Below are 57,671 nucleotides of genomic sequence, written 5' to 3' on the forward strand. Positions count from 1 at the left end.
GACGATCGTATCGTTGTCCTGCACAAGCTCTGCCGCTACCCGGCCGATCCGCTTTTTCTCTTCCGCCCTCATGACTTCCCGACTGAGATGAGATGGCTCGGAACGCTCTACATTCAGCTTCACTGCCCCGCCGTATACGCGCTTTAACTTTTTCTCTGCTTCCAGGTCTTCCAAATACCTGCGAATCGACTCTGAAGAAACCTGCAGCTTCTCCACCAACTCATTGGTTCTCACCTTGCCGTTAGAATTCACCAACTGCAAAATGATCTGCTTACGCTCTTCTCCGAACAACGACACGCCTTTTGTCCCCCTATTTGTTCTGCTGTCAGATCCACAACATGCCAAAAAACAGATCTGACGCGGGAGTATCCATAAATTTCTGTTTCTTTCTCTTCCTTAAATTGTAGAGGTATTGGGGCGTACAATCAAGGAGCGATCTACCAGAAGCGATTCTCTTCTATTGCTGCGAGCAGGCGCTCCATATCTTCCGCGTACACTTCGCCAATGTTTCCAATCCGAAACGTATCCGCTTGCGAGATTTTCCCCGGGTAAATGACGAAGCCTGCCTGCTTCAAGCGTTCATATAACAGCTGAAACGAAAACGCTTCGCTCTCTGGGTAATAAAAGGATGTGATGAATGGCGATTGCGACTCTTTTGACAGCAGGAGACGAAACCCTAGACGCTCCATTCCTTTGGACAAGATTTTCTGATTGCGGGCATAGCGCTCGTACCGCTTGGCTACGCCGCCTTCTGCGAGCAGCTCCTGCAGGGCTTGATCAAATGCGCGTACAACGTGGGTAGGAGAGGTATACCGCCACTTTCCATTCTGCTCCTCCATCGTTTGCCATTGATCATACAAATCGAGTGAAAGCGTGCGTGCCATCCCTTTGCAGTTCGCCAGTGCATCTACTCTGGCAACGACAAAGCCAAAGCCAGGCACGCCCTGGATGCATTTATTGGCACTCGAGATCAGATAGTCAATCGAGAGCTTGGCCACGTCCATCGGAATCCCGCCAAAGCTACTCATTGCATCCACAATAAACGTTTTTCCGTAACGCTTGGCTGTTTCGCCGATTTCGTGAATGGGATTGAGCATCCCCGTCGTCGTTTCCGAATGAACGACCGCCACATGCGTGATCGCAGGGTCGTCTTCCAGCATGCGTGCCAACGGTTCTGCTGATGCGCGCTTCACTTCTCCGAAATCAATCACTGCTGTTGCGATTTTGTGCACCTGAGCCATTTTCACGATTCGGTCACCGTATGCACCATTGGTCAGCACCAGCAGTTTGCCATCAGCGGGAATGACACTGCTGATGACTGCTTCTACACAAAAGGTTCCGCTTCCCTGGACAAGCACAGTCGTGTAATCCTCGACTTGATCGGTCGCCAGCGCCACGAGCTTCTCCCGAATGGATTGCACCAGATTATTGTAATCCCGATCCCAGGTACACCAGTCTCGCATCATTGCTTCGCGAACGGTACGCGACGTGGAAAGAGGGCCTGGCGTAAGCAGCAAATACGGGTTGTCAGTTGTTACTTGTTGATTCAAAATGTCTCATCCCTTCTGACGATATGCGTAAATCGAGAAAATGTTATGGCCGCTCTCCTGCTGATTGGCGCATATTGATTTTGGCCAGTACTTCGTCTAGTCGTCCGATCTCTTCAATCACATAATGAGCACCTGCCACCAGCAATCGCTCGGATGCTTTTGCTAATCGCGCGTCCAGCTCATCTGCCGCCATGCTCGCTACCTCGTCTTGGGACAAGCCCAGCTCGCTTCCGCCCTTGAGGACGCCTACGGTCCACATCCCGGCGTTTCGCCCTTCCTGCATGTCGCTCGTTGTGTCGCCCACCTTTACTATCTCGCTCATCGGATATACACCCAAGAGCATCGCATTACGGTAGCACATCCATGGATATGGCCGACCTGCCGGCATTTCGCTTGGCGTAACCAATACATCAGGAGCGTAGCCTTGCTGTTTGGCAGAGGCTGTCACGATTTCCATCATCTCGCGGGTGTAACCGGTAGTGGAGCCGATCTTGATCCCCTGCCCACGCAACCGTTCTGCCAGCTGGATAGCACCAGGTACAGGTGTGGCGTACTGATGCAAGGTCTCCATCAGCATCGGCTCAAAGTCAGCGTACAGCGCATCCACATCCGCTTCATCCGGAATCCGTCCGTATTTTTCCTGCCACTGTGCTGCCACACGTTCCATGCGGCATAAGGCCTGAATATGATCACGCTTGAGCATGCCCATCGGTTCCCGCGCTTCCTCTGCAGTCAGCTCGATCCCTCTGTTTTTAAATACTTGTAAAAAAACGGCTAATGGAGCGAAACAACCGTAATCCACCATTGTTCCTGCCCAATCAAATACAACTGCTTTCATGACTATGCCACCTGACCTTTCTCTTGGTTGGACGACCATGCAGTGCGTTTTTTGATGCGAGCTGCAAACCATTCTGCGCAAGCACGTGCGATGATGTTCAGGACGACGATCAGTACCGACATTGCTGCTGCTGGCGCTACGTCACCAGCGTCATCCATATTGACAATCGAGACAGATGCCAGCTTGAAGTCGGCTGCGTAAAGAAAGACTACGGCTGAGATCGTGACCATGGAGTTGATAAAAAAGTAGACTGCCATTTCGATAATCGCGGGCATACACACCGGAATTGTTACTCGCCAAAAAACCTTTGCCTGCGAGATGCCCATCGACTCTCCCGCCTGTTCGAACTCGGGATCCAGCTTTTTCAATGCGCTCGTTGCCGTGATGAACCCAACAGCGAAAAAGTGAATCACATTGGCGAGAATCAGAATCCAGATCGACCCGTACAAACCATGCAGCGGATTGGCCGGATTGTTGAAAAAGAAAATGTAAGCAAGTCCAATGACCAGCCCAGGCAAGGCCAGTGGAAGGATCGAGAGAAAATAGCCTGCTTGCCGAAGTCCCTTCCAGACGTTGGACTTTTCGATCGTATAGGCGGTAATAAATGTGACCACCGTTCCCACGACTGCTGTCAGAAGGGCGACAACGATACTGTTCCACAAGGGAGCCATGCCTTCTCCGGCCACATTGGAAAAATCGTAGTGATCCAGGCCCAGGGTGAGATTATACGGCCACACCTTGATAAAGGAAGCAAGCACGACCGCACCCATGAGCAAGAGAATGAATCCGCTCACACACAGGCAAACGAGGGAAAACAGCATGTCGCGAAAACGATTTTCTTTCATTCGGTATGGCTTGGATTTGGCGGTAACGGCAGCATGCTGTTTGCGCTCGACGATTCGGTCCACGACAAAGGCAGCGAGCGCTGGAATAATCAATAGCAGCCCAACTGTTGCTCCCATTGTCATGTTTTGCTGTCCGATTACCTGCTTGTATACATCCGTTGCGAGAACAGAAAACTGTCCGCCTACTACTTTGGGTGCCCCAAAATCGGTGAACGACAGTGTAAAGCAGACAAAGCAAGCGCTGACGATTCCGTATTTGACCCCAGGAATTGTGACGGTAATAAACTTGCGCCAGTTGCCTGCTCCGAGCGTGTCCGCCGCTTCATACAATTGATAGTCAGCAAAAGCGAGTGACACGGCGAGAATCAGATAAGCCTGCGGGAAAACATAGACGATCTCTGCCAAAATGATTCCGACCGGACCATACAGATCAATATCCCACTGAAACGGGAGCAATCCGAAGATGCCAGTAGTCACCAGCCCCTGATTACCAAACAGGTAGGTCAGGGCGATGCCATGCATCATGGTAGGCGCGAAAAGCGGCAACAAGGCGATCGATCGGAAAACACCTTTCCCCCGGATGCCACTGCGCGTCAGTGCATAAGCAAAGAGAAAAGCGAGCGTCACAGCAATGAGCGTCGTCATTGCCGATATATACAGCGTGTTAGTTAGGGACTGCGACAATGCTGGCGTGGAAAAGTACGTGACGAAGTTGTTCAGCCCGACAAACTTTCCGGTCTTGTCGTAAAAGGCCTGCGAAAATAACTGTGTGAGTGGCAGCAGTACGCTTACTGAAAGGGCGACAACCACAAGAGTAATCAGCCATTTTTGCATTGACTTGCCCGTTTGTCGTGATCCGGTTGCATACATGCTGCTCACCCCCGTTCCTTGGCAGCTGCCGCAGTCTGTTCAAAGGCAAGCAAGTTTTCCAGAGGAAACTCCAGCCACACCTTTTTGCCTCGCGACAGTCCGAGCCTGCGTGCATGTGCCGCGAGCAAATCTAGCGTGAGAAGCTCCCCATTGTCCTGTCCGTTCTCATCCTGCCACTGTAAAAAAATCCGGTAAAAAGCCCCGCGAAACTCTAGCTCGGAAATGATGGCAGGAATGCCACACTCCGACTCATGCTCCAAAATCTGGACGTGCTCTGGTCGAATCGCAAGCAAATCCTTTTTGTCAGCAAAATGATGGTCAAGGCGACTGTTTTCAAAGAAATTGATTGCCCCGATAAAATCAGCCACAAATGGATTCGCTGGAGCGTTGTACACTTCTTCTGGCGTACCTACCTGTACGACCTCGCCATGATTCATCACGACAATCTTATCCGCCATGGTGAGTGCTTCATCCTGATCATGGGTAACCATAACCGTAGTCATTCCATATTGCTCATGCAAACGGCGAATCTCCCGTCTCAGCTTTTGTCTCACTTTTGCGTCCAATGCGGACAAAGGTTCATCAAGCAGCAATACTTCAGGCGAGAGGGCGATCGCCCTTGCCAATGCGATACGCTGCTGTTGTCCGCCGGAGAGCTGGGCGGGATATTTGGCGGCGGCATGAGAAAGATCAACCATGTCCAACGCCTCTTCTACCTTGGCTGCAATCTCTTTTTTCGACAGCTTTTTTTCTTGCAGACCAAACGTAATGTTTTCAGCGGCTGTCAAATTGGGAAACAACGCATACGACTGGAACATCATCGCGATGTTTCTTTTTGCCGGAGGCAGGGAAGTAATTTCCCTGCCATTTACGATCATCCGGCCTGTTGTAGGCTGCTCCAATCCTGCCAGCATTCTCAGTAATGTCGTTTTTCCGCAGCCACTCGGACCGAGCAGACAGACGAATTCATTTTTGGCGATTTCGATGGAGACGTGCTCCAAAGCGGCAAACAACCCGAAGCGTTTACTGACCCCTTGAATGGATAGATAGGATTGTGTCATGCTGTTCTCCTCAATGCTTATTTAGGTTCGCTCTTGGTTGCGTATCGTTTTTCCCACTCTGCCAAGAGGTTCTCACGATTCTCTGCTGCTTTTTTCAAATCCAATTTGATCAATTGCTTGATCGGGTCTACCGCGTAGCCTTCTGGAAGAGTCGCCCCTTCTTGCTTCACACTGACGATGGCAAAGTTCTGGTTGTATGCTTTCATCACTTCATCCGAGATAGCCCAATCCAGGAACAGCTTGGCTTCCGGTTTGATCTCGGCCTTTTTGATCAGGGCATTCGCTTCTACGTCCCAGCCTGAACCTTCGGACGGGAAGACGACTTCGACTGGTGCACCCTTTTTCTTCTCTGTAATCGAGCGGTAGCCAAAGGAAATTCCGATCGGATATTCTCCTGATGCCGCCATTTTGGCTGGCTTGGAACCAGAGTGGGTGTACAGTGCCATATTTTCATGCAGCTTGTCGAGGTAAGCCCAGCCTTCCCCTTCCCCTTTCAGTTGCATGATTCCGTTGATCGTCAACAGTCCGGTTCCCGAGGACGCCGGATTTGGCATCACGATCAATCCTTTGTACTCTGGTTTGATCAAGTCTTCATACGTACGCGGGATTGGCAATTTTCTTTTTTCCAATTCCGTGGTATTCACGGCAATAGCGGTCTCCCATGCGTCGATGCCTACCCAGCTGGCTGGCTCTTTCGAATCTTTGAACTCTGGTGAGACGCGCTCGATTCCTTTCGGCGAGTAGCCTTCGAGCATTCCTTGCTGATCGAGGACCAGTAGGCTTGTTGCAGCTGTTCCCCAGACCACATCCGCTTGTGGATTATCCTTTTCTGCCAACAGCTTCGCCGTGATAATTCCGGTGGAGTCCCGAACGATGTTTACTTTGACATCCGGGTACTTGCTTTTGAATGATTCCAGATACGTTTTGATCTGATCATCCTCAAGTGCAGTGTATACGGTGATCGCTCCTGATGGTGTTGCCGCTGTGCTTGAACCGCCGGCTGCATTTGCTTGTGTGTTTCCTTGGGACTGTGGTGCTTGTCCACATCCTGCCAGGACTGCCAGAGACAAAAAGGACGCTAGTATTGGATAATGCCACTTCTTCATGAGAACCTCTCCCCTGTTTGAAATGTTCAGTTCTTCTTATCTAGGTCTCATCTTACGGGCGAAATATTAAGTGAGTGTGAATCCAGCGTTAAAGAATTGTTTTTGTGTGTTTTTAATTGTTTTTTATTGCGAAACAAACAAGAAAAACGCAAGAAGTGCACCCGCGTCCTTTGGGTAAGTGGTCGGTGAGGCTGTGGTGGAGGAGAGGAAAATCTGGATCAGTTTCTTGCATCGTCTGTGAAACAAGAAGCTACCGCAACTATCAAAGCTTGCTCCATGCTATGCAAGAACAAAAAAAGCCCCGATCCATAAGATGGTTTCGGGACCTTTGCAAGTTCTCTCAAGGTCTTTCTTTGCCTGCTGCTATATCAATTTTATATTTCTTTCGCGGTCTTCCTCGGTCAGTCATCTTATCATAGCTTACACAAGTAGCGTAATGCGCTTCTTCTAGAGCAGAAAGGATACGTCTTGCGCTCCTTGGGATAATCTGCATGTACTCGGCAAGCTCGTATGCATTTACTTCTCTTACCCCGTAGGTTCGCATCGCTTCTTCCAAACGGTGCAACGTGATTTCACTTAAACCCGTATCTTTTGCGATTTGCTCAAGATGAGGAGCAGATGAGCGAAGAACGACCTGCTCCTTTTCCCCGATCGGACCGATGACTCCACCATCTTCTGTCATGGCAAACCAGGAACCAGTTTTGAAGTGTTTGGCGTGTGCCAATGCTTTTCCTGCCAAAACTTCTGCATTATAAGCTGTCAAACCAACCCCTATGCCAATCGTCGCCTTCTCCTGAACTAAGAAATCAACGGAAGGAAGGTCAGGGATACGCTGAAAGTCTGTGGTCTTGTCCGTAAGCATCCCACGCGTTGTAAATATGGCAAATCGACCATTTCCCATGGATTTTAAAGATCCCTGTAGCTGCATCGCATAGTCCAGCAATTTTTGAAACAGCTTTAGCTCCGCATTATGCATCTCGTACGGGGAAAAATAGTCTTTTTGGATCTCTTTCTCCAAATTGAGCTCAATGAATTGAACAGCGGTTTGCATCTCTCGAAAACGAAGCATTTCATACGTACGCAATGCTGTATAGAGGGTGCTCCGAACAGAGGATTTCGTGGGAATGACGCGAAAAACAGGAATTCCCCGCTTTTCCAATTCTCTCTTTACTCCCCATATGCACGTCACTGCCGCTACAGTTTTCCCTTGCGCCCATAGCTTTTCGTGATAGTCAACAATGGAGTCTACCCTTTGAGTTTCTTCACACAATAATATATTTTCCGGTGTTACGCCAATTTCTTCAAAAACTTGCTTCAATTCTTGCAAGTCAATAATATCAAAGCTTAATTGGTCAACCGTCCAACTTTTCTCGTTTAAAATGATATACAGCGTGCGATAGAGACTGGAACCGGTATAAGAGACATAAAAACTAGGAGTAGTGATGGAAGCCTCGTCTTTCACCTTATAAATCATTTTCCCGGAGAAGAGCCACATATCTACACGATGATCATTGCTTATCAACTGCTCCAGAAGTTCATCCTCGGTGGTGTGCAAAAACGGGATGCATTCAAACTCTTCAAATTCTTTTGCTACTGATTCCAATACAGCCAAAGTGTCTTTCACGCCACTTAATCCCAAACGGATCTTCATGCTTTTTCCCTCGAATCTACAGGCTAACTTTTCGCTATTATAGCATAGATAAAAAGGGATTTCTCAATCCGTACCAAAGGGGAAGCATGCCGCTTGCTCTAGATTGAAGTGGATTTCAACATTATTCAAAAGCGTGTAAAGAAACGCTTTACTGGCTGCAAATCTTTCGGGAGAAGACATCATTTCCGGCACCGGTTTTACAAACGGTCCTGGCTCAATCTTTGGTCCCAGCTTCGTTTCAATCCCCTGAACGATCTCTTCGTTGAATTCTGGATGGAATTGCAGTCCAACTACCCGATCACCGATGGCAAACGCTTGATTCTTGCACGCCACACTTTTTCCCAACTGTACACCACTCTCGGGGATGTCAAAGGTATCGTAGTGAAATTCAAAAAAGGTATAATTGTCTTGAATACCGTGTAAAAACGGATGCTCTTGGGCGATCTTAGCAAACTGCACGGGCCACCAGCCAATTTCACTATGAACATGCTTTTTTACGTTGGCTCCCATGGATGACGCAATTAACTGCGCTCCCAGGCAAATCCCTAGAACCCTTTTCTTGTTATCAATGACATTGCGAATCCATTGCTTTTCGCCAATGAGCCAAGGATTCTCCTCTTCCTCGTAAACGCCCATGACTCCACCCAGGATCACGAGCAAATCAAATTCATCGATCTCAGGAAACTCCTCGTTTTTGTGCACGTTCGTCATGGTCCATGTATGCCCTTTTTCACGCATCCACTCGCTGACTACACCCGGTCCGCCCCAGTCCATATGCTGCAAGATGTGTACTCTCATGTCGAATTACCTCCATTAAATGATGTTAAAAGGGACCCCATTTCATCCATTGTGCAATGATCAGAAACACAGCAGCCATCGAATACCAGATCAGTAACAAAGGAACCACGAAGCGAACCCATTTTTCCCATGAGATTTTGGCCAAGGCAATCGTGGCAATAAAATAGCCGGAGGTCGGGTAAAAAATATTGGAAAATCCATCCCCCAATTGAAAAGCGAGGACGGCTGTCTGTCGAGTCACACCTGCTAAATCGGACAGCCCCGTCATGATCGGCATCGTAATCATCGCTTGACCACTTCCTGAAGGAATCAGGAAGTTAAGCACAGCTTGTACAATCAGCATAGCGACGGCCGTGAACGAGCTAGGTAATCCGCTGATCAGCTCGCTGATGCTATAGACGATGGTGTCCAAAATATTTCCTTCATTGAGAACAACAGCAACTCCACGCGCGATACCAATGATCAAAACACCAACCAAAATATCTTTGAAGCCCTGGGAAAACGCCTCACAAATCTCAACAGGCTTCAGACCAGCGATCAGGCCGACAACACAGCCCATCATCATATACAAACCGGCAAGCTCCAGGAAGTACCAGCCTTTTTCGATCATCCCGTAAAACATAATGATAAATCCGATTAACATCGCAATCACGGCGACAACTTGTCGAGGAGTTGCTTTCGACACAACAGTAACGGAGGATTGAAAGTCTACATCCACTTCTCTTTCGTCGTACAGGATCCCTGTTTCCGGATTGTTCCGGACTCTTTTTGCATAGCGCATGACATACCAGATGCCCACCGCTAAGAAAAAGACAAAAATAATAGCACGATAGCCAATCCCGGAATAAAGGGGCAGATCCGATAATTTTTGAGCAAGACCCGTAGTTGCCGGCGCAGAAAGCGCAACGGCAAACCCGGCGACTGTGGAACACAAAGCAACAGCAGCAGCCGTAATTCGGTCAAAACCTAATTTCAAAATTAACGGCAGAATGATGGGCAAGTAAATCAGTGTTAACTCAATTGCTCCCGAGAAGGTTGTAAATACGGCAAACACCGTCATCAAAACGGGGATGATCCAAATACCCCTTTTCGCAAATGCTAGGGAGAGCTTATGGACCCCCAGATCGATAATGCCTGTACGGGAAAAGACACTAAACATACCCCCAAGCATTAATCCCCCAAAAATAATCGTGGCTGACTGCACCAACCCACTCGGAATCGCTAGCATAAATTCCATGAACGTCACAGGTGATTGTTCTGTAAAAGTAAAGCTGCCCGGCTTGATGATCTGCGCACCTGTGGGCCCTTCTACTCTTTCAAATTGTCCAGCCGGAACGATATAGCTCAATAAGGTAAAAAAAGCGACCATACTGAGCAAAATGATATAAATATGGGGCAGTTGCCATTTACGTGTTGTTTTCATAGGTCCCCTCCGCCGTTATTTTCTGTGCTATGCCTACAAACAGCTCTACGCCTTGTCCCAAAGATTCTTCGTCGATGGTAAATTGGGGATGGTGCAGGGGATAAATGGCACCAAGCTCCTCATTTCTGGTCCCAAGATACAGAAAAGCCCCGGGAACCTTTTGCAAATACGCAGCAAAGTCCTCACTGATCATCTGCGGCTCTTCTACGAGAACGTTATCCGTTGAAAACAATTCGCTGGCCCTTTCCGCGATCAAACGCGAGACTCGCTCGTCATTAATCAGCGGATACCCCCCTTTGAAATACTCCAATTCATATCCCGCTCCATAGAGTTGAGTCACATGCGAAACGGTATTCTCGATTTGGGATTGAATACGCTTTCTAATGTTCTCATCAAAAGTTCGCACACAGCCTCTAATCAGAACTTCATCCGGGATAACGTTGAAGGAGGAGCCTGCAGTAAATTGCGTCACGGAGACGACAGCACTTTCCAGCGGATCGATTTGGCGGGAAGCGATATGCTGCAAAGATTGTACGATTTGCGTACCGATAAGTATGCTGTCAACGGTTTGATGAGGCAGTGCAGCGTGACCGCCTTTCCCGCGCACCTGAATCTCAAAGCCATCAGAAGCTGCCATCATACGTCCGTGTACGACGCCGATCTTCCCTGCTTGCATCGTTGGCCACAGATGTGCGCCAACAATCAAATCGACACCCTCTAGAACCCCCGCTTGAATCATTTCGTCCGCCCCTGTAATCCGCTCCTCTGCATGCTGGAACAGGAAGCGGATTTCCCCAGTCAGCTCTTCCCGAATCTGAGTCAACACCCATGCTGTACCTAAAAGGATCGATGTATGACCGTCATGACCACATGCGTGCATCACACCCGGAACACTCGAACGATACGGCAGATCGGTCTTTTCTTCGATCGGCAGAGCATCCATATCCGCTCGAATCGCCAGTACTTTTCCAGGCTTACCGGTAACAAGACGGGCCATTACACTCGTTTTCGTTGGACGGGTAACGATCAAATCCTCGAATGACTCCAAGTTCTCGACTACGAATTGAGCCGTATTGACCTCTTGATTGGACAGCTCGGGATTTTGATGCAACCAGCGTCTCCATTTTCGTACTTTTTCTTTCGCATCTTGCAGCAGCGACTGCATTTCAGCAGTAGACATCATACCAGCGCCTTTCTAAAGACCTTTTTAAGACCGAAAAAAACATTAATAAAAACCGATAAAATAATGATTATATTAATTTCATATTAACGGTCATAAAAAACAATAAACGATATTGAGAGAATATTCAATATCAAAATATTTTTTACGCTTGAATTGATTCATACCGCTGTTCTCCTCCGTTTAAGGCTCCATTCCAAAGACCTTCGCTGCTTTCTCGGGTTTCCTCTCACCAGCCTTGGGATTACCACCTGTTAAAAGAAAATAAACCATTAGACTGAAAAATAAAGTATTAGACCAGGAAAATAAAGTTGTAGACTGAGAAAATATAGTATAAGACTGGGAACGGCATTAAGCTAACTGGCGGATTAACGTGGAGTACGTATTAACAAAGCAGGTAGGAAATTTAAAAGATTTACAGAAAAAGAAGAATAAATATGTACCTTGGAGGTTGGATACTTTGAATAAATGGCTTGGGGCGGCAGCCATATGTGTGAATTCAGATAGACAGCTACTCATGGTATTACAAGGTAAACCAGAAGAGGAAAAGCGATGGTCGGTGCCATCAGGGGGTAAAGAAAACGAAGAAACCTTAGAAGATTGTTGTATTAGGGAAGTCTTTGAAGAGACTGGTTATCAATGTAGGGTAGTTAATAAAATTAAAAACAAAAAAGGGGTAGTTGGTCACTTGGAATACGAGGTAACATACTTTGTGGTGGAGATTATTGATGGAGAACCAACAATCCAAGACCCCGATGGGCTTATCTATGATGTTGCTTGGAAAAGTGCTGAACAAATAAAAGACCTTAACTTCTCCTTCCCTGAAGATAAAGATTTCATTTTGAGTTATATTGCACAATGCGATTGAGCTAACGGGTTCGATAGTTCAATAATACAGCGACAGTCTAGGACTTTATTTTCTCGTCCAAAGCTGTCGCTGTTTCGATTTCTGGGGTCCAGTCTAATACTAATTTCCTGCAAGCTGAGGATTTTCCCTTTTTCAAAGCCTGTAATATCAAGCCTTCCAGTCTAAAACTTTATTTTCATCGGACACCACCTACCTAATACCCTCTAAGGAGACCTCAGGCAGAGCAGGCAAGCCTTTCTCTCTCTACTATTTGGTACAAAAAAAGATGCCGGAGCAATACCGACACCTTTGTTTTCCCTGTTATTCAATTCCTGCCGCTTCGGCCAAGCATTCGATCAGATGCAATAAGCGTACTTGCTGTGATACGTCACTTACAAGGTATAATCCCGTTCCACCTTGCAAATGCGCGTAATGTAATAGCCGTACCAGGCTGCTCTTCCTTTTTCTTGTGCTGCCCGGTGCTCCTCGTCCCGCTTCCACTCACGGATCGCTTCCAGAGAGGACCAGTATGAGACCGTGATGCCAAATCCAGACGAATCGCGCACACTTTCCACACCGAGAAAGCCAGGCTGGCCCGAAGCCAGCTCTACCATCCGATCAGCCATCTCAGCGTATCCGTAGTCTCCTTCTGTTCGCTGCGAAGAAAAAATAACTGCGTAATAGGGTGGCTTTGGGGTCTGGGCAAAGTTCTCCATCATTTTTGCACCTCCTTTTCCAGTGCAGCATCAACGGCTATACGCGCATGAATCGCCGTCGTATCAAAAACGGGAACCGGACAATCTTCGGCTGAAATCAACAGACCGATCTCTGTGCAGCCTAAAATGACAGCCTCTGCCCCCTGTTTGACCAGGCGATCAATAATCGCTATGTATTGCTGCTTCGACTCCTCGCGAATAACCCCGACACACAGCTCGTTATAAATGATTTCATGGACGATTTCTCGCTCCTCCTCCTCTGGCAGAAGTACCTCCAAACCGTGAATGTCCCGCAGTCGTCCAGTGTAAAAATCTTGCTCCATCGTAAACCGAGTAGCGAGTAGCGCGACCCGCTTGTGCCCATTTGCCAAGATCGCAGTCGCTGTCGCATCCGCAATATGGAGAAAAGGCAGGTTCGTCGCTTCCTCAATGGCATATGCCAGCTTGTGCATCGTGTTGGTACACAGAACGATCAAATCTGCCCCTGCCGCTTCGAGACTTCTTGCAGCCTCAGCCATGGCTTCTCCCGCTTCGTCCCATCTCGCTTCCCGCTGCATTTTTTCTATTTCGGCAAAGTCAACCGAGTACAAGACGCATTTGGCAGAATGCAACCCGCCCAGTTGCTCCCTTACTTCCTCGTTAAGCAGCCGGTAATAGACAAGGGAGGATTCCCAGCTCATTCCCCCGATTAATCCAATTGTTTTCATAGTTTGTCTTTTCCTCCTATATCTGCAATCGTAGCAATTCTGGTTTGTGCATCCCACTCGACGCTAGTTTCCAGCAGATCAGCGGCAAAGCGAATCGGGATCATCTGCTTGCCACCAATGACTCGAGTCTGTACAGTGATCGGGACATATTTTCCATCAACTGTTACCCTGCCTGTTTCCCACAGACGAATTTCTTTTCCTTCTTTCGTGATGGTCATCATCTTTTCCTGTTGATCCACCGTCACGTTCGCACCCAGTTTCGTAAAAATTTCGACAGCCGAGACATAGACACCTCCATTGATGAGAACAGGCTTTTGCGAAAAGGAAATCGGGTCGGAATGCCATTTCACCTAATAGTTAACATCCGTTTCTTCATTTTCGATTTAAAAATTCATCCAATGCTTGTTCCAAAGTAGCTTTGGCAATCACTCTTTCCTCAAACGACATTCCACTCCGAATAATCTGCTTTACGATCTCCGGGCGTAATCCTGTTACGACCGTTTTACATCCCATCATACTCATCCCATTGATTAAATTAGTGAGGTGCTTCAAAATGTGTAGTTCCATATGGAGTACCCCGGATAAATCAATAATTAAGGTATCGATCTTGGATGATCCAATATGAGAAAGAACCTTATCCTCCAACGTCTCCATTCGATACTCATCCATTTTACCGATCAACGGCAAGATGCATGTCGACGGAGTTACCGGGATAATCGGAACAAATAAATCTTCGACCAATTCTCGTTGGGACTGGATTAATCTATCTTTATACTCTGAATAACTCACAAAGAAATGATTAAGGAATTGATCTACGAGATTATTAATTTTTTTCTCTAGTGTGTAAAATACCTCTCTATTAATTTCTATCCCATTTAATCGATCAAAATTATATAAATAGTCCCACAGAACTCTGCGAACCGTTTGAATCCATTCTAATTTAAAGGCTAGAGTCAGTGAATATTTCGCCCAGGCGATCCCTTCCTATTTGGCAAAGGAGATCATTTCGTGCTCTCGTCCCTCGACCACATAGAGAACGAGTTTATAGGCGTTTGACAGGAGATCGATGTTACCCACTCTTAAAATCTCATCTATTTTCTCCTTCACGGTAACTGCTTCATGTAATAAACGATTCTCAAACTTTGGCTTGTTTTCTTTTAAAAATGCCGCAAAATCGTACCCTTCTAAATATTCCAAATCCAAATCATTCACTCCAATTATTTTATTCGGATTATCCATGTGTATTTTAACGACGAACTTAGTGCCTTGATTTTCTGAGCTCTCTACATTCACGATGGCATTGTGACTTTTAAAAACAGAAAAAACTTGAGTTAAGCCCATCCCAGTTCCTTCTATTTTCGTTGTATAGAAAGGTGTTCCAAGCATTAGCAGCTTATCTTTGGGTATCCCAATCCCTGTGTCTTCAATTGAAATGACCACATTCTCTTCCTCTATATAATGTTCAACAGTAATGGTTCCTTTATCTGGTATGGCTTCAAATGCATTCTTCAACAAATTAAAAAGGGCCTTTTTAATTTGATTTTTTTTCCCATAGACTATGGCGTTTACATCCCGAAATTTTCTCTGGATGCTCACCCGGTATAATTGATCTTGAAAAAGCGTAAATAGGCCTCTAATTCAGCAGCCGGTTTAATGAGTTGATAGGGTTCATCATCTAAATCCGGTTTTGAGACCTGCAGTAATCCTTCAATGGTTGACAGTGCATTATTCAATTCGGTTTGAGCAATGTTTAAATAGCCTTCATTATGTTCTTCCTTCAATAATTGCAAAAAACCCTTTACTGCTGTTAACGGATTCTTCACTTCATGAGCAATTCCTGCGGCAATTTGCCCTACTGCTGCCAGCTGATTCAGATGAAAATCACCTGCATCTTTAGGGTGCTTCGTTTCCTTAGATGCCACCTTCTCCCGCTCCTTTCACCCTGTTTTACTTGCACCCATACTTTTTCGATGCAATATATCTTTTCCCTTTTGCAGCCATCAAAACGCTACACGGCCCTATTTCATGATAGAAAGGACTTAACTCTTCGTTTGTTATCTGCGATCAATACATCTATTAGAGATATAATAAGTCTATTATATCTATATTCATTTCAAAAAAAGAACGGATCCTCACTCCGTCTTAATTACCTTGACTGCAAGTACGGAGGATCCTCACCATTTCCTCCCTTTGCCCCCATGCTTCCGCGGCTGACCTCATAGATCATCTGGTATAGACCGCTTTCTTCTCTCTTACTCCATCGTTCCGTGAACACTACGTTATATGTCTCCTTCTCGGCCGTTTCCTCTACCTTCGTTTCCCGCTCAACGTCATAACCTTCTATTTGCAATTTAACTACACCTTCTTCCTTTGGGAACCGGTCAATGGTAGTGCCGCTGCCGGAAGTAGCAAATTGTACAGCATCTTTTGCGGTAAACGGCGGCTTCGGCGGAGCTGTCGCATAGATCGCACCCGCGATGAGAACAAACAGGAGAACGGGGGCAATGAAGGAGATTACTCGGGTCTTCATCTTAAGGGTCAGGATGGCACGAACGATAATTCGATCGAAACTGAAGAAAAGGATCGCCGCTCCTCCACCCATGATGCCAAATAGTGAAGACTGAAGCACGATGCCAAAGCAAAGCCCAAAGGCGACATGAAGCAAACCGGATACCATCGCCTCAGCGGGGCCCTTCACTTTTAACTTCACAGAAGTTGCTTCGAGGAGCGATGAAACTAGAATTCCATAGAGAAAGACGGCGGGAACTGCGTATAACGCAATTAAGAATGCCCATGACATATAATTTTCTGCCGCGTTCCAGTTGGCTCCTCCTAACGCTATATTAGGAAAGGACACCCAAAGGACAATTGCCCAGGAAGTAAAATAAGCGACTGCCAGCTTTCGGACAAGCATTTGCCTTACGTTCGATTGCGTCATAAGATCCCCCATGGAGAGCTAGTAAACGACAGTCTTTCATATTATTATATGATCGTTTCTGAAGAAAGCTGCCCACTAGTTTACCTTTATAATCCTTGGCTAAGTCCTACTATCTGCTCCTTAACATTTACATTACTTAATCCCCCGTGATAACAAACCACAGATGCAATATCGAGGTCTACAACCTTTTTTAAAGAGAGACGAGCTGCATTCATATCCGGTGTGGTCGGGACATGAATTCCCCCGAGAATCCCGTTTACACTGTACATCGAATCCCCGGCAATGAGAGTCTTACTTTGCCTTAAATAAAGGCTGATATGACCGGGAGTATGCCCAGGAGTATGGATGACGCGAATCCCGCCGCAAAACGGCAGTTCCTGACCGTCAATCAAGGTATCGTCCACTCTGCCTTTCGGGGGATTCTCAAGGTGCCCGTCTTTTATAAGCGGTATCTCCCCTTGAATATACGGCTTATCCAGTTCGTGTGCATAAACTTTCACATGATTACCACACTCCTGCAAAATCTCAGGAAGACTGCCTATATGATCCACATCCTGATGCGTCAAAATTACAACTTTTAGTTTGTCGAACGACACTTCTACCTTTTCCATGGCCACGCGTAAATCTTCCATTTGCCCTGGGAATCCTGTGTCTATTAAAACGGCCATTTCTCGATCCCACAAAAGAATTGGGTGAATCATATTCCCATGAAAATCTAGCTGAAGCATTTCTACTCCCTTTGAAATTTCCATCATATCGGGCCTCCGTAAAACTAAATTTTTACGCAAAGTAATATTATTACGTAGGTTTAGTTGTTGTCAACATCTTCTTCCATCTCCAATCATCCACTCTACGTTCAAATTCTCGCCTTATTTTTCCCTGTATTATCCAGTACAATATACATGATAGCACCCAGATTAATCTACCACCGCGAAATATTTCAGGCTGAAAGTAGGAGATCCCATGAATCAAACGATTGTCCTAGCAGGAGGCTCTGGCTTTTTAGGAAAGGCATTGGCAACATTTTTGCAACAGAAAGGGTACACTGTTGTGATCCTCACGAGAGGATTGGCTCATATGAACGAGGGGATTCGTTACGTTCACTGGGATGGAGCTACCCTTGGAGATTGGGCAAAAGAAATAGAGGGCAGCAAAGCAATCGTCAACTTCACAGGAAAAAGCGTCAATTGCCTCTATACAAAGAAAAATAGGGAAGAAATTATTCGCTCCCGGCTTGATTCCGTTCAGGTGCTGACTGAAGCTATACGCAGTTGTGAACACCCGCCAGATGTCTGCATTCAAGCAGGTTCGCTTGCCATTTTTGGTGATACGCGGCAAGTATGTACAGAGGAAGCTCCCCACGGATCAGGCTTTTCTGTAGAGGTTTGTGAAAAATGGGAGGAAGCCTTTTTTGCGCGTGAGTTGCCCCAGACTCGAATGGTGCTGCTGCGGATCGGATTTGCATTAGGAAAAAACGGTGGCGCACTGGAGCCGCTCGTAAAGCTCGCTAGCTATCATTTAGGAGGGACAGTAGGCTCGGGAGATCAATATATTAGTTGGCTGCACATAGATGATTTGAACCACATGTTCTTGACTGCCATCCAAAACGAGCAGCTAAGCGGCATTTTCAACGCTACAGGACCACAGCCCGTCACGAACAAAGAATTCATGTACACATTGCGGAAGGTCATGAACAAAGGATGGGCACCAAAAACCCCGACCCCTTTGGTTTGGATTGGCGCCTACCTCATTATGAGAACCGATCCGAGCCTCGCCTTGTCGGGGAGGAACTGCATTCCGCAAAAATTTTTGGATAATGGGTTTACCTTTTTACACTCCAATCTGGAAACGGCGCTCCATGATCTGCTCCGTTCGTAGACTGACGCTGTCTCCTCACCCGTGGAATCGAGGGAATCAAGGTCTGTTCATCTACCAATTGGCTGTAGTACTCTAGTGGTACGAAAAGGTCAACATCGTTGTGGAGTGATACAGAAAATGATCTCTTTCTTTGACGACAAAACTTCACCGTGGATGGAAAATCTGCCCTATAGTTGGCAAGAGATCACTGCATTCGGGCAAACCATCCTATTTCACAAGCATGAAATCGTCTTCCATCAGGATCAGGCTGCAAGCTATGTTTTTATCGTGCTGAGCGGGCGCATCCGTCTCTTTTTGACGTCGCCCTCCGGCGATGAAAAGGCGATTGCGATTGTCGGACAAAACGGATTGCTGGGTGAGTGCGGCCTTTTTGACCATCCCACCTACAACAATGGGGCCATTACAGCAAGCAAAGCTCATTTGCTAAAAATCCCTGCCGAACGTTTCAAAAAAGTCTGTTCATCGAATCTTTCACTCGCTCACCAGGTGCTTCGCTTCCTCGACGGGAAGAATCGGATCCTCGCTTCCCATACGATGCAGCTCAGTTTCTACTCTGCGACTCAGCGTATTTGCTTTACTCTGCTTCAGCTAGGCAGCACCTACGGCAAGGTGGTTGACGGTAGACGCATGATTACCGTGCGTTTCACCCACCAGGAGCTGGCCAATGTCGTAGGTACGTCGCGAGTGACTGTTGCCAATACGATGAAGGAGCTGGAAAGACAAAATATTCTTTCCAAGGAAGGCGGCATATACTTCATTGAAAAAGAAAAGGAACTCTACGCGTCCGTTCTCGATGGCATATAAGCGATGATAGCTTACGATACAGGGTGAGAGATCGTAAAAAAATGGGTCAAGTTCACCGTATCTCTTGTCCAAGCATCCCCTTCTCTCTTGCATACTGTGATTGTAGCAAAGAAAAAGGAGGGATTCATCATGGCTAAGAGGAGGTACCGTGCTAGACAGCGTAATGGGAATGGAAACGGAAACGGTAGAATGTTTCGAATTACTCTGCAACCTGGTGATAGATTGATTGTAAGAGTCCGAAGCAACGAATAACACATTTCCTTGTACAAATAAAAGAGCCATTTCTCCTAGCGGATAATGGCTCTTTCCTCCTTTCCCCTTGTATTTATGATTTCGCATCAAGCTCATTCATTAGATTTTGGGGTGTACTGCGATCCATCATATGTTTGCCTACAAAAATAGCTGTAACCATCAAATACGCGTAAACAAACTGCATAGATGATTCCAGTGCGAAGCCTACCGTCGGTGAGTGGATAATACCGAAAATAGAGAGGATCGCTCCTGTAGCGCTGGCAATTGCAGCACGCAATGGCTTATCCGTGATGGCAAAAATCGCGATGCAGCCCCACACCATACTGCTGATCGGCGCACCGTTGCCTAAGTGAACGAGCCCGTTGTAGTATACACCTTTGTTTGCCATGACGGCTGCCCCTACCTTCGCTCCTGTCGTACCGGCAGCAGAAAGCACATTGTTGGTCAAGGTCAGCGCCCAGTTGGCGATCCATGGGAACATGCAGATAAAGATGACCGGGACTTCGAGTTTTGGCGTCTCGCGCACAACCTGGTTGGCTGTGACAATCCCGATGTAGACAAGAATCGGAACAATCGCTGCTACCGGAATGACAGCCAGCAAGAAGGCTCCAATTCCAAACAGGGAAATGATGAACATCGAAAAGCCTGTAGCAACCGTGTAGCCGATGCCTGCACCAAGAGACTTCCAGCCAGCATGTCCGACATACACCGTCACTGGGTACGGATTGCCGCAGAAGCAACCAATGATGGAGGAAATGCCGTTGGCGAGCATCACTTTCCGCGTGTTATATTCGTCACCAGCCGCATGGGCACTCTCGATATTCTCCAGGTCAAAAATATAATTGGCCAATCCGAGCGGTACAGCAGAAGCCAAGTACGGCAGAGCATGAGGAATTCCTTGAACCAGGCTGTCCACGTGCACAGTCGGCGGATTAAACCCGAATGATTGCATGGAAGCAGCGATAGCAGCGGGATCCTGCAGACCAAATATCCAAGCCAGGGCCGTTCCCGTCGCCAAGAGCAGAAAGCCTGTCGGGATTTTGGCAAAGATCGGCTTTTTTCCAAACCAGTTCAGAAAAATAATGATGAGAACAGCAAAGGCAACAACGGGTGTTTCAAATGATTGCAGCATCGGGTTCATTGCAAGTAATAGAAGACCAAGACCTGACAAGCAAGAAAGCAGGACAGTTCGAGGAATCATTCTTCTGATCGTATCGCCTAAGAACGAACCGACCACAAGGATCATCGCTTCAAAAAAGCACCAGACGAGGGCAATTTGAAAGGCGAATTCTGCATTTTTGGTAGACAGATAAACCGGTAAAATAACGAGAAAAGTAACCGTAAAGATCGACGGAGCACTAGGTCCTGACGGCAGCGCCGTTACATTTGTCTTACCTGTTGCTTTGGTAAGGTAATAACCGAAAATAAAATAGCAGGCACTCGCTAAAAAGATGGCTAAACCAAAAGCAGGGACAACCCTTCCGTAAACAATCTCCTCTGGAAAACCGACCACAAAAAGCAATAGGGCGATCATCGTCAATAAATTGGTTAAATTATTTGCCAGTAATCCAAAATACGCAGCCCAATCCCCTTTTTTCCACAGGAATCCTTTCAATGATTGCTCCATTTCAACTCACCTCTACGGTTTGAATGATGAATCTAGACTAAGAATATCGAATACATTGACAGCGCTTTCAAATAATAGGTGGAGCAAAGGGAAAATGCTAGACATCCCGGGTTTATGTAATCGTGCAAGGAGCAGCTAACGCATGAATGCTGTTGCTGTCGCTGCTCTTTGCACTGGAAGGTGGCACGCGTCCATATCAGCCATTATGTGATTGTTACAGACGGCAAATGAGTTCGCTGTCTGTATCACTTTCAAAGGACGATTATTTTACGATGTGTGTCCCTGCTTTGTTCATAATCGCATCTTTTAGACTTTCGGGATTGGTGATGATGACGCTTGTCCCATTTTTCTCCAAAAAGCTCAAGCTAGCCTCGATTTTTGGCAGCATGCTGCCTTTTGCGAAATGCTCTTCAGCCACATATTGCTTGGTTTCCTCAACCGTGATACGCTCCAGCGCCTTTTGATTCGGTTTGCCGAAGTTGATGCATACCTGCGGAACACCCGTCGTAATGATCAGCGTCTCTGCATCGATTTGCTCTGCCAACAGGCTGGTAGCAAAATCTTTGTCAATGACGGCATCGATGCCCTCGTACGTATTTTCACTCGTTTTTACAACCGGAATACCGCCACCGCCAACAGCGACCACCACATATCCCGCTTCAATCAACGATTTGATAGCGTCTTTTTCTACAATGTCGATCGGCTTTGGCGAAGAAACGACTCTTCTGTACCCGCGACCGGAATCTTCGATAAACACCCAGTCCGGATGCTCTTTATACATTTCTTCCGTCTGCTCCAGCGTGAAGAAGGAGCCGACCGGCTTCGTTGGATTTTGGAAGTTCGGATCCACGCTGCTAACTTCTACTTGTGTGATTACGCTAGCAACCTTTTTATTGATTCCTCTTTTGGCAAACTCGTTCGTTAAAGCTTGCTGGATTTGGTATCCGATTCCCCCCTGTGTATCTGCAACGCAATTCACCAGTGGGACTGTAGGCATCTCTGCCACTTCGCTTGCGATTTCGCATCTTTGAAGAGCAAATCCAACCTGTGGTCCGTTTCCATGAGTAACGACAACATTGTATCCCTCTTGAACCATATCTGCGATATTTACCGCAGTTTCACACACTGCTTCATATTGGTCTTGAATGGTGTTACGTCCATTATCCTTAACCAATGAATTGCCTCCGATTGCAACAATAACTAGTTTTTCCACTGATCTGACTCCTTTTGTCATGATACTTTAGCAAGTGCTTCATGCTTTTTGTTGGTGCTAGGTTTTGTCAATCGATAACAAAGTGCATACAAGACACTTGATATGATCAACCCGCTAATGAATGCAGACTTACTGATCGTTGCCAGCACTATCACATTAGGCAAGAAAGCGCCGGATAACGTAATAATAAAGCTGACGATCAATACGCCACATGCCGTTATATTAAATCCGTTTTTGTATTCCCCGTTTTCACCTGGCTTCACGTAGATTGCAGATAAATCGAGCTTCCTTTTTCGTTCCATGAAGAAACTAACCAGCATGATCCCCGTAATAGGTCCGTACATGGAACCTATAAAACTATAGAACATATACAGAGCTGCTGTTCCGTTTACCAGCTTCCAGGGCAAAATGATGGTGCCAAGAATGGCTGTTACGATAGCCGCTGATTTAACACTAAACACTTTTGGGAAAAGCGCAGTCATTTGTAAACCAGATGGCAGCAAATTACCAAACACAACATAGCTAGTCGAACCTATATTCAGTGCCAGTAATAAGATAATCACGGCAACAGGATTACCAATTTGATCAATCGCAGCTACTACATCAAAGTTCGTTAAGCCAAACGCGATTTGCGTTCCAACCAACAATCCTACAGATGTAATCGCAAATAAGATATAGGATGCAATCATCCCAAGCGGTAAACCTACCAACGGAGCCTTTGGTGTTTTTGCTCTTTGAGTAAGGTCTGCAATGTTTACAATGGGTCCTCCCCAGTTTGATACCAATGCACTTACACATGCGATAAATACGAGCCAATTTTCGATCGGTTTGGCAGGAACATATGCAAAGATAGGACCAAATCCGCCAGCCACATTGATCGCCCAGATCGCTGCGCCAACGATGAAGATATAGATGATCGGTGAAGACCATTTGCTAAACAAGCTGAGAATTTTCATTCCACCCAAGAACAATCCAACCGTAATGACCCACAGGATCACAAAGGAAAGGAGAGTCGGGAAGTCTAATCCGAGAAAATCAAACCCTGGAAGCAACTCCATATAGCCAGGGAATACTTTTGTAAAAATGACATTAAAGGATTGTGCACCAATAATCGTTTTTGTTCCGAAAAACACAACACCAGCTATAAGCCCACGACATAAGGCAGGAATGATCGAGCCTTTTACGCCAAAGGAGCTTCGCAGTAACATCGAATACCCAATCCCGTATTTCGTTCCTGCATAGCCGTTCAACACATAGCCAATCGAAACGATAATGGCAGCAGTCATGACTGCCCATAAAACTTCTGGAACGGATAGTCCGAGCACAAAGAAACCAGCTACTGTCATATACGACATGAGATTGTGCACAGCGCCCATCCATACCGTAATGTAGTTAAAGATGCCCCAATCTCGTGTCGCCGGTGTTTTTGGTAAAACTTCTTCTGAATAACCGTACGATTTCAGTACTTCATGAGAAATACTCAATTTCGATTGCTCCATGTTGTCACCCTCCTGTGCTTCCATCCATAAACCCGACTCTCGCAGCTTAAACTGCGAAAGTCGGGTCATTTATGGATGAGCACCTGGCATTATAGGTCTTAGCTGATTCTCTCACTCAAGGCAAGCAGCGCTTTTTCAAATGCTTCCATCGGTGGATGCGTAATACCCGCACCAATCATGCCGATGCCTGCGTCCTTATGAGCAATCGCCGTGTTGATGATCGGAAGGATGCCCGTTTGAACCACTTGGCGAATATCTATTCCCGTAGGAACACCTTGGAAGTTCAAGAGAGGGATCGTCACATTCGGGTTTTCTCCCAGTGTGATCTCTTTCATTTTGGTAGAGTAACCGATTGCTTCCTCAACGGTTCCACCTACTAACGCTACAATCGCCGGAGCTGCCGCCATCGCGAAACCACCGATTCCGTAAGTTTCGGTAATCGCGCTGTCCCCGATATCCAGACCGGAATCTTCTGGCTTGTATCCGGCAAACATAGGTCCTACTACTTTTTGTGCTGGACCCGTGAACCATGTGTTTCCTGGCATTCCGCTCACACGAATGCCGAATTCCACGCCATTACGAGCCATGGTAGTGACAACTGTGGAGTATTCGATGCCATGTGCTGCGTCGAGAGCACATTTGCTCATCGCCATCCAGGTCGGACCAGAGAAGTAGTCACTGCTGGCTACGAAGTCAAATACTTCACGTTTTTGCTCTTTCGTGAAATCTGTTTCCAGAATGAAAGGAGTCAAGGCTTGAATCAACAAGCTTGTCCCCGCGTTGTTACGGTTGTGACACTCATCACCCATGTGGAGCGCTTGAGCAAGCATGAGGCGCAAATCAATTTCGCCCGCAATTTTCATCGCATCGCGCAGAATTGGACCCAGTACATCACGCATCCAGTTCAAACGAGTGATTACACTTTCATCGTTTGCGCCCATACGTAGGATTTTTGCCATTTGCTCACTCAGGTTGGTGTAGGCGATGTTGCCGTACGTTTTGTTTTTCACAACGTGCATGAACATCGATGCCGATGTAACACCCGCCATAGATCCTACGCAGTTGTGCTCGTGGCATGGAGAAAAGGTGATTTCGCCAGATGCTGCCAACTTCTCAGCTTCCTCGATAGTCTTAGCCAATCCTTCGAACACGAGAGCACCGGTAACGGCACCTTTCATAGGACCATTCATGCGATCCCAAGTGATCGGAGGACCAGAGTGCAAGATGGTGGTTTTGGTCATGCCAGGAACCACGTTGATTGCTTGGTCATATCCGATCAGAACAGGCTGGGAATTGATGATGCGCTCAACAGCCAGTTTGTTCGCCTCTGCAATTTTCTCTTCCAGCGAAGGATTTTCCAGGACATCCAATGCTTTGATCAGTTCAGGCTTTCCGCCGCCTGGCGGTTTCCATTCCAAATGAATCGCGTCTGCATTTTGCTTCTGAATATCGTCTTTAAAAAACTCGATCCCTACGTTGATCGCATGAATTTTTCCAGTAAAAAGCTCGTTTATTTTGCTCATCGTTAAGCCCCTTTCACGACAAATTCTCTAGCCAGAAGGCCTGCATTCGTACTGCTGCTGGCAATTGTCACACCTGCGTCCATCAGCTTTTGCACTTGATCCTCAAACTTAGGGCTATCCAAATCGGTTCCCATCACGTAGCCGAGGATTTCCAAGTGTCTGCCTTCTTTTTCAGCCAGCTTTTTCGCCTCAATGATCGCTGGCAGCATGACGCCAACTGGATCTTCATGAGATCCGAAGCCGAGGATGAAGTCCATTACAATCACACCTACGGACGGATCTTTGGCTTCTTGCAAAAATCTAGCGATACGGGTGGAAGGATCAATCATTGGATGCGGCTTGCCGTTTGTGAAGTCGTCATCTCCCATGTCCAGGAAGGTATGGGCCTGACTCTCATGCAGATTTTTCAGCTTGTAATCCGGATTCTTTTGGATGTTGCTGTATACGTCCGTAAATGTATCCATCGCGAGATACATGGCTTCATCACACAGGGTTCCGCCGCAGAACAGTCCGCGAATATATTTTTGCTCAGGTGTCAATTTGGCACGTACTTCTTCGATCAGCGGCCAGTTGAGCGGGCGTTTGTTCAGTTCGTCTTCATTGGCTCCCGCAAGCACAACTGCTTTGAGTGCTGCTTCTTTGGTCGTTTTTGCAAAATGTCCGCCAGCTTCTACGACGGCTGTTTCTTCCCCGCCGATAAAGTAGACAACGACTGGCTTCTTGCAGTTTTTGATTTGAGCGAGTACTTTTTCTTGCACGCTAGGTGCTGGTGGCTTGGAAATGAGTACGATTACCTTTGTCGCCTCGTCCTCGTCCAGCGCCTTCATTCCGTCGAGCATCATGATTCCGCCTACTTGCTCGCTCAGGTCGCGGCCCCCTGTTCCAATCAGTTGTGTGATCCCGCCGCCAAAGTCATGGATGCGCACGCTTACTTCTTGACTGCCTGTACCAGATGCGCCAACGATTCCGATATTTCCTTTGCGCACAGCATTTCCGAAGCACAGAGCTACGTTGCCAATGATTGCGGTACCGCAGTCGGGTCCCATCATCAACAGTCCTTTTTCATGGGCGTACTGCTTTAAAGCAATCTCGTCCTCGATGCTTACGTTGTCGGAGAACAGCATGACGTGCAGGTCGTTTTCCAGAGCTTTTCTCGCTTCTCTAGCTGCGAACGCGCCGTTTACGGAAATGACAGCCAGGTTCGCTTCCGGAATATTTTTCGCAGCAGAATCAATGGTCGCATATTTGATCTCGCTCTTGCCCTTGGAGTCGCCCTTTTTCGTGAACAGCTCCTCGATCCCTACATAGGCGCTTTCGCAAAGCTCATCGGTCGCTGCCTTGATGACGATCATCAAATCACTGCTTTTCGCCGCTTCCAGCTCCGGTGTGAGCAGACCAACGTTCTTCAGTACCTCTTTGTTCATTTCTGTGCCCATAGCGATAACCGCTTGCTCTACGCCCTCGATCTGGTTCGCTTTTGTCGACAACGACATGAGAGAGACGGAGTCAAAGTAAGTGCTCTCTTTAATCACAACTTTTGTAGACATACACTACCTCCTGCTTCTATATTGAGTTCCAGTCCACAGATCAGCCCCAGAGCCATGTCTGTTCCGGATGATGAGCCTATGCTTATGACCGTCTCCAAAGCACTCGTGAGTTCTTCGAGAGTTCCGTTCGTCAAGGCTTGGAGCAGTTGAACGAGCGATTCTCTCACTTGTCCGCTTGCTGCTTTTTTTACCATCATGTAGCTGATCTCGTTCGTTAATTGCATTGATTTTATTACCATCTCTTCTAAAAAATGGCATGATAAACAGCAGGGGGCGTCCTGCATATTGGTTATGCTGAACAATCCCACTAAAAAATCGTCACCAGAAGGTGTTAATCCTGGTCCCAGACCGACAAGACCAAGCGCGTGCCCTAAGGCAACATCTATCAGTCTTGCTGCCAGCGCTTCTCGCAACAAGACAGAACGCTGTGCCAGCATGTTGGACATTTCCGCTTCGAACGGTGTGTTCGGCCCAGGGTGCTTTTTCATACCGCCGCACTTTCCATGAGCAGCAATATATTCCTTCATGAACGCTGTATTCACTTGTAAGGTTTCTATGTTGGAAGGATAGGGAGGCAGTATACATTCCCACTCTTTTGCTTGCTCTGTCAAAATTGCCATCTTCGTTCCGATCAAGAGCGTTTGTCCGTTTCCACTGACCGCGTCTCCCACTTTTAAACCCGTCTCGTGAAAGCGCTTTAGATCAATGACTAACGAATTCGGCCCATTATCCAGCTGATTGCAGGAAATGGTGTACAATTCGCCGTTTTGATCGCATTGGAGATTGATCGTTCGCTCAAAAATGCTGTGAACAGTCCCGCTAAATCGTGAGCTTGCCAATACTCGTAAAAATTCGGCATCGCCAGACAGTGCGTGGATGTACATGGCGGTAATTATTTCGCTCCAGCTTCCAAAAGGATCTGTTCAATCTCGGTGTAGCCTTTTCTTCTAGCCAGCTCTAGTGGAGTGACGCCGTATTTATCAACCATATGAACATTGGCACCGTGCTCAATCAAAAGCTTGATGATCGTTTGCTGTCTCTCGCCGCCATCGTTCAGAATGATCGCCTCAATCAGTGGCGTCCAACCGCAAATATTGGTATGATTCACATTAATTTCAGTTGTGCTCAGCAATTCACGGACGATTTCTACATGACCTTTTTCACTTGCTGGTGTAATGCCTACCCCGCCAAAGCGAGTGAGCAAATCAATGTTGGTATTCGCTTTAATCATCATTTTCACGAGTTCCAGCTTGCCGTTGATGCAACCATACAAAAACGGATTGAAGCATGTTTCGTCCTGTAAATCTACATCTGCTCCTGCATCAACCAAAAATTGTACAGCATCATAGTGATCGTTCATTGCAGCAACCAGGATGGCCGTACGCTTTTGTCTGTTTCTGACATTGATATCAACACCTTGTTCCAAGTGCTTTTTCAGTGCATCAATATCGCCTTGGGCAGCTGCATCGATAAATGCTTGTACCACGCTTTTGTCTGTCATATTCGCCCTCCATGTATTCAAAATCATAAACTCGTTTTGTTGGCAGGTAAGCTTCTGCCGATTCTTACAGCATTATTTTAGGCCAGGATGTATATTACGTCATTGTGTATGAAAACTAAAAAAACGTCAGGTCGATTGTGCACGATGCACAATCACATGTATGATACTACTAGCAAAGGAGTGAATTAAGATGCTGACTATAAAAGATTTGCTCCAGATCAAATCGATCGACGGAATCAAAATCATTGCAGGTGAGCAGGGCATCAACAATGTCGTCTCCATCGTCAATATTATGGAGAATCCCGATGCATTCGATTGGCTCTCCTCTAATGAACTTCTCTTATCGACTGGATATATTTTCAAAGACAATGAAGAATTGCAAAATAAAATCATCAAAGAGCTGGCGGAAATCAACTGTTCCGGACTTTGTATAAAAATGCAGCGTTACTTTGATCAAATCCCGCAAAACATGATTGATCTTGCCAATAAGTATGGCTTGCCGCTGCTTGCCCTTCCTTTCGAATATACGTTGTCCAAAGTCATCGCCATCATCAATGAAAAGGCATCTGGCAGGTACGATTTGTTGAACCGTAAAACATTAGATATGCATAACACCCTCTTTCGCATTGCCCTTGAGGGAGGCGGCATCGCTCGTATTTCCTCCGAGTTAGCAGAGACGATCAACAACCCGATTCTCATTTTGGACAGAGACTGGAATTTACTTCATTACACAGAAGTCAGCCAAAATCACGTACCATTGAAATCGTGCCTGACACTCACCCAAAACAGGCATGTCTTTACAAGGGAATTTACCGAGAGCATTCCAAAAAATATCAGTCAAATTAAAAAGTCAATCAAGCGTATTTACCAGATGAAAGATCAAGAAATCAAATGCCGCATTCTCCCTGTGGCTGTAGCCAACCACATCTATGGATACATCGTTGTATGGCAAACGGTTCGTGAGCTTACCGAATTTGACTACATTGTTCTCGAGCAAGCCTCTACAATCGTGGCCTTGGATCGGATTAAAACGCGGGAAATCGAGGAAGTAAAGCTGAAAATTCGGCAAGACTTTTTCGATGATCTGCTAACCGGGAAAATTACGTCGATCGATTCGATCCAGACCTTGTGCGACCTGCACGGTTTAAAATCGACTTACATGTATTACTGTGCCATCATCAATATCGAGCCAGTCGAGCTGGAGAATCTGAAGGATATGGTTGACCGTAAGTACGAGCTGGATCGCATCGCCAAAAAATGTGTAGATATCGTTTATGATTTTTCCAGTACAGCCCCCGGAGAAATTACGTGCTTCTATCGAAACAACCGGATTATCATTCTTATCGGGCAAAATGAGAGCAAGCCCCCCATCTCCATCAGTGAAGCCAAGCAATTTGCCTTCGACGTATGTGGGACACTGTTGGAGAAAATCAAGAAAACGACTTTTTACATGGGGATCGGCAGGCAGTACAAGACCATTACCTCCCTGCACAAAAGCTTTTCGGAAGCCCATGAAGCAATCAGGCTGATGCAAAAATTCGATAGCAAAGGGAATGTCTCTCACTTTGATGATTACTCCGTCTACCACTTTTTGGACTCCAATATAAAAGACATGGAACTGGAAGATTTCTTTTTGAAACAGCTCGGGAAAATCTATGAGCATGATCACGCTTTCGGTACGAGCTTTATGAATACACTGGAAAATTACTTTACGCATAACCAAAATGTAAGCGAAGCAGCGAAAGCGATGTTTATTCACCGCAACACGTTTATTTATCGAATCGACAAGATCAAAGAGATTTTAAACATGGATTTGAAAAATGCCGAAGAGCTCCTGCAAATCCAGCTAGCCCTCAAAATCGGCAAGCTGCTGCATAAAGAATAAGCATGGACAAACAATGTGAGGCTGCCTCACTTTTAGTACATTGGACAGAGTGCCTAATAGAACCATTATTTGTATAATCAAAGGTAAGAGTGAATGGTGAAACAAGCATTGCGCTTTTAAAAGTGACATTTTCCAAGGAGGAGAGGACACATGGGTACAGGCTATGATCCTTATTTTCTCAGTGGTAAGCACTCCATTCCTTTGCCGGCTCTTTTAGGCAACACCGCTTCAGGGGCATTAGACCTAGGGAAGGTCTTTGACTTTTGTCATTTTTCGATCGTGATGAATAGGCAAACAAAATTTGCGATCTTCTCAGCAGCTTGTGTAGACAAATCCAAGGCCATTCCCATCACAAGAGACAATACTTCCTGGCATTTTGATGATCGGATTGGCATCGAAAATCAGGTAGGTCCTGAATATTATGCAGAAAATGAGTATGATCGCGGGCATCTGACTCGTAGAAAAGATGTATGTTGGGGGGAGCCGCGCGAAGCAAAACAAGCCAATTACGACTCCTTTTGCTACGCAAATATTGCCTTGCAGCATCACAACTTTAATACAGGGATTTGGAATTGCCTGGAGGACTGGGTACTGGAGAGAGTAAGTACGCAAAGGCTGATTGTGATTACAGGACCCATCCATAAGGCAGAGGACGAGGAATACTGCGGAGTGCATGGGGCGCCGGGGTGTGCCGTGAGAGTCCCCTTTGGTTTTTGGAAAAGTGTGTTCTACTTAGATGACAAGCAGCAGGTAGCGTGCCTTTCTTTTCTCATTCGCCAAAGCCCTGAACGGTCAAACAATCGTTGTGAATATCAGAGACTGATAACCTACCAAGTACCTTTGGCGACCATCAGCAAAGAGGCCGAGCTTCAATTTGAAGCAAGCCTCTACGAGAAAAATCCGCTCTACCGAAGAGTGAGCTTCGCTACGCCTGCTCACGATCTTCCTGCTCCTCGGCTGAAAAGGATTTGGCATCCTGCGGACATTGTATTGGATGAATCGTGACCTTTTCTACCAACTATTGTTCGCTGAAAATAATGTCTTAGCTAATGAGCAGCTTAATAAATTGATGGTAATCTATACGAAACAAGGAGCAGTTTGCTTTTCGGCATCTGCTCCTTGTTTTCATATATTGAATCCCTCGAACAAGTTCCGCTATTGTTGGCAGAAGGATTCGAGGCTTTTTCAGAAATGACTACGTTACCTAGCCATTGGGATTCGTAGCATACCCAATATTAAGATCGTCCGGGTTAGAAGCTGGCGAACCTGACATCCAAAATTTAAAGCATATATCGTCCCCATACCCGCTAAACCTTAAAGGATCAAATAAGACCCAGGGAGTGTAGGTACGGGCAGGAGGGCCGCCATTTCGCCATGCGACTCCGTCAAAAATGCTGAAAATTGGATTCCCAGAGAACTTCGTCCAGTTCAGCCCATCAGTTGAAAAGGCACATCCGATTCCTTCATGGCTCTCTTGAACTCCGCCGCTATACCACATCCGGAAATCATTCTGCGCGAGGCGCAACACAGAGACATGTATTGTCGCTTTGTTCTGATCCCAGTCTCCCATGGAACCGACATTGAGCACAATTGGCGGTCCAGATCTCCTCCATGTAACTCCATCAGCCGAAACCGCAAAGGCCAATCGCTCCACGAACCCATCGTTAATATTGTAGTACATCACAAACCGATTTTTAAAGGGGTTAACAGTGTCGATTATCATCGATCCACTCGGGTTAAACAGTACTTCTCCCGGTCCCGTACTGGCACCATCAAAATTGCCTGGGGTCGTTACCAGAGGTGCGCTGGTATCCTGTATTAGTACGGTATCCCCTATCCAATTAATCCCATCAACGGAGCTTGCAGTTCTCATCATTTGCAATACAGCGGGCATTCCGGGATCAACTGTGGTAAATGTACTATCCCAATACCATATTTTATAGGGTGTTCCGACTCCGAAACCATTTCTGTCAAAAAGCACCCTGGAATGACGCGCTGCGGGTGATAATCCTGTCATATTTGCCTGAAACGTCCAGTTTATGCCATCAGGTGATATAGCTTGTGCGATACCGCCTGCGCTAGCAAAGTCGTACCACATCTTATAGAAAGTAAACGGACCGAATGGAGCGAATCCCAGCATGTCATAACGGACGGTTTGGTAAAAAGCTTTTTGTGGAGCAGGTGGGTTATAAACAGGGTTATTGGGGTCCTCATTCCACCGACAGTCGGGAATACTACACGGCCGAATTGTTGGCGGGATAGTTGGCGGGATAGTTGGCGGGGTAGTTGGCGAAGGTGTTGGCGGAAAGAGATCCGGGCACTGTGGCGGGAACGTGATCGGCGGGCAGATGAACGAAGGAGTTGGCGTCGGCACTGGAATAATCGGACGCGGCTGACAGAACTTCGCCAACACTTCCAGCTTCACTTCCGCTTCTACTTGGATCTCTTTGCAGATTATGACTTCCAGTTCCACCATGCCGCCAAAAAGAACGGTGTTATTCGGCATGCAATCGACGGCAGTAATGCGGCAGAGGATGTTGGATTCATCCAACGGTTCCGGCAGGCACAGCACGATTTCGTCATCGAATTGGATGGTAGCCGGGAATTCGCACAACAGCGTTCCGTTGGCAAATATACGGATCAAGAGAGTCGCACCGAACAAGAAACGGACCATGCCAACAGGAACGACGTTTCCATTTACGATGATATTTTCACGTCGGATGCCTATTATGGTGCAAGAAAAATCAACTGACTGTGTGGGTTGAGATTTCGGGATCAGTGGGAATGTCAGAGGAACGATCGGCTCCACGCATTGGATGGTGATGTTCTGACCTGCACGGATCGCTGCATCCACTAGCGGTAGGCAATCGTCCGGGATTGGGATTTTGTTTCGATCCCTGTTGGCGGCAACGACCCAGTCGTATACCTTTTGAACGCGGATGCAATCCGTCGGAAGTGGCGCAGCTGTTGGCAATGGTGCGGGAGTTGGAGGGAGAGTGGGCGCTGGGAAAAAGATGATGGCTACTCCAGCTAGAAAGGTACCAGACACTTCGATCAGAGCGATCTCGGTATTGAATGTTGGACTGGCGGGATTCGTGTCGATCACCGAAACATTGTCAGAGAGTGCATTCGTGACATAGGCGCGAGTGCCATCAGGTGTTATCGCAATACCGGCGTGGCCAGATCCAGAGAGTGTGACTTTAAAGATCTCCATGTTGAAATTGGGGCTCGCTGGGTTCGTGTCGATTACAGAAGCGTCGGGGGAAAACAAGTTGGGAATATAACCACGTGTGCCATCCGGGGTGATTTGAATTTCTATGGGAGTGTTTCCAGTTAAGAGTATACTATTGATCTCGGTGTTATAGGTGGCGCTGGTTGGGTTTGTATCAATAACGGAGACTCTGTTGGAGTTTAGCATGGTGACATCGGCGCGATTGCCGTCTGGGGTGAAAGCTACGTCAAGCGGACCTGTTCCTGTTACGTTTATCAGGTCAATTTCGGTGTTGAAATTGGGGCTGGCGGGATTGATATCTATTACAGAGACATCGTTCGAAGCGTTATTCGGCACATAAATGCGTGTGCCATCCGGGGTGATCATAAGAACGCTCGGCCCCATTCCTTTCAATCCGATTGTACCGGTCATGGTATTGAATGTTGGACTGGCTGGATTTGTGTCAATTACGGAGAGATTGTTGGACATTTGATTCGCAATGTATGCGCGATTACCGTCAAGGCTGATCACGATACCGGTGGGGCCGGTTCCCACTCCGAGAAGCGGTATCAGTTGGATCTCGGTGTTGAAGGTAGGACTGCCGGGATTCGTATCTATCACGGAGACATCACCAGAGGTATTGTTCGTGACATACGCACGTGTTGTATCCGGTGTGACCGCGATTCCGAGGGGCGTCATCCCCGTTACTGAAAACAGGCCAACCTCGGTATTGAAGGTGGGACTTGCCGGATCCACATCAATTACAGAGACATTGTCTGAGCCCCTATTGGCTACATAAGCAAGTTGTGTCATATTCCACTCCTTCCTCTTGAAATTACCACTGTCAATAATAACGTTTTATTTTATGGGACTGTTGTCATTTATGTATAGGCTAACGATGACCAAACAACAAATTAATAAGAAAAGAAGTGTTTAATTGGGGTTCAACCACAATAACTAGATCATATCGTAGTTTACCGTTGTAGAAATGGTTGCTACTCTAAAAGCTGAACCAATCTCCATTTCGCATAGGTCACATTAATTTAAGCCTAATAGAATGATGACGAGAGAAATTCCCCTAAGCTCATGTCTTTGTAGTACCCAAGGTGTTGTGTAGAAACGAGCCATTTGTGATTTTCATCAATAACCTTACGACTGATGATTAATGGGATCAAAAAATGAATAAAGGTGAACCAAAACGGCTGTCTGGGCTGGGCAGCTGTTTTGGTTCACCTAACGAGGTTCATTAGTTAAATGCTGACAGACACAACAGCAGCAGTCTAGGACTTTATTTTCACAGAACAACTATTATGATGATCATTGTGCTTTACACGGTACCAATAAGCGTACTGTTCATGGTAACCGATTTTTTCATATAACCGCAAAGCAGGTTGATTGTCTTGGAGCACCTGCAAATAAGAATACTTCGCCCCCTGCTCTTGTCCCCACTGTAACAAGTTCAATACCAGTTGCTCACCCAATCCTTGATTCCGAAAGGCTTCATCTGTCACGATATCAAATAGACCGATATACTCTCTCTCCATGACCCCGAGTCCGCATGCTACCACCTTGTCCTGTTGATAAAGGGAAGCATAACAAGTCCGAGGGATAATCTTGCGCAGCGTCTGAGTCATCGTCTCTTTCGCCTTTTCTCCTTGATTGTTTAGGCGGCAATAGTCGTCTCTCCACTCATCTGTGCAATGTTCGTCTATACGCACGGTGTGGAGGGACGGGGCTGTCACTTTTTCCAGCGATACGGCTTGCATACTCACAAGATCTTGGGTGACATATCCCTTTTGTTCTAAGAGTGCCTCTAAATCGTGGGGCTCGGCGAACGGTGTCATTTTAAAAATCGTTGGCAGCCCTTTGCCCTCGTAGTAGGCTTCGCAATCAGCTATTTTGCTTTCAAGCTCCTCTGTCGCTGGATACAAAGGATAAATGGAATTCGCCCGTTTCGTGTAGCCATCGGCAAAACGCAGCAGCCACCCGTCGTAAATCATCGTTTCCAGTGCAGGCCAGGCATTGATCGACAGCTCTTCTAGCTTTGGATACAAGGTGTATTCCTCCTGTTTTTTCTTATAATAATACATTAATACGAATAATTAACCAGGTTAAATGGAACGGATAAGGCTTCTTAGTTCATAGTAAGTACCTGAAGGTTTGCCAAGTCTGCTTTTATCGCTTACAATACTGAATAAACGTTCAGTATTTTTCAATTCCAGCTTAAAGTATCTGTCAGCAAGCTAGAAGGAGGAGAAGCATGCGTGAATAAAAAGAAACAGCAAACCGAGCAGACAAAGAAGAAGATCGCCGATGCAGCCAGAGGTTTATTTGTACAAAAAGGCTACAAAGCCACGTCCATAGAAGATATCGTGAAAGCTACCGGATGCAGCGCCGGCAACATTTATTATCATTTTAAGAGCAAGGAAGGGATTTTTTTACATCTAATTGAAGATTGGAACCGGGAATGGGAAGAGACATGGTTGGCCAAGGAAACGCTCTACCCGACCATGATGGGTAAATTGTATGGCATGGCTGAACATTTAGCGCTCGATCAATTGAATCATCCGTTAACCAAGGCCGTTGATGAATTTTTCAACAACTCAGAGAAAGCTTCGGATGTGGAGGAACGAATAAACGAAATGGTCAAAGGTTATCTTGACTTTAATCAGCAGTTACTGCAGAGAGGAATCGATAACGGTGAATTCAAAGTCACCAATGTTACCGGGCTCTCCATTATCTTGGACAGTATGATGGTGGGTTTAAGTCAACATGCAAAAAAAATGGAACGAGAGGAAGCGATGGCTGCTTACCGGTTGGCTATGGATGTGTTTTTGCATGGCATTGCCAAGCCGTCCCGCTAGCTCCTTTTTTTCACTATTATCTAGAATGATTATTCAGTATTTGCAGGGCATTGGAGGAATAAAGAATGGCGTTATTATTAAAAAATCGAGGAGCCGTACTGATCCTTATGTTCAATCTTTTTCTTGTTTTTACGGGGATCGGCCTTGTCATACCGATTATGCCTAAGTTCATGGAGATTTTAGGAATTACCGGGGGGATTATCGGGTTATTGGTTGCTGCCTTTTCGCTGACACAGCTTCTTTTTTCGCCCCTAGCCGGCCGATTGGCTGATTCATTCGGAAGAAAAAAGATGATCGTCATCGGTTTGATCGTGTTTGCCATCTCAGAAGGGCTGTTCGGGCTAGCAAGTTCACCTTTCCTGCTGTTTGTTTCCAGGATGCTCGGCGGCATTAGTGCAGCAATGATTATGCCGGCCGTAATGGCTTACGCGGCAGATATCACGACAAAAGAAGAACGCGCGACCGGGATGGGGTATATAAACGCAGCCATTACAACAGGTTTTATTATCGGGCCAGGCATTGGCGGATATATTGCTGAATTTGGTATCCGCGTGCCCTTTTATTGCGCCGCAGTTGCGGGGATTATCGCTGCATGCATCACATGGTTAATCCTCCAGGAATCCCTCCCTGCAAAAGAAGCTTTATCTGATTCTGCATCTCATGTGAAGCAACCGAGCAGCCTTCTTTTGCAATTGAGGTACGCCTATCGAGAACCCTACTTTTTAAGCTTGATTATCGTTTTTGTCATGACTTTCGGACTGGCCAATTTTGAAACTGTCTTTGGACTGTTTGTCGATCATAAATTTGGGTTTGAGCCTAAAGATATTGCCTTTATCATTACGTTCGGCTCAATAGCCGGCGCTGTGGTCCAGGTTACGGCCTTTAGCTGGATATTGAATCGTTTTGGCGAGAAGCGTGTCATTTCGACCTGTCTTCTCTTTGCTGGATTGTTTATTGTTCTGACGCTTTTCGTTCACAAATTTTGGATGATTTTTGCCGTTACCTTTATTATATTTCTGGCGATCGATATTTTGCGTCCGGCCATCAGTACACAACTGTCAATGGTGGCTAAGGATCAACAAGGCTATGTTGCCGGCCTTAACTCGGCCTTTACCAGTCTCGGCAATATTGTTGGACCTATCATAGCCGGATTTTTGTTTGATCTGGATATTAATTATCCGTATATACTCGCATGCATTATATTAATTGTCAGTTTCTTTTTATCTCTTAGAGATAAAAAAAGTAGTAGCTTGCAGAAGGCAGCCTCCTGACAACCGCCCACGGTGTTAGAAGATGGGGGATTTAAAAGAAAGTTGGTAAAAGTAACGGGATCAATATTTGAATGCTGACAGAAACAACAGCGGCAGTCTAGGACCTTATTTTCTCTTCCTAGTCTGCCGCTGTTATACTTTGATCGGATGAGTCTATGCTTCTACAGCCAGGTAGTCTTGTCTTCTGCTTCCGTACGCGCTGTCACGGGCGTTTCGCCTTCGGGATAGCCGATGAAGAGTGTCCCGATTACTTTTTTGTTCTCGGGAGACCCGAGGAATTGCATCAATCGCTCGTCACGGACCAAGCCCACACCCCTTGTCCGCCATACCATGCCGAGCCCCAGCTCTTTTGCAGCCAGCCACATAGAGTGGATCGCACAGCATACAGCGTATTCGTTATCTTCGGACGAAGCTTCATCGCCAGAAATGACATCTGCTGTTACAACGATAACAAGCGGTGTCTTTTCCAAGACCGCCAAAGAATCGCTGACTAAATTAGGCTTGGTAGGAAAACGTTCGAGCAAAAACGCCTTCGCGATCTCCTCGAATCGCTCTTTAGCTTCTCCTCTGATCACATAAAAATGCCATGGCTGACGCAAACGGTCATTCGGAGCCAAAACAGCACAGTCCAGCAGCGCTTGAATTTTTTCTGTTTCCACTTCTTTCGGAATATAGTTTCGCACCGCTCTGCGGCTTTTTAGCAGTTCTTGTACACTCACTTTTGCTGCCTCCTCATTTCACCCATATGCACAATTTTACCATTCATTATATACAAGCCCTCTTCGTTCGTACAGATTCAGACACTAAGAAGACGCATTCCCCCGCCTCATTTTGCATGAATCGTCACTTGAGCTTTATGTTCATCCTCTTTTGCTACGTAAATATCATACTGTGTGTAATCCTTTTTTGGAAAAAAGCCAAAATTCTTCATGGCCAAACGCCGTATAGATCAGGAGCTTATATTTGGAAAAAAGGGCATGAAAAAAAACTCATTTCGTCCCTCCTCTCTTTTCGTTCAGAAGAAAAGGTTTTTCCTATATGGTCAATATCTCAAGGTAGGGGAGTCTAATCAAAGCCCATTGCGGTCTCATCGTTTCGAGTGGTTATGGAGCAGAGGAAATGGAAGTGATAGGACTATATCGATAATGAAAAAAGTCTCTTACATAAAGTCTCTTGGATTCGAATCACAGTCGATTTTTAAGAGCTTGAACCAATTTTTGAGGAATACTCGTGTCTCTAAGACTGTTTTTGCAATATCACCTTTTTGAATATCAAGATACAAGCTATAACCGCCATCAGATTTAGATTCGATGGGAATCAAGTCAACCCATTCGTTAAAATCTTTAACTGCTTCGATGACGCTATCCACTTGTGGCTTTGATACATCACTTACTATCATCAAAAACTGTCTTTTCAATAATACACCCCATTATTTTTTTCTTCATTATATCATATCACAGTTAGGAGTATCGGATAGGAAAGGCAAGGATTAGATGAAGTGAAGACCAGTCTAAAACCATTTTTCATGTTTTGGACTGGTCTCCTATTTATTAACCGTTACAGCTCTATGAGCGGAATTCCGTTTGCTGCTGCCACTGGCTCGACTGGTTTTCCAGCGGAACGAACCAGTGTGTAATATTCATAGCAACCAATCACTCCATAATCCCCGTCGATCACACCAGGATAGGCACGGTTTACTGAGTATACCTGGCTTTGGTGTGCCCGCAGCGCTTCACCTTTTTGCATCCGATAGCGGGTGATGTCCACCTTTCCTGTGATGGGCACGGCCGCTTTTGGCCCACTGTCCGGGCAATGATCATAATAATGAGGGATGGACACATAGTACAAATCAGGATATTCACTAGGAGACATCGTCTGTTCTGCCTGCTCGACAGCCAGCGTGGTCGCCTGGCACGTAACAATGTGGTCAGGATGCCCAGTCACTCCGTCTGGAGGAAAGGTAACGACAATATTTGGCTTCCAGTCGACAATCGCTTCTTGAATTCTGCTTGCCAGCTCATCCATATCCGCATGCTCCAACGAACCATCAGCGTAACGGAACAAATCCAGTCGACTGATACCCAAAACTTCTGCCGCTTTGCCAAGCTCCTGCTCACGATGGCGTGCCAGCTTATCCCGACAATCGATATCAAACGGACCTGAACGCCCTTTGCAGCCAGATGTGATGCATAACAGGCAGGTCTGTTGTCCACCGTCCCGGCACTTGGCTAATGTGCCTCCACACGCAAACGATTCGTCATCAGGATGGGGAAACACGAGCATTACTTTTTTCATAGAAGGCACCTCATTTATCGTCAGCTCGGCTGCCTAGATAGGCCAACCCTTTTGCAATGACACCGTAGATCGGAGCATTTTGCGCATTTTCGATGACTACCTGCGAGGCGTACCGGCGGACTCGCTCTACGACGATCTTACGTACACGCTCGTCGTTTTGCAGGACGCCTCCCTGCAGGATCATCTGGAACGGTTTATTTTTCATGTTCAAATGATCAATCACGGCACGGACTGCCAGAAACAGCTCTTCGCCTGCAATCTCCAAGATGGCAACAGCGACCTGATCCTTGGCGTCTGCTGCTTTACTGACTAGCGGTGACAGTTCTCCTACCTTCTCTACCGAATAAAGAGAGCTATATGTCCAATTGAATAACTCATCTACACGTGCAAGACCTAGATAAGGAAGAAGCAAATCTTTCAGCATGGTGGTCTCGCCTCTGCCGTCCGCGTCTTTTAATACCGCCATGATCGCCTGCTTGCCGATCCAGTAGCCGCTGCCCTCGTCTCCGACACGATGCCCCCAACCACCCGCACGTGCCGTCTCTTGCGCATCGTTTACTCCAAATGCGATGGAGCCTGTGCCAGCGATCACGAGAATGCCGGGCTTGCCGCCGGTTGCCCCGAGCAGAGCGGCAAATCCGTCGTTTTCCACGATTAAATGACATACCTTGATGCGGAGTTCTTGGAGCACTTTGCTCACCATGCCACAAATGATTTGCCGATCATGCTCCGTATCCAGTCCGGCGAGACCAAACACCGCACACTCCACTTCCCAGTCCATTTGCCCGCCTGCAGAAGCTTCCACCTGTCTGGCAATCTCGTTACGAGCTTTTGCATCCGCCAGCGCCTGTGCAATGGCGGCGATCAGCTCGCGTGATGCCGCTTCCTCTCCAATGCCTTGATAATTACACGAGCCGGAACGTCCTACCCCGACTTCTTGTTTGGATCGGTCCACCAGCACCGCCAGGCACTTGGTGCCCCCTCCGTCCACTGCCAGAAGAGGAATCCGCACCACGGCCATTAACCCACGCTCCATTCGGCTGTCATTTGGTCGAGATTTTGCATCACAGCCGTAACCGCCTGTTTGGCCTGATCCAGCCATGCCGCTTCCTGCTGCAGAACAGTTCGGCGTTCGCTGATCATCCGCTTGATCTCATCCGGGTTCGGACCGCCAGGCAGCTTGCGAATCGTAACGAAGTGAACCGGGTCTAGAGCGAGCTTTAGCTCTTCTGCTGTGATCAACAGTTCTCTGTCGATGACTTTCTTTGCTGCCCGATTGACCAGCCCCAGACTGATCTGATCTGCTGCAAGCCCTGCACTCATCGCTTCATTTACTACGTGGCTCACAATGTGATGAGCTTTGCGAAACGAGATCCGATCCGTACGCACCAGCGTATCTGCAAGCTCTGTTACCGTGGCATAACTTCCTTTTGCCCGCTCTAGAAGTACTTCTTTATTCACCTGCATGGTTCCTACCACACACGCCATCAAACGGTACATTTGCTCTAAGACTGACATGCTGCGCCAAGCGTATGGCTGCATGTCGTCTTCCGTATCGACGATATCTCCGAATGGGGTGTTGTGCATCATCGTCAGCACGGTTGTCGCATTGCCAGCACAACTGGACAATAAGGAGCGCATATGTTCAAAGGAAACCGGATTTCGCTTTTGCGGCATGATCGAGCTGATCTGCACGTAGGGACTCGCTACCTTAAGCCCAGCAAATTCTTGCGTGCACCACAGCAGCATATCTTGTACGGTACGTCCCAAATTGATGGCTGCCAATTGAACCGCTGTTGCTACCTCTCCTAAATAATCCGCTCCACATACTGCATCATAGGAATTTTCCACCAATTCGTCAAACCCGAGCAATTCTTTCATTCGCTCCCGGCTAATCGCAAAGCCCGACGTCGTCAAAGCTGCCGCGCCCATCGGACTGCGATTGCACGTCCGGTACGCCTCCATAAGCCTCTTGATGTCACGACTGACTAAATCCGTCGCAGCCATCATGTAATGGGCCATGGTTGTTGGCTGTGCCTGCTGGGTATGGGTATAGCCAATCATCACCGTCTCCGCATGTTCTTGTGCAAAGAGGAGCAGATGCTCTTTCAGATAGAGGGCAGAAGCCAAGGTAACCAACAGTTTTTCACGCAGCACCATGCGGTAAATCGTAATCCCCATGTCATTGCGACTCCGCGCCAGATGCAAATTGCCCGCCACATCCGGAGCAAGCGCAAGCAAACGGCTCTCTACCTGAAAGAACAAATCTTCAAACTGCCCGGTATACGAAGAGCGGCGCAGTTCATCCATCTCAATCCCGCTTAGTGCACGGGCAATCATCCGGGCTTCATCATCCGTGAGCAGCTCCTGTTCACGCAGCATGATCAGATGTGCCTTATTTATAGCCATCATCGGTTCCAAAAGATGGTTTTTGGCTTCGTTAAATGCGGGCTCCAGAACGGCCTCCACATACGTTTTTCCCGGGAAACTAGCCCCCTCCTGCTGAAAAATGCGCTCTCTGTAATCCATCCTTTTTCGCATCTCCTTCCCTGCCGATTCGTTGGCTACTACTTTTTCTGCGATGGAATCTCTCGTGCAGATGAGGTGAAGCGATCATAGAAAATCGCCTCACCACTCTGCTAGAGAGATCGTGATCCTTATGTGGACCAAGTATTGCTGCTTTTACTGATGCAGGCTGACCATGTTGACAAACATCCGAATCGCGCCAGGCACCAGAGCAGGTATTTCGCGGTACCAGACAAGCGAGCTATACGTATACGTACCTTTGCCATACTTGGCAGAGAGGAACGTTCCTGTAAATTCTTTCTCACCGGCGTCACCATTGGAGATGAGCTCGGTGTATTCTTTGCCCCATTCCGCCGGATTGTAAGCGGAACGGTCTTGAATCCAGTTGTCCCAATCTTCATTTGTGATTTTGTTAGGCGTGTTGAACAGCGGATGTTCAGGTGCCAGCATCGTCACTTTGGAGTTTTCATCTGTGACCCGCCATTGAATGAGCGGCGCACCGATTTTGATTGGATATGGAGCAAGCTCAGGCTTCCACTTGTCTTCTGGCTTATGGTATTGTACAACGAGATTTCCGCCATTCTGTACGTACCTAAGCAAACGTTCATTGCTCGGTATCAGCTCTGGGCGGAATCCATAAGCGCGAATTCCTAGGACGATCGTGTCGTACTGGCTAAGATCACCAGACTCGATATCTTTTGCCGTCAGATTTGTCACATTGACGCCTACTTGAGACAAATACTGATCAATGTTGTCAAAGCCGCTGGATACATAGCCGACTTTTAAGCCGTCTGGCACTTTCAGATCAAACGCTTGAATCGCTACTGTCGCAGGTTGAACAAAATAGGTGGTGCCGATATGCGGATAGCGAATCACTTGCACACCGTGGCGGCTCTCTTTTCCGCTACTAGTCGCGACGGCAGTGACTGTGTACTGATCCGGTTTGACAGAAGCCGTGGCTTTTACGGTAAAGGCAACCGATTTCGTTTCCCCTTTTGCTTCAAAAGCAAGCGGCGCTGCTTTTGGTTCTACCGTCCAGCCTTTGGGTACATCCAATGAAATGTTTGTTTGCGCTGCACCCGGATTGTAATTTTTCACCGTTACCTTGACCGGGATCGGTTCTTCCGGCTTTTGCGTATTCAATACGGTAGCACCAGGACTCGGCACCAGCGAAAAAGATGGAAGGACTGCAATTGCATCGGCTGGTACGACATGGCTATTCGCCGTTGAACCGTCTAAGCTGTACGAGACATCAGCTGAAATTGCCGGCGCCGCGTACGGTTGGAATAATTTCGCATTCGCAGGAACCGAGACATCAAATGTCGTCTTGACTGTCTGATTGTAAGCGAGCTGCGAGAAGCTGGTGGTAGACAGCGCTGTTGCCTGCCAGCCCTTTGGAACGTTTAATTTCAGGTCTACCTTGCCTAGCTTGGTTTGCCCACCGTTATAGGCCGTAACCGTTACTTTGGTCGTCTGGCCCGCCACCAGCTCACCTGTTTCCGGCTTTACTTTGGTGACGAGGGAGAGTGCCTCCGCACTCGCTCTGTTTAGCTGTGCCTGTTTGACTTCCAGACGGTGCAAGAGGTCTGTTTTTGTATCCGCAGCCAATCGAGATGCTCTCACATCGGCTGTTGCTTTTTGGACATCAGCCAGCATTTCGTGCACTTCCTTGGCTACCGTAGAAAAATGCGGATAGGCTGCAATGACTTCTGCTGCATCCTTTTGCAGCTTTTTCAGTTCGCCTGCTACTTTTTCTCCTCCGGCCAGGCCCGTTACTTCCTTGGCCAGATCGTCGAAGCTGTATGCAATGCCATCGAAAAAGTCCGTTTCTTTGTTTTTGCTCTCAACGACTGCCTGGTCCAGCTTGTAATAGTTGTAGCTTGGTCCTTCATCATAGTGGCGACCCATTCCCTGGCTCTTGTGCATAAAACGGGATTCCTCACCCAACTGCAGGTACGACGCACCATAAATTTCGTCGTAGGCTCCAACAGGAACACTGACCGAATAATCGTCTTCCTTGGCCGGTAAATATAGCTTCTTCACCTGCCAGGCTGCCAACCCTTCTTTGAGTTGTTCTGGAAAGACGTTGGGATCGGCTGCATCTTTGAATGCTCGTACGGTAATGACGTTAATCGCACGGTGATGGCCATGAGTCGAAGGTTCGTTCAGAAATGCGGGAATCACTACATCAGGTCTGATTGTACGGATTTTACGAATCAGCTTTTCGTACGCAACTTGCTCTCCCCATTTTTCCAAGGTCTCGTCCGGACTTTTGGAAAAACCGAAATCGAAAATGGGATCATCAATCTTCTCACTCAAATTTTCCAAATGGATATTGGTGATTTTGGATGCCTCTTGCAATTCGCGTGTGCGGATAATCCCTAGTGCGTTACCGAGCTCACTGCCAATTTCGTTTTGCCCGCCTTCCCCCCGGTTGGCGATGACGCTGGACGTATCCACGCCTTTACCCAGCGACAGATAAGCGAGCATGGCACTGTGCTCGTCATCCGGATGAGCCCCGGTATTCATAGCGCTGGCAATCGTGGTGAGCGGTTTGATCGCTTTCCACAGATCGACAACTCCCCGGTCAGCATGGGCAGTCTGGGGTGCTGCCGGCATAATCAAGCTCCCGACTAGCACCGCCGCTGTCGTAATCGTGTACAACTTGGCAAGCTTCCCCTTTTTCAATGAACTCTCCTCCATTCCCCTTCTCAGAGCCAGTTCAAAAAGGAGGATGTTTCGATGCCCCGATGAGAGGGCACAAACAGAGCCTAGAAGTTCAAGGCGCGGCAGACCCGAGCAGCGCAGCGTAGGTGAGTCTACGTGAGCAGCGAAGGGGCAACGCAACGCAGAAATTCGACAGCTATGTCTCCCGGACTTTTTGAACTTCCTCTTTCAGATTGGTGTGTATATCAATCATGGACTCCTCTAGTAGCATCTCCTGTTGTTCCATGGATCGACCAGAAAATAACATAACGAAAGTGAAATGGGTGTTTCGCCTAACGTAATAGAGGACAAGCGATCATTCATTGCTTCTGACTGATCATGTTGACAAACAGACGGAATGCACCAGGAACGAGCTGTGGAATTTCTCTGAACCAGGCGAGTGAGCTGTACGAGTATGTCCCCTTGCCATAGTGCGCAGTGAGGAAAATGCCCCGAAACTCTGGCTCTCCAGGATCGCTAGTTGCAATCAGCTCGGTATACTCGCTACCCCAGCGCGAAGGATTGTAGATGGAGCGCTCCTGCACCCAGCCGTCCCAGTCCGCTGCTGAAATCAGATTGGGCTTGTGAAAGATCGGGTGCCGAGGTGCAAGCATCCGCACTTCCGATTGCTCGTTGGTTACCCGCCAATCGATCAGGGACTCCCCGATAAAAATCGGATACGGTGCGAGCTGAGGCTTCCATTTGTCCTCCGGCTTATGGTACTGAACGACGAGATTGCCGCCATTTTCCACATACTGCAAGAGACGCTGATTGCTCTCGATCAGCTCTCTGCGGAATCCGTAGGCGCGGATGCCGAGAATGATCGTGTCGTACCGGGACAAATCCCCTGACTGAATCTCATTAGCATCGAGGTTGATGCAATTCACGCCTACTTTGCGCAAGTATTTATCCATATTGTCAAAGCCGCTCGATACGTAGCCAATCCGTTGATTCTCCGGAATAGCCAGATCAAACGCCTGTACAATCAGCTCAGCAGGACGGATCAAATAGCTGCGACCCACATGCGGATATTCGATAACCTGTACGTCGTGGGCAATCTCTGCTGACCCATCGCCTCTCGTCACCCGCGCGAAAATCAGATATTTTCCATTCTCCACCTGTGGTGTCGTTTTTACCGTAAAGGAGATCGTCTTTGTTTCGCCTCGGAAGGAAAAAGGCACTTCGACAAAGCTTGGTTCAGCGCTCCAGCCATCCGGCATCTGAAGCGATACTTTCGCGGTAGACGAGCCAGGACGGTACTGCTTCAACGTTACTTTTACCGGAATCGTTTCATTGGTGTGGAGCGTATTTAAAACCACATCGTCTGGCGTAAGCGTCAAGGCATATGGCGGCAGAACGGCCACTCTGGCTTCGGGTTCTACACGAATGATACTTGCGGTATCAAAGGCGAAGTACTGCGCTTCCACCTCAAGCACTGGCGGTTTGTATGGATGAAACATCTTGGCATCGGTGGGAATAAACACTTCATACACCGTACAAACCGTCTGGTTGTAAGGTAGACGAGGAAACGCAGTAGGCGTCAGCGGCTTCGCCGTCCAGCCACGAGGAACTCGCAGTCTGAGTTGCACATGCTCGACCTCGATTGCTCCACCGTTGTAGGCAGTAACGGTTACTGTCGTAGTCTGACCTGCCACCCACTCGCCGCTCTCCGGCTTGATTTTGACTACCAGTGACAGAGCCTCAGCACTGGCACGGTTCAATTGTGCTTCTTTGATCCCGAGGCGATACATCAAGTCAATCTTGGTCGCCTGATCAATCGGGGAGGATTGCACCTCCTGCTGCGCCCGCTGCAGCAACGCTTTCATCCGGTGCACACGGCTCGCCACCTCGGCAAATCGCGGATAGGCCGCTAGCACTTCCCCCGCCGCATTATGCATGCTGTGCAGGACTTGCGCTAGCTCGGTTCCACCTTTTGCCGCTACATCCTCTGCCAAATCTGCGAAAGTAAAGGGCAATCCGGAAAAAAAGTCGCGTTCTTTTTCCTGTGCAGGTACTACCGAGGCATCCAGTCTGTAATAGTTGTAGGTGGGGCCTTCATCGTAATGGACCCCCATGCCCTGCGTTTTATGCATAAATCGGGATCGTTCGCCTAGCTGGACATAGGAGGAGCCGTAGTTTTGATCGTATTCTCCTACGGGAACCGCCACATGGTAATCGTCGTTGTCCATGATGGGCAGGTACAGCTTTTTCATCTGCCAGGGCAAAAGCCCGCTTTCCAGATGATGTGGAAACACTTCCGAGTCTGCTGCTCCCTCAAATGCTCGTTGAGTCAGCAACGTAATCGCTCGGTGATGACCGTGTGTCGTCGGCTCATTTTCAAAGCAAGCAATCACCACATCTGGACGAAGCTCCCTGATTTTTCGCACCAAGCGCTCATAGACGACATCTTCTCCCCATTTGCGGAACGTCTCCTGGGCGCATTTGGAAAAACCGAAATCATGGATGGGATCATCCAGCTCTTCGCTAAGGATCCCAAGTGTCACATTGCTCATGAGCGAAGCTTCTTCCAGCTCTCTTGTGCGAATAATGCCAAGAGCGACACCTTGCTCGCAACCAATCTCATTTTGGCCGCCTTCGCCCCGAGTCGCGATAATGCTGGAAGTGTAAACTCCACGCCCCATTGCGAGATAAGCAAGCATCGCGCTATGTTCATCATCGGGATGTGCCCCCGCATTCATCGCGCTCGCAATCGTGGCAAGCGGCTTGATCGCTGTCCACAGGTCGATCAGCCCGTGTTCTCCATGCAGCGTTCGTGCGAATACAGGAATCGGAGGACACGGCAGCTTGGTCGTTTGCACTCCTGGCACCTGCTTGTCGATTGACTCACTGCTTTCCATGTAAAGCTCCTCCTTTATAACCATGGCGCATGATGAAACCGCGGTGCCAGGGGGACGCAGTACCGGCTTTTGAGCCGTTACTAAACAGCAGTACCGGCTTTTGAGCCGTTACTAAACAGCAGTACCGGCTTTATCCCCCGTAAGTTTTTTAGAGATGAACAATACGACGATGATGACCACGATTTGCAAAACACCGTAGGCGCACGCGGTACCAAACTCAAAATTGTACATGCGTTGGAAAACGGCTACCGACAACGGGGTCGTCCGTGGGGTAAAGATCAGGATCGATGCGACGAACTCCCCGATACACTGTACAAATGCCAGCAAGGTTCCGGCGAGAATTCCCCCTAAAGCCATTGGAAATACAACCCTCCTGAAGCTGTACCACCAAGTCGCTCCCAGATTGCGGGCCGCTTCCTCCACAGAAGGATCCATCTGCATGAGCGTTGCCGAGGTAGAGCGGAACACGAGTGGCAGGTGACGAACAAAGTAAGCAAGCGGGATGATCCAGAACGTCCCGATCAGCACTTGCCCAAAGCTGAACGCCGTTGGCTGGCTGAAGGCTGCGATCAGATTCACGGCTACAACTGTACCCGGCAATGCCCAAGGCAGCATGATCAATACATCCATTAATGTTTTTCCACGGAACTTCAAGCGAACCATGGCGTAGGCAGCTGCTACCCCAAACAGCACGATTCCGATGGAGGCGATCGCGGATAACTGCAAGCTGTTGGCGATCGGTCGCCATGTCTTGCTGTCCGTAAACAAATCGAGATAATGATCCAACGTATATTGTGGAGGCAATATCTGTACCGTCCACGTACCGTCTACCGAGAAGGAGATCAGTACCAGAACGAGAATTGGCAGCATCAGGATAATCGTGCCGATAAACGACAGCACAATCGTTACATAACGCCCAGCTTTACTCTTGATCTCAGTACGGTGCACGCTGACCCCTTTGCTCAAATTCTGGTAATTGCGTGCGCCTTGATACCAACGCATGATCAAGAGAAAGGCAATCGAAACAATAGACAGGATCGTAGACTGCGTTGCTGCCATATCCAGATCTCCGTTGGTACGGGATAGGTAAATCTGCATGGTCATCGTCCGGTCAATTCCAAAAATAAGCGGAGCCGTGTAAGAAGCCATAGAGATCATGAAAACGAGAAGCGAAGACGCCACTATTGCTGGAGTCAGCATCGGCAAAATGATACGGCGCCAGACTGTGAAACGATTTGCTCCGAGACTTGCCGCTGCCTCTTCCAGCGAAGGATCAAGCCCTTTGATGGCAGCCGTCGCCGTCATGAAAAAGTACGGATACATCGTAAAAGCATGGACCACGACTACTCCCCAAAAACCTTTGAGGGAAAAAGGCACTTGTGCCAGGTCAAACAGTTCTTTGATCGCTCGCGGGAAGATTCCACTCTCTCCATAGAGGAAGGTAAACGAAAGGACCCCAATCAATGGCGGCAGTGCCATCGGAACCAGTGCCAGAACGGACAAGATTTTTCGTCCGGGAAACTCATAACGCTCCAACAAAAAGGCCATTGCGACACCGACAATTCCACAACTGATGACACTGAGTATGGAAATGTAGACACTGGTCCACAGCGCTTCTAGATTGGCCGTATGCTCTAAACTGAAAAAGCGCGTGTAGTTTTTCCAAGTAATCTGCTCATCGATGCTGATGCTTGCGATAAACGTTTCGAACAACGGATAAATGACATACGCCAGCAATATTAAAAAGAGCGGCGAAACCAGCACATAGACGAAGGCGGGTGAAGAAGTGATAGTCTTCCGTCTGGCCGCTGCCGGCACTTGCTGCAAATCTGCTCTCAAAAGCTTCTTCCCCCTTATCCTGCGAAATAGATGCTCTCTTTCGGGATATGTAAACCGATTGCCTCTCCCCGCTGTTTAATCGGCCGCCCCAAATTAATCGACATGCTGCGTAGCTGCTCTTGTCCGACCATGGTCATGTAATTTACACATGCCCCGGTAAATTCAGACATAACTACTGCGCCTGATACAACATTCGGTCCCTCTGTCACTGTGCTTTCCTGAACGGATTCAGGACGGATGGACATCGTGATCGTCTCTCCTGCAGCCAGATGGGAGCGCGGCGAAGCATTTTGTTTCAAGCCGCAGAGCACGTGTCCAGAAGGGATCCGTACTTGAACTTCGTCTCCTTCGATGCCGACGATCGTCCCTTCCCACAGATTCGTCTCCCCAATGAAAGAGGCGACGAAACGGTTGACCGGGAAATGGTAAATCTCATGCGGTGTACCTACTTGCTGGACCTCGCCGCTCTGCATGACCATGATTCGATCTGACATCGACATCGCCTCAGCCTGATCATGGGTAACATAAATCGTTGTAATCCCAAGCTCCAGCTGAAGACGCTTGATTTCAAAGCGGGTTTCCTCGCGCAGCTTGGCATCCAGATTGGACAGCGGCTCATCGAGGAGCAGAATCTGCGGCTCAATTACGAGCGCTCGTGCCAGGGCAACGCGCTGCTGCTGACCACCCGATAGCTGGTCAATCCGTCGTTCACCGTAGCCTTCTAGCCGCACCAGCTTCATGATGCGTTCCACACGTTCCTTTGTATCCGTTTTGTTGATTTTGCGAACCTGCAGCCCAAACGCGATATTTTCAAAGACAGTCATATGCGGGAACAAGGCGTAGTTCTGGAAAACCATCCCCGTATTTCGCTTGTGAGGGGGGACTAAAGTCACCTCATGATTTCCGAAGCGGATTTGTCCTTCTGTCGGAAAGTAAAAACCCGCGATCATTCGCAAGGTGGTTGTTTTGCCGCAACCGCTCGGCCCCAAAAATGTGAAGAATTCACCTGATTCAATATGAATGTGAACGTCTTCGACCCCTTTTGCCTGGCCAAACCGTTTGTAAACGTGATCAAGTGTTACGCTGCTCATCAGGTTTTCTTTCCTCCTTCGTGGCAAGTCGTGGCAAAGTGGTAGCCTCCAGCACAAGTGACTAGACGGAAAGGACATCCTTCCCGTCTAGACTTGATCGAGCATTCCCAAAAAGTGGCGTAATTATTTCTTGCCTTTGCCTTTGATGTTTTCATCCCAATGCTGCATCCACTCTTTTTCCTTGGCAGCCATGACACCCCAGTCAAGGTCCATTGGTTTGAGCTCCAGATTTTTCATAAAGTCTGGCAAATCGTCCTTGCTGATATCGGTACGAGCCGGGAACTGGAAGCGTTCTTTAGCCAATTGGGAAGCAATTTCTGGACTCATCAGGAATTCCATAAAGTTTTTAGCTGCGTCCATGTTTTTCGCGCCTTTGACCAGAGCGATACCGTCTACGAGAATCGGTGCACCACTCTTCGGATAAATGAAGTCATACGGATGGTTGTTCTTTTTGCCTTGGAGCAGGACATCCTGCAGGTTCCACAAAGAGATCACACCCTCTTGACGATCCAGCTTGAGGTAGAGGTTGGTTGGGTCCTGTGTGTACTCTTTCGTATTGGCATCCAGCTTCATCAGCCAGTCATAGCCTTTTTCAGGTGTATCCGCACCTTGGCGGAAAATCATTGCGGAATAAATAGTGCGCATCGTACCGGATGGCAGAACGTTGCGGATTACGATTTTGTCCTTGAATTTAGGATCGAGCAATTCGTCCCAATCTTGCGGTGCTTCTTCAGGCTTGAGCACCTCGGAGTTGTACATGATCACCTCTGGCAGGAGCATTTCTCCGTACCAGCGATCTTGTGGATCCTTGTACAAGTCAGGAACCTTGTCGGAGAAGGTAGGCTTATAAGCTTCCAGTAGTCCTTCATCAGCGGCTGTACTCAGTGCGGACTGTGTACCTCCCCACCAGAAGTCAGCTTGCGGATTGGCTTTCTCGGCACGCACACGCTCCAAAATTTGCTGTGCGCCCATTTCCAGCGTTTCCACTTCGATATTCGGATACTTCTCCTTGAATTTCGGCAGAACGACTTCGAAAATGTTCTTGTCTCGTCCTGTGTAAATGACGAGCTTTTGCGGTTCGCCAGACGGCGCTGGTGTCGCCGGTTGTGCTGCTGGCTGTGTGCCCGCTCCAGTGTTGTTGTTAGCAGGCGCAGATTGCTGTCCTCCGCCCGAGCACGCAGCCACAGTCAGTGCCAAGGAGCTTACGAATACACCTTGCATCCATTTTTTTAGTTTGTTGTTGGACTTAATCAAAACTTACTCCCCCTCTTTTCTTCTCTTCTCACTCTTTGTCAAGCAATCTCGCAAACGGAAACGCTTCCAGAACACAATGCACGGCGCCAATCAAGCCTGCCCTCTCTCCCAGACTCGCCTTTTCGAGACAAGGCACTTCTGGCACCCACTCGGTCAGCCAATCCTGAATCCGCTTCACCCCTTCTTCGTCGACATGGACCATCTCCCCGCTCAGGATTAAAAGCTCAGGGTTCAATACGCTAACGATGTTGGCCATTCCGTACGCCCAATGCCGGTAGACATCGTCGAGAAGACGCTGTGCTTTCCCGTTTTTTTGCCGAGCGCAGCGGATGAGCTCTTCTATGACACTCGACCCTTCCTGAAGGTCAGAGAGAAATCCCTTGGCCTGCTGCAGTATTCCTGAGGTAGAATAATGCGTCTCAAATACCCCGGACGCTCCATTCGGACGATTATGTACAGGACCGATCATCATAAAGCCGATCTCACCTGCTGCTTCCCGGCTTCCTCGGTAAAACTGTCCGTCCAAAATGATTCCCGCTCCAATGCCTGTTCCCACGTACATATAGACGACATTGGAATGGCCGACTCCTGCCCCACGGACGTATTCGCCCAGTGTCATCATATTCACATCGTTATCAATGATGACAGGCAGTCCAAGTCGCTCCTCGATGGTTTGCTGAATCGGCGACCCCATCCATCCCGTACTGGGCGAAAAACTGACAGTACCACTCCCTCGCTGAGTAACCCCCTGCAGGCCGACTCCCATACCGAGCAATCGCTCTCGCGGGATATCACTTTCCGCCAGCAAACGCTCAAGACCTGCCGCCAAATCCTCAATGACTGTCTCTCCATTCGATGGTTGAGCCAGTCGCTTACGGTAGCGAGCCAAAAACTCGCCTTTCAGGTCGGCAATGGCCATGTCCAGCGTGGAGCCTTCGAAGATCGCTCCTGCAATCGCATAAGCCTGGTAATTGTACTCCAAAAGGATCGGCTTGCGCCCTCCTTTGGAATCTCCCATTCCGACTTCATGCAGCAGCCCTTCTTGAATCATTTCATCTACCAGCGACGAAACGCATGGCCGACTGAGCAGTGTCTGCTTGGAAATATCGGCGCGGGAAATCTGACCGTGCTGAATGACCTGCTGCAATACTTCTTCCTTGTTCAGTTTCTTCACCAGTTTGCTGCTGCCTGTTTTTCTGGGAACACGCACGCCTCGCCAATCACCACCGTGGAGTTAGTTAAGTTTACTAACAAAGATAACCAAATTATACCTGCCCATTTCCGAATAGTCAAATAATTTAAGAAGACGAATTCCCCTCCCATTCCGAGGCACAATCCGCTCTTGTGTAAACCTCTTTCTCAAGTAACTGAATACATAATATGGAGCACAAGGAAGGGTGGGGATCATCATGCCACAGGGCACTACATCTGGCTTTTCCATCATCACCTGTACGAATCGCCACGGTTATATCCACAATATTTTTCGCAATTACCAAAACCAGATCGGGGTAAACAAAGAACTGATCATCGTTCTGAATAGAAATTCGCTGAGTAAGCAGCTTTATAAAAGGTACGCCAAGCGCTTTTCTAATGTACGAGTTTATCAGCTTCCTGAACGCGTATCTTTGGGGGCTTGCTTGAATTTTGCCGTAAAAAAAGCTCGCTATTCAGTCGTTGCCAAATTCGACGACGATGACTATTATGCTCCTCTCTATGCAAGAGATGCCTTAAGGACCTTAGCCAAATCAAAAGCGGCTGTCGTGGGAAAAAGTACTTTTTTCACATATTTTAAAGGATTGCATCTGCTCATCCTTCGCCACCCCTATCGAGAAAACAGAACGGCACGCATGGTTATAGGGGGAACGATCTGTTTTCGGAAAAGCGTTTTCAAACGCGCACAGTTTCCGAACCGTTCACTCGGAGAAGATGGCGGATTTCTGTGGAGATACAAGAAAAAGGGGCTGCGCGTCTACTCGGGGAATCGCTATCACTACTGCTACATTCGTCGACAAAATCCGAATAGCCATACGTGGAAACCAAGCAGTTCAAAGTTGCTGTCTCAACCGCACAAGCGCATAGCCTACACACGAGATTTTCGCAAATGGGTGAGAGGAACGCGCTCCTAATCTTCGCGCACAGTTTGCCAGACGTCCTTTACCAGCTCCATAAAGGTCTGAATGGCAGGCTCGTTCTTTCTCCTCTCCAAGCAAACAAGAGAGGTCTCCGCTTTTTTTGAAAACCGATAAAGCTGGGTCAACTCCCCTGTCCGTAATTCTTTTTCTACCAATGCCGTACTGAGCAATGCTACTCCTATTTCGTTTAAAACCGATCGCTTGATCGTTTCTTCGCTGCTGCAATTAATGACGGACGGTGGAATATAGCTAATCTCCAGCAAACATTGTGTGATGAATCCATCCAGATTGCAGCCTTCCTGATAAGATAAAAAGGGAAAAGAAGCCAGAGCTTCCTCCATAGAGCGCCCTTTGACCATGTCTGGGGAAGCGACCAGCACAAATTCTTCTAAGTCCACGATCGTAGAAAAAATGTCGGTCTGCGAGCTAGCGCCTGCGATGATCCCGATATCCGCTTCATGGGCATGAATCTTTTTCAACGCTTCCTGACTCGTGCAAGAGATTACTTGTAGATTGACCTGAGGATGTGTCTCCACGTATGTTTTGAGCATTTGTGGCATGTATTGGATGCAGTAAAACTCAGGTGCCGCCACCACGAGCGGGCCTACCGGCAAATGCAGGCTGTTGAGCCCCTCCTCCATATGCTGCAAAACGGAAAACAACTGATCCGTATACTGTTTGACTGTTTTTCCAGCCGGGGTCAAAAACGTGCGCTTGCCTACTCGATTTAACAGGGGATGTCCAAGCTCTCGTTCCAACGCCTGGATCTGCAACGTTATCGTTGGCTGACTGTAGCCCAACAGCTCGGCTGCCTTTGTCAAATTCAAATGCTCAGCAGCTACTTGAAAGGTTTTGAGATTACGCAATTCCATCTTCGTTCCACTCATCCCTTCCTAATCAATACCGCTTCCAGTGCCTATAGTGAGAAGTGTAGCCGAAGAGTGGACATTTGATCAACCGATACTGTGCCGTCCATGTCGTACTAGCAAAATAGAGGAGGTCGGCATGATAGACGCGCCGACCCCCTTTTTGCTTTCTATCGATCCGAATAACGGCTCACAATTCCAGCCAGCTTAACTGCATCCACATTGCTGCCGCTGACGATGGTCAGTACCTTTTTCCCCTGCAAATCAGGTACTACTCCCTGCATCATCGCGGCAATCCCTACCGCCCCTGAGCCTTCCACCATCAGATGATGCTCTTTTGCCAGCCAGTACATCGCTTGGGCGACATGTTCTTCCTCTACAAGCAAAAAGTCATCGACAATCTCAAGCGCCAGATCTAGATTCCCTTGGGTAATCCCTCCGTGCAGCCCATCAGCCAGTGATTCGCTGTATGCAACATCAGCCAGTCGCTTTTCCCGGAATGAATAGTACCAAGGCGGAGAGGCGTGTGTCTGGATACCAATCACCTGTACGTCCGGCTTGATTGCCTTGGCTGCGAGTGCTACCCCGCAAATCAAGCCACCGCCGCCAGCTGGCACGAGAATGACGTCAAAATCCGGCTCTTCCAGCAGAGCCTCAAGTCCTACTGTCCCTTGACCGGCAATGATCTCGTCATCTTCAAAAGCGTGAACAAATGTCCTGCCCGTCTCCTCTGCCAACTTGTAGGCGTGACTTTCAGCCTCATCGTAGTTGTCACCGTGAACAACCAACTCTGCTCCATAGCGCTTGATTCCCGCTTTTTTCGTCTCTGGTGCTGTTTTCGGCACGACGATCAGCGCAGAGATTCCTTTTAGCGAAGCCGCATAAGCGACTCCCTGGGCATGGTTTCCTGCTGAAGCGGTGATTACGCCCCGAGCGAGTTCTTCTTCACGCATAGAGGCGATCTTGTTTAGCGCGCCCCGCGCCTTGAACGATCCGGTTTTCTGATGACACTCCAGCTTCAACCAAACATCCGCACCAGACAAGCTGGACAAGGCGGCTGATTGAATCAATGGTGTCTGTATGACTTGTCCCTTTAAGTGCTTCTGTGCTTTGACAATATCGAGAAATGAAACGGATAGCATGCAAAATCCTCCCTTATGAAAAATGTTTCACTAATTGAATAAGCAGCTCGGTCGAAGTGGGGATCACATCCTCGTCGATATCAAAACGGGGATGATGATGCGGAAAGCTGCTCTTCTCTCCACCCATGCCTACAAAAATGAAGGAGCCCGGCTTTCGCTCTAAATAGTAGGAAAAGTCCTCTCCTCCCATGACCGGTTCTACATGAGTGAGGACCTCTCCTCCCCAATGACTGGCAACAACTGTTGCGACATACTCGCTCATCGCCTTGTCATTGACCACCGGCGGCGTCCCCCAGTCTACGATGACTTCCCCTTTGGCTCCCCATGCTTCACATAACGCTTCAATCGTCTGCTTCAGCTCAGCAGCAAGCAACCGCCTTGTCTTTTCTGATTGAGCCCGCAGTGTCCCATATAGAATCGCCTGATTCGGAATGATGTTGTAGGTAGTTCCAGCCTCCATCCGACAGATGGAAATGACCGCAGGTTCGATTGGGTTGACCCGGCGAGAGACAATGCCCTGCACAGCAGCAATTACCTGACCTGCCACATAGATCGGATCAATCGTTTCATGCGGCATCGAGCCATGACCACCTCGTCCGGTAATGACGATCCGCACATCATCGGATGACGCCATCATCGCTCCCGTACTGATCCCTATTTTCCCTTTCTCCAAAGGCTGCCAGAGATGGAGTCCAAACACAGCATCTACATCTTCCATCACTCCTTGACGGACTAACGCTTCCGCTCCACTAGGCAGCATTTCCTCGGATGATTGGAACAAAAAGAGCACATTTGGTTTTACCTCCGCCCTGTTCTCAGACAGCCACTTCGCTGCCGCAAGCAGGATAGCCGTATGTCCGTCATGCCCGCAGACGTGCGCTACCCCTGGATTCTTGGAGAGATAGGGCTTCTCTCCTTCTTCCGTCACAGGCAAAGCGTCGATATCCGCTCGCAAGGCAATGGTTTTCCTGCCGTCCGTTCCCCGCAAAAGACCGACCACACTCGGCGCCTCACAATCGATCAGTTCGATTTGACACTCTTGCAGCCACTTTCGGATATAAGAAGCCGTCTGGTATTCCTGTCCAGACAGCTCCGGATATTGATGCAAATACCGCCGTTCGTTGATCGCCCATTGGCCAAGCGTCGAGGTACATAGCGTCATGTCCAATTCCCCTTCCTATCAAAATGGTCCGTATCCGATCAGATGCGCGTCACTCCAACAAGCTTTCTATCGCGCCAATGGTTGTAATAATTCCGAATATTACGCTAATTATCAATACGAAAAAGATAATGCCAGAATCTTCAACCATGCCGGTGTGTACACTGTTCACCAGTCCAAGCGGCTTTACCGGAGAAG

General features: G+C 47.8%; 49 protein-coding genes (1 of these 49 only partly in view). 8 read left to right on the plus strand and 41 right to left on the minus strand.

Features of this window, described 5'->3' with window-relative positions; all coding sequences use genetic code 11:
* The 10 genes from ACIFQN_RS03335 to ACIFQN_RS03380 form a co-directional block, all read right to left on the minus strand.
* Positions 1 to 297, minus strand: the start of a protein-coding gene (locus ACIFQN_RS03335) for a DeoR/GlpR family DNA-binding transcription regulator (RefSeq protein ID WP_429831604.1). 495 nt of this gene lie to the left of the window's left edge; the window shows 297 of its 792 coding nt (coding positions 1-297); its start codon is at positions 295 to 297; its stop codon lies off the left edge, out of view.
* A 140-nt stretch (positions 298 to 437) separates the two neighbouring features.
* A complete protein-coding gene (gene phnW, locus ACIFQN_RS03340; RefSeq protein WP_429831605.1) occupies positions 438 to 1,550 on the minus strand; it encodes a 2-aminoethylphosphonate--pyruvate transaminase in 1,113 nt (370 codons plus the stop codon).
* Between the two features lie 43 nt (positions 1,551 to 1,593).
* Positions 1,594 to 2,388: a phosphonoacetaldehyde hydrolase gene (gene phnX, locus ACIFQN_RS03345; RefSeq protein WP_429831606.1), complete on the minus strand. Its 795-nt coding sequence runs from the start codon at positions 2,386 to 2,388 to the stop codon at positions 1,594 to 1,596.
* 2 nt (positions 2,389 to 2,390) lie between these two features.
* On the minus strand, positions 2,391 to 4,103 hold the full coding sequence (locus tag ACIFQN_RS03350) for a putative 2-aminoethylphosphonate ABC transporter permease subunit (protein WP_429831607.1): 1,713 nt from the start codon (positions 4,101 to 4,103) through the stop codon (positions 2,391 to 2,393).
* 5 nt (positions 4,104 to 4,108) lie between these two features.
* Positions 4,109 to 5,164, minus strand: a complete 1,056-nt coding sequence (locus ACIFQN_RS03355; protein ID WP_429831608.1) for an ABC transporter ATP-binding protein — start codon at positions 5,162 to 5,164, stop codon at positions 4,109 to 4,111.
* Positions 5,165 to 5,181: 17 nt separating this feature from the next.
* Positions 5,182 to 6,270, minus strand: coding sequence for a putative 2-aminoethylphosphonate ABC transporter substrate-binding protein (locus tag ACIFQN_RS03360; RefSeq protein WP_429831609.1), 1,089 nt, complete (start codon positions 6,268 to 6,270; stop codon positions 5,182 to 5,184).
* Positions 6,271 to 6,610: 340 nt separating this feature from the next.
* The gene (locus ACIFQN_RS03365; RefSeq protein ID WP_429831610.1) at positions 6,611 to 7,921 is read right to left on the minus strand and encodes an ArsR family transcriptional regulator; all 1,311 of its coding nucleotides are present in this window, start codon (positions 7,919 to 7,921) and stop codon (positions 6,611 to 6,613) included.
* Between the two features lie 63 nt (positions 7,922 to 7,984).
* Positions 7,985 to 8,719, minus strand: coding sequence for a type 1 glutamine amidotransferase (locus ACIFQN_RS03370; RefSeq protein ID WP_429831611.1), 735 nt, complete (start codon positions 8,717 to 8,719; stop codon positions 7,985 to 7,987).
* Positions 8,720 to 8,744: 25 nt separating this feature from the next.
* Positions 8,745 to 10,142, minus strand: a complete 1,398-nt coding sequence (locus ACIFQN_RS03375) for a YfcC family protein (RefSeq protein ID WP_429831612.1) — start codon at positions 10,140 to 10,142, stop codon at positions 8,745 to 8,747.
* Positions 10,126 to 11,322 (minus strand): M20 metallopeptidase family protein, encoded by a 1,197-nt coding sequence (locus ACIFQN_RS03380; RefSeq protein WP_429831707.1) that lies wholly within the window; start codon positions 11,320 to 11,322, stop codon positions 10,126 to 10,128. Before ACIFQN_RS03380 ends, ACIFQN_RS03375 begins: the two co-directional genes overlap by 17 nt.
* 460 nt (positions 11,323 to 11,782) lie before the next feature.
* Between ACIFQN_RS03380 and ACIFQN_RS03385 the strand changes: the two genes are divergently transcribed.
* Positions 11,783 to 12,190 (plus strand): NUDIX hydrolase, encoded by a 408-nt coding sequence (locus tag ACIFQN_RS03385; RefSeq protein ID WP_429831708.1) that lies wholly within the window; start codon positions 11,783 to 11,785, stop codon positions 12,188 to 12,190.
* A gap of 371 nt (positions 12,191 to 12,561) precedes the next feature.
* Here ACIFQN_RS03385 and ACIFQN_RS03390 read toward each other — a convergent pair whose 3' ends face one another.
* The 8 genes from ACIFQN_RS03390 to ACIFQN_RS03425 all read right to left on the minus strand — a co-directional run bounded on the left by ACIFQN_RS03390 (position 12,562) and on the right by ACIFQN_RS03425 (position 17,282).
* On the minus strand, positions 12,562 to 12,885 hold the full coding sequence (locus ACIFQN_RS03390) for an antibiotic biosynthesis monooxygenase family protein (protein WP_429831709.1): 324 nt from the start codon (positions 12,883 to 12,885) through the stop codon (positions 12,562 to 12,564).
* A complete protein-coding gene (locus ACIFQN_RS03395; RefSeq protein WP_429831613.1) occupies positions 12,885 to 13,592 on the minus strand; it encodes an aspartate/glutamate racemase family protein in 708 nt (235 codons plus the stop codon). The genes ACIFQN_RS03390 and ACIFQN_RS03395 overlap by 1 nt, the downstream gene beginning before the upstream one ends.
* Positions 13,589 to 13,942 (minus strand): copper amine oxidase N-terminal domain-containing protein, encoded by a 354-nt coding sequence (locus ACIFQN_RS03400; protein WP_429831614.1) that lies wholly within the window; start codon positions 13,940 to 13,942, stop codon positions 13,589 to 13,591. The genes ACIFQN_RS03395 and ACIFQN_RS03400 overlap by 4 nt, the downstream gene beginning before the upstream one ends.
* 22 nt (positions 13,943 to 13,964) lie before the next feature.
* Entirely contained in the window at positions 13,965 to 14,333 is a 369-nt protein-coding gene (locus ACIFQN_RS03405; RefSeq protein ID WP_429831615.1) for an STAS domain-containing protein, read from the minus strand.
* A gap of 243 nt (positions 14,334 to 14,576) precedes the next feature.
* A complete protein-coding gene (locus tag ACIFQN_RS03410; RefSeq protein ID WP_429831616.1) occupies positions 14,577 to 15,188 on the minus strand; it encodes an ATP-binding protein in 612 nt (203 codons plus the stop codon).
* Positions 15,185 to 15,514 (minus strand): histidine kinase dimerization/phospho-acceptor domain-containing protein, encoded by a 330-nt coding sequence (locus tag ACIFQN_RS03415; protein WP_429831617.1) that lies wholly within the window; start codon positions 15,512 to 15,514, stop codon positions 15,185 to 15,187. The genes ACIFQN_RS03410 and ACIFQN_RS03415 overlap by 4 nt, the downstream gene beginning before the upstream one ends.
* A 224-nt stretch (positions 15,515 to 15,738) precedes the next feature.
* A complete protein-coding gene (locus ACIFQN_RS03420; RefSeq protein ID WP_429831618.1) occupies positions 15,739 to 16,530 on the minus strand; it encodes a hypothetical protein in 792 nt (263 codons plus the stop codon).
* Positions 16,531 to 16,616: 86 nt separating this feature from the next.
* Entirely contained in the window at positions 16,617 to 17,282 is a 666-nt protein-coding gene (locus ACIFQN_RS03425; RefSeq protein WP_429831710.1) for an MBL fold metallo-hydrolase, read from the minus strand.
* A gap of 211 nt (positions 17,283 to 17,493) precedes the next feature.
* Between ACIFQN_RS03425 and ACIFQN_RS03430 the strand changes: the two genes are divergently transcribed.
* Both ACIFQN_RS03430 and ACIFQN_RS03435 read left to right on the plus strand, forming a co-directional pair.
* Positions 17,494 to 18,408, plus strand: coding sequence for a TIGR01777 family oxidoreductase (locus tag ACIFQN_RS03430; protein WP_429831619.1), 915 nt, complete (start codon positions 17,494 to 17,496; stop codon positions 18,406 to 18,408).
* Positions 18,409 to 18,525: 117 nt separating this feature from the next.
* On the plus strand, positions 18,526 to 19,212 hold the full coding sequence (locus ACIFQN_RS03435) for a Crp/Fnr family transcriptional regulator (RefSeq protein WP_429831620.1): 687 nt from the start codon (positions 18,526 to 18,528) through the stop codon (positions 19,210 to 19,212).
* Between the two features lie 325 nt (positions 19,213 to 19,537).
* On the opposite strand, the gene ACIFQN_RS03440 is transcribed toward ACIFQN_RS03435, so the two are convergent.
* From ACIFQN_RS03440 to ACIFQN_RS03470, 7 genes are all read right to left on the minus strand, one after another.
* A complete protein-coding gene (locus ACIFQN_RS03440) occupies positions 19,538 to 21,091 on the minus strand; it encodes a xanthine permease (RefSeq protein WP_429831621.1) in 1,554 nt (517 codons plus the stop codon).
* A 262-nt stretch (positions 21,092 to 21,353) separates the two neighbouring features.
* Positions 21,354 to 22,304 carry a carbamate kinase gene (gene arcC / locus ACIFQN_RS03445; RefSeq protein ID WP_429831622.1) on the minus strand — a complete coding sequence of 317 codons (951 nt, stop codon included), beginning with the start codon at positions 22,302 to 22,304 and terminating at the stop codon, positions 21,354 to 21,356.
* Positions 22,305 to 22,321: 17 nt separating this feature from the next.
* Positions 22,322 to 23,803: a cytosine permease gene (locus ACIFQN_RS03450; RefSeq protein ID WP_429831623.1), complete on the minus strand. Its 1,482-nt coding sequence runs from the start codon at positions 23,801 to 23,803 to the stop codon at positions 22,322 to 22,324.
* 98 nt (positions 23,804 to 23,901) lie between these two features.
* Positions 23,902 to 25,326, minus strand: coding sequence for a DUF1116 domain-containing protein (locus tag ACIFQN_RS03455; protein WP_429831624.1), 1,425 nt, complete (start codon positions 25,324 to 25,326; stop codon positions 23,902 to 23,904).
* A gap of 2 nt (positions 25,327 to 25,328) precedes the next feature.
* Positions 25,329 to 26,873 carry an acyl-CoA synthetase FdrA gene (gene fdrA / locus ACIFQN_RS03460; protein WP_429831625.1) on the minus strand — a complete coding sequence of 515 codons (1,545 nt, stop codon included), beginning with the start codon at positions 26,871 to 26,873 and terminating at the stop codon, positions 25,329 to 25,331.
* On the minus strand, positions 26,855 to 27,757 hold the full coding sequence (locus tag ACIFQN_RS03465) for a DUF2877 domain-containing protein (RefSeq protein ID WP_429831626.1): 903 nt from the start codon (positions 27,755 to 27,757) through the stop codon (positions 26,855 to 26,857). Before ACIFQN_RS03465 ends, fdrA begins: the two co-directional genes overlap by 19 nt.
* An 8-nt stretch (positions 27,758 to 27,765) precedes the next feature.
* A complete protein-coding gene (locus ACIFQN_RS03470; protein ID WP_429831627.1) occupies positions 27,766 to 28,374 on the minus strand; it encodes an ankyrin repeat domain-containing protein in 609 nt (202 codons plus the stop codon).
* 190 nt (positions 28,375 to 28,564) lie between these two features.
* Between ACIFQN_RS03470 and ACIFQN_RS03475 the strand changes: the two genes are divergently transcribed.
* Positions 28,565 to 30,259, plus strand: coding sequence for a PucR family transcriptional regulator (locus ACIFQN_RS03475; protein ID WP_429831628.1), 1,695 nt, complete (start codon positions 28,565 to 28,567; stop codon positions 30,257 to 30,259).
* Between the two features lie 150 nt (positions 30,260 to 30,409).
* Complete coding sequence (locus ACIFQN_RS03480; RefSeq protein ID WP_429831630.1) at positions 30,410 to 31,264, plus strand: DNA/RNA non-specific endonuclease; 855 nt, start codon at positions 30,410 to 30,412, stop codon at positions 31,262 to 31,264.
* A 199-nt stretch (positions 31,265 to 31,463) separates the two neighbouring features.
* On the opposite strand, the gene ACIFQN_RS03485 is transcribed toward ACIFQN_RS03480, so the two are convergent.
* On the minus strand, positions 31,464 to 34,283 hold the full coding sequence (locus ACIFQN_RS03485) for a beta-propeller fold lactonase family protein (protein WP_429831631.1): 2,820 nt from the start codon (positions 34,281 to 34,283) through the stop codon (positions 31,464 to 31,466).
* A 467-nt stretch (positions 34,284 to 34,750) separates the two neighbouring features.
* Entirely contained in the window at positions 34,751 to 35,524 is a 774-nt protein-coding gene (locus ACIFQN_RS03490; RefSeq protein WP_429831632.1) for a GNAT family N-acetyltransferase, read from the minus strand.
* 210 nt (positions 35,525 to 35,734) lie between these two features.
* Between ACIFQN_RS03490 and ACIFQN_RS03495 the strand changes: the two genes are divergently transcribed.
* Entirely contained in the window at positions 35,735 to 36,334 is a 600-nt protein-coding gene (locus tag ACIFQN_RS03495; protein WP_429831633.1) for a TetR/AcrR family transcriptional regulator, read from the plus strand.
* A gap of 65 nt (positions 36,335 to 36,399) precedes the next feature.
* Complete coding sequence (locus ACIFQN_RS03500; protein ID WP_429831634.1) at positions 36,400 to 37,605, plus strand: MFS transporter; 1,206 nt, start codon at positions 36,400 to 36,402, stop codon at positions 37,603 to 37,605.
* Between the two features lie 161 nt (positions 37,606 to 37,766).
* Here ACIFQN_RS03500 and ACIFQN_RS03505 read toward each other — a convergent pair whose 3' ends face one another.
* From ACIFQN_RS03505 to ACIFQN_RS03555, 11 genes are all read right to left on the minus strand, one after another.
* On the minus strand, positions 37,767 to 38,324 hold the full coding sequence (locus ACIFQN_RS03505) for a nitroreductase family protein (RefSeq protein WP_429831635.1): 558 nt from the start codon (positions 38,322 to 38,324) through the stop codon (positions 37,767 to 37,769).
* Positions 38,325 to 38,764: 440 nt separating this feature from the next.
* Complete coding sequence (locus ACIFQN_RS03510) at positions 38,765 to 39,022, minus strand: hypothetical protein (protein ID WP_429831636.1); 258 nt, start codon at positions 39,020 to 39,022, stop codon at positions 38,765 to 38,767.
* Positions 39,023 to 39,162: 140 nt separating this feature from the next.
* Positions 39,163 to 39,900, minus strand: a complete 738-nt coding sequence (locus ACIFQN_RS03515) for a PIG-L deacetylase family protein (RefSeq protein ID WP_429831637.1) — start codon at positions 39,898 to 39,900, stop codon at positions 39,163 to 39,165.
* A 10-nt stretch (positions 39,901 to 39,910) separates the two neighbouring features.
* A complete protein-coding gene (locus ACIFQN_RS03520; protein ID WP_429831711.1) occupies positions 39,911 to 40,921 on the minus strand; it encodes an N-acetylglucosamine kinase in 1,011 nt (336 codons plus the stop codon).
* Complete coding sequence (gene argH, locus ACIFQN_RS03525; RefSeq protein WP_429831638.1) at positions 40,921 to 42,429, minus strand: argininosuccinate lyase; 1,509 nt, start codon at positions 42,427 to 42,429, stop codon at positions 40,921 to 40,923. The genes ACIFQN_RS03520 and argH overlap by 1 nt, the downstream gene beginning before the upstream one ends.
* Before the next feature lie 153 nt (positions 42,430 to 42,582).
* Positions 42,583 to 45,114, minus strand: coding sequence for an NEW3 domain-containing protein (locus tag ACIFQN_RS03530; protein WP_429831639.1), 2,532 nt, complete (start codon positions 45,112 to 45,114; stop codon positions 42,583 to 42,585).
* A 338-nt stretch (positions 45,115 to 45,452) separates the two neighbouring features.
* Positions 45,453 to 47,990: an NEW3 domain-containing protein gene (locus ACIFQN_RS03535; RefSeq protein ID WP_429831640.1), complete on the minus strand. Its 2,538-nt coding sequence runs from the start codon at positions 47,988 to 47,990 to the stop codon at positions 45,453 to 45,455.
* A gap of 111 nt (positions 47,991 to 48,101) precedes the next feature.
* Positions 48,102 to 49,829 (minus strand): ABC transporter permease, encoded by a 1,728-nt coding sequence (locus tag ACIFQN_RS03540; RefSeq protein ID WP_429831641.1) that lies wholly within the window; start codon positions 49,827 to 49,829, stop codon positions 48,102 to 48,104.
* Positions 49,830 to 49,843: 14 nt separating this feature from the next.
* Positions 49,844 to 50,920, minus strand: a complete 1,077-nt coding sequence (locus tag ACIFQN_RS03545) for an ABC transporter ATP-binding protein (protein WP_429831642.1) — start codon at positions 50,918 to 50,920, stop codon at positions 49,844 to 49,846.
* Between the two features lie 123 nt (positions 50,921 to 51,043).
* Positions 51,044 to 52,141 (minus strand): extracellular solute-binding protein, encoded by a 1,098-nt coding sequence (locus ACIFQN_RS03550; protein WP_429831712.1) that lies wholly within the window; start codon positions 52,139 to 52,141, stop codon positions 51,044 to 51,046.
* Positions 52,142 to 52,202: 61 nt separating this feature from the next.
* A complete protein-coding gene (locus ACIFQN_RS03555) occupies positions 52,203 to 53,384 on the minus strand; it encodes an ROK family protein (protein WP_429831643.1) in 1,182 nt (393 codons plus the stop codon).
* Between the two features lie 199 nt (positions 53,385 to 53,583).
* Here ACIFQN_RS03555 and ACIFQN_RS03560 point away from each other — a divergent pair, with 199 nt between their 5' ends.
* Positions 53,584 to 54,300 (plus strand): glycosyltransferase family 2 protein, encoded by a 717-nt coding sequence (locus tag ACIFQN_RS03560; protein WP_429831644.1) that lies wholly within the window; start codon positions 53,584 to 53,586, stop codon positions 54,298 to 54,300.
* Here the strand turns inward: ACIFQN_RS03560 and ACIFQN_RS03565 are convergent.
* From ACIFQN_RS03565 to ACIFQN_RS03575, 3 genes are all read right to left on the minus strand, one after another.
* Complete coding sequence (locus tag ACIFQN_RS03565; protein ID WP_429831645.1) at positions 54,297 to 55,193, minus strand: LysR family transcriptional regulator; 897 nt, start codon at positions 55,191 to 55,193, stop codon at positions 54,297 to 54,299. The two genes, ACIFQN_RS03560 and ACIFQN_RS03565, sit on opposite strands and share 4 nt — an antisense overlap.
* A 149-nt stretch (positions 55,194 to 55,342) precedes the next feature.
* Entirely contained in the window at positions 55,343 to 56,314 is a 972-nt protein-coding gene (locus tag ACIFQN_RS03570) for a threonine ammonia-lyase (protein WP_429831646.1), read from the minus strand.
* 13 nt (positions 56,315 to 56,327) lie between these two features.
* Positions 56,328 to 57,476: a M20 metallopeptidase family protein gene (locus ACIFQN_RS03575; protein WP_429831647.1), complete on the minus strand. Its 1,149-nt coding sequence runs from the start codon at positions 57,474 to 57,476 to the stop codon at positions 56,328 to 56,330.
* Positions 57,477 to 57,671: the final 195 nt, after the last annotated feature.

The organism is Brevibacillus sp. NRS-1366, assembly GCF_050467985.1.

What these genes read in the sequence shown, in the direction of transcription:
- phnX (WP_429831606.1), bottom strand. Translation starts at nt 2,388, where the DNA reads ATGAAAGCAGTTGTATTTGATTGGGCAGGAACAATGGTGGATTACGGT.
- ACIFQN_RS03350 (WP_429831607.1), bottom strand. Translation starts at nt 4,103, where the DNA reads ATGTATGCAACCGGATCACGACAAACGGGCAAGTCAATGCAAAAATGG.
- ACIFQN_RS03355 (WP_429831608.1), bottom strand. Translation starts at nt 5,164, where the DNA reads ATGACACAATCCTATCTATCCATTCAAGGGGTCAGTAAACGCTTCGGG.
- ACIFQN_RS03360 (WP_429831609.1), bottom strand. Translation starts at nt 6,270, where the DNA reads ATGAAGAAGTGGCATTATCCAATACTAGCGTCCTTTTTGTCTCTGGCA.
- ACIFQN_RS03365 (WP_429831610.1), bottom strand. Translation starts at nt 7,921, where the DNA reads ATGAAGATCCGTTTGGGATTAAGTGGCGTGAAAGACACTTTGGCTGTA.
- ACIFQN_RS03370 (WP_429831611.1), bottom strand. Translation starts at nt 8,719, where the DNA reads ATGAGAGTACACATCTTGCAGCATATGGACTGGGGCGGACCGGGTGTA.
- ACIFQN_RS03375 (WP_429831612.1), bottom strand. Translation starts at nt 10,142, where the DNA reads ATGAAAACAACACGTAAATGGCAACTGCCCCATATTTATATCATTTTG.
- ACIFQN_RS03380 (WP_429831707.1), bottom strand. Translation starts at nt 11,322, where the DNA reads ATGTCTACTGCTGAAATGCAGTCGCTGCTGCAAGATGCGAAAGAAAAA.
- ACIFQN_RS03390 (WP_429831709.1), bottom strand. Translation starts at nt 12,885, where the DNA reads ATGGAGAACTTTGCCCAGACCCCAAAGCCACCCTATTACGCAGTTATT.
- ACIFQN_RS03395 (WP_429831613.1), bottom strand. Translation starts at nt 13,592, where the DNA reads ATGAAAACAATTGGATTAATCGGGGGAATGAGCTGGGAATCCTCCCTT.
- ACIFQN_RS03420 (WP_429831618.1), bottom strand. Translation starts at nt 16,530, where the DNA reads ATGACGCAATCGAACGTAAGGCAAATGCTTGTCCGAAAGCTGGCAGTC.
- ACIFQN_RS03425 (WP_429831710.1), bottom strand. Translation starts at nt 17,282, where the DNA reads ATGGAAATTTCAAAGGGAGTAGAAATGCTTCAGCTAGATTTTCATGGG.
- ACIFQN_RS03430 (WP_429831619.1), top strand. Translation starts at nt 17,494, where the DNA reads ATGAATCAAACGATTGTCCTAGCAGGAGGCTCTGGCTTTTTAGGAAAG.
- ACIFQN_RS03435 (WP_429831620.1), top strand. Translation starts at nt 18,526, where the DNA reads ATGATCTCTTTCTTTGACGACAAAACTTCACCGTGGATGGAAAATCTG.
- ACIFQN_RS03440 (WP_429831621.1), bottom strand. Translation starts at nt 21,091, where the DNA reads ATGGAGCAATCATTGAAAGGATTCCTGTGGAAAAAAGGGGATTGGGCT.
- ACIFQN_RS03450 (WP_429831623.1), bottom strand. Translation starts at nt 23,803, where the DNA reads ATGGAGCAATCGAAATTGAGTATTTCTCATGAAGTACTGAAATCGTAC.
- ACIFQN_RS03455 (WP_429831624.1), bottom strand. Translation starts at nt 25,326, where the DNA reads ATGAGCAAAATAAACGAGCTTTTTACTGGAAAAATTCATGCGATCAAC.
- fdrA (WP_429831625.1), bottom strand. Translation starts at nt 26,873, where the DNA reads ATGTCTACAAAAGTTGTGATTAAAGAGAGCACTTACTTTGACTCCGTC.
- ACIFQN_RS03465 (WP_429831626.1), bottom strand. Translation starts at nt 27,757, where the DNA reads ATGTACATCCACGCACTGTCTGGCGATGCCGAATTTTTACGAGTATTG.
- ACIFQN_RS03470 (WP_429831627.1), bottom strand. Translation starts at nt 28,374, where the DNA reads ATGACAGACAAAAGCGTGGTACAAGCATTTATCGATGCAGCTGCCCAA.
- ACIFQN_RS03475 (WP_429831628.1), top strand. Translation starts at nt 28,565, where the DNA reads ATGCTGACTATAAAAGATTTGCTCCAGATCAAATCGATCGACGGAATC.
- ACIFQN_RS03480 (WP_429831630.1), top strand. Translation starts at nt 30,410, where the DNA reads ATGGGTACAGGCTATGATCCTTATTTTCTCAGTGGTAAGCACTCCATT.
- ACIFQN_RS03485 (WP_429831631.1), bottom strand. Translation starts at nt 34,283, where the DNA reads ATGACACAACTTGCTTATGTAGCCAATAGGGGCTCAGACAATGTCTCT.
- ACIFQN_RS03500 (WP_429831634.1), top strand. Translation starts at nt 36,400, where the DNA reads ATGGCGTTATTATTAAAAAATCGAGGAGCCGTACTGATCCTTATGTTC.
- ACIFQN_RS03515 (WP_429831637.1), bottom strand. Translation starts at nt 39,900, where the DNA reads ATGAAAAAAGTAATGCTCGTGTTTCCCCATCCTGATGACGAATCGTTT.
- ACIFQN_RS03520 (WP_429831711.1), bottom strand. Translation starts at nt 40,921, where the DNA reads ATGGCCGTGGTGCGGATTCCTCTTCTGGCAGTGGACGGAGGGGGCACC.
- argH (WP_429831638.1), bottom strand. Translation starts at nt 42,429, where the DNA reads ATGGATTACAGAGAGCGCATTTTTCAGCAGGAGGGGGCTAGTTTCCCG.
- ACIFQN_RS03535 (WP_429831640.1), bottom strand. Translation starts at nt 47,990, where the DNA reads ATGGAAAGCAGTGAGTCAATCGACAAGCAGGTGCCAGGAGTGCAAACG.
- ACIFQN_RS03545 (WP_429831642.1), bottom strand. Translation starts at nt 50,920, where the DNA reads ATGAGCAGCGTAACACTTGATCACGTTTACAAACGGTTTGGCCAGGCA.
- ACIFQN_RS03550 (WP_429831712.1), bottom strand. Translation starts at nt 52,141, where the DNA reads ATGCAAGGTGTATTCGTAAGCTCCTTGGCACTGACTGTGGCTGCGTGC.
- ACIFQN_RS03560 (WP_429831644.1), top strand. Translation starts at nt 53,584, where the DNA reads ATGCCACAGGGCACTACATCTGGCTTTTCCATCATCACCTGTACGAAT.
- ACIFQN_RS03565 (WP_429831645.1), bottom strand. Translation starts at nt 55,193, where the DNA reads ATGAGTGGAACGAAGATGGAATTGCGTAATCTCAAAACCTTTCAAGTA.
- ACIFQN_RS03570 (WP_429831646.1), bottom strand. Translation starts at nt 56,314, where the DNA reads ATGCTATCCGTTTCATTTCTCGATATTGTCAAAGCACAGAAGCACTTA.
- ACIFQN_RS03575 (WP_429831647.1), bottom strand. Translation starts at nt 57,476, where the DNA reads ATGACGCTATGTACCTCGACGCTTGGCCAATGGGCGATCAACGAACGG.